Source organism: Pseudomonas sp. SED1 (genome assembly GCF_034044025.1).
Classification (GTDB): domain Bacteria; phylum Pseudomonadota; class Gammaproteobacteria; order Pseudomonadales; family Pseudomonadaceae; genus Aquipseudomonas.
The window spans coordinates 56,105-101,450 of the sequence record NZ_JAXCIS010000068.1 but is presented as its reverse complement, the minus strand read 5'-3'; the positions used below and the strand labels follow the sequence as shown (position 1 = coordinate 101,450).

At 61.4% G+C, this 45,346-nt stretch carries 43 protein-coding genes and 1 pseudogene (1 of these 44 only partly in view); 22 read left to right on the top strand and 22 right to left on the bottom strand.

Features of this window, described 5'->3' with window-relative positions:
• Nucleotides 1-30: 30 nt before the first annotated feature.
• The 3 genes from SNL23_RS10765 to SNL23_RS10755 all read left to right on the top strand — a co-directional run bounded on the left by SNL23_RS10765 (nt 31) and on the right by SNL23_RS10755 (nt 1,613).
• Nucleotides 31-936, top strand: a complete 906-nt coding sequence (locus tag SNL23_RS10765) for an alpha/beta hydrolase (protein ID WP_318302228.1) — start codon at nt 31-33, stop codon at nt 934-936.
• Nucleotides 933-1,259, top strand: coding sequence for a hypothetical protein (locus tag SNL23_RS10760; RefSeq protein WP_318302225.1), 327 nt, complete (start codon nt 933-935; stop codon nt 1,257-1,259). Before SNL23_RS10765 ends, SNL23_RS10760 begins: the two co-directional genes overlap by 4 nt.
• 102 nt (nt 1,260-1,361) lie before the next feature.
• On the top strand, nt 1,362-1,613 hold the full coding sequence (locus SNL23_RS10755) for a hypothetical protein (RefSeq protein ID WP_076017481.1): 252 nt from the start codon (nt 1,362-1,364) through the stop codon (nt 1,611-1,613).
• Between the two features lie 96 nt (nt 1,614-1,709).
• Here the strand turns inward: SNL23_RS10755 and SNL23_RS10750 are convergent, their stop codons facing one another.
• The 3 genes from SNL23_RS10750 to SNL23_RS10740 form a co-directional block, all read right to left on the bottom strand.
• Nucleotides 1,710-2,495, bottom strand: a complete 786-nt coding sequence (locus SNL23_RS10750) for an OmpA family protein (RefSeq protein WP_076017480.1) — start codon at nt 2,493-2,495, stop codon at nt 1,710-1,712.
• Between the two features lie 55 nt (nt 2,496-2,550).
• Entirely contained in the window at nt 2,551-2,964 is a 414-nt protein-coding gene (locus SNL23_RS10745) for a DUF4398 domain-containing protein (RefSeq protein WP_173860415.1), read from the bottom strand.
• Between the two features lie 301 nt (nt 2,965-3,265).
• Nucleotides 3,266-3,610, bottom strand: coding sequence for a pilin assembly protein (locus SNL23_RS10740; protein WP_318302224.1), 345 nt, complete (start codon nt 3,608-3,610; stop codon nt 3,266-3,268).
• 187 nt (nt 3,611-3,797) lie between these two features.
• Between SNL23_RS10740 and ppc the strand changes: the two genes are divergently transcribed.
• The 7 genes from ppc to SNL23_RS10705 all read left to right on the top strand — a co-directional run bounded on the left by ppc (nt 3,798) and on the right by SNL23_RS10705 (nt 11,027).
• Complete coding sequence (gene ppc, locus SNL23_RS10735) at nt 3,798-6,443, top strand: phosphoenolpyruvate carboxylase (protein WP_076017478.1); 2,646 nt, start codon at nt 3,798-3,800, stop codon at nt 6,441-6,443.
• Nucleotides 6,444-6,711: 268 nt separating this feature from the next.
• Nucleotides 6,712-7,359: an adenylate kinase gene (gene adk / locus SNL23_RS10730; protein ID WP_076017477.1), complete on the top strand. Its 648-nt coding sequence runs from the start codon at nt 6,712-6,714 to the stop codon at nt 7,357-7,359.
• An 89-nt stretch (nt 7,360-7,448) separates the two neighbouring features.
• A complete protein-coding gene (tsaB, locus tag SNL23_RS10725; RefSeq protein WP_318302223.1) occupies nt 7,449-8,135 on the top strand; it encodes a tRNA (adenosine(37)-N6)-threonylcarbamoyltransferase complex dimerization subunit type 1 TsaB in 687 nt (228 codons plus the stop codon).
• Nucleotides 8,136-8,295: 160 nt separating this feature from the next.
• Nucleotides 8,296-8,607 (top strand): hypothetical protein, encoded by a 312-nt coding sequence (locus SNL23_RS10720; RefSeq protein WP_167664449.1) that lies wholly within the window; start codon nt 8,296-8,298, stop codon nt 8,605-8,607.
• Nucleotides 8,607-9,467 (top strand): DUF72 domain-containing protein, encoded by an 861-nt coding sequence (locus tag SNL23_RS10715; protein WP_076017474.1) that lies wholly within the window; start codon nt 8,607-8,609, stop codon nt 9,465-9,467. Before SNL23_RS10720 ends, SNL23_RS10715 begins: the two co-directional genes overlap by 1 nt.
• A gap of 27 nt (nt 9,468-9,494) precedes the next feature.
• Entirely contained in the window at nt 9,495-10,322 is an 828-nt protein-coding gene (locus SNL23_RS10710) for an isocitrate lyase/PEP mutase family protein (RefSeq protein WP_076017473.1), read from the top strand.
• 6 nt (nt 10,323-10,328) lie between these two features.
• Nucleotides 10,329-11,027, top strand: a complete 699-nt coding sequence (locus tag SNL23_RS10705; protein WP_318302222.1) for an extensin-like domain-containing protein — start codon at nt 10,329-10,331, stop codon at nt 11,025-11,027.
• Between the two features lie 3 nt (nt 11,028-11,030).
• Here SNL23_RS10705 and SNL23_RS10700 read toward each other — a convergent pair whose 3' ends face one another.
• Entirely contained in the window at nt 11,031-11,651 is a 621-nt protein-coding gene (locus tag SNL23_RS10700) for an energy transducer TonB (RefSeq protein WP_318302221.1), read from the bottom strand.
• Between the two features lie 96 nt (nt 11,652-11,747).
• On the opposite strand from SNL23_RS10700, the gene SNL23_RS10695 reads away from it, so the two are divergent.
• Nucleotides 11,748-12,530 carry a class I SAM-dependent methyltransferase gene (locus SNL23_RS10695; protein WP_167664446.1) on the top strand — a complete coding sequence of 261 codons (783 nt, stop codon included), beginning with the start codon at nt 11,748-11,750 and terminating at the stop codon, nt 12,528-12,530.
• Between the two features lie 51 nt (nt 12,531-12,581).
• Here SNL23_RS10695 and SNL23_RS10690 read toward each other — a convergent pair whose 3' ends face one another.
• Genes SNL23_RS10690 through SNL23_RS10680 form a run of 3 tightly spaced genes read right to left on the bottom strand, consistent with a single transcriptional unit; the run spans nt 12,582 to nt 16,205 of the window.
• Nucleotides 12,582-13,679 (bottom strand): DUF1513 domain-containing protein, encoded by a 1,098-nt coding sequence (locus tag SNL23_RS10690; protein ID WP_318302227.1) that lies wholly within the window; start codon nt 13,677-13,679, stop codon nt 12,582-12,584.
• Between the two features lie 2 nt (nt 13,680-13,681).
• A complete protein-coding gene (locus SNL23_RS10685) occupies nt 13,682-14,746 on the bottom strand; it encodes an imelysin family protein (protein WP_318302220.1) in 1,065 nt (354 codons plus the stop codon).
• Between the two features lie 31 nt (nt 14,747-14,777).
• Nucleotides 14,778-16,205: a di-heme oxidoreductase family protein gene (locus SNL23_RS10680; RefSeq protein WP_318302219.1), complete on the bottom strand. Its 1,428-nt coding sequence runs from the start codon at nt 16,203-16,205 to the stop codon at nt 14,778-14,780.
• A gap of 139 nt (nt 16,206-16,344) precedes the next feature.
• Between SNL23_RS10680 and SNL23_RS10675 the strand changes: the two genes are divergently transcribed.
• Entirely contained in the window at nt 16,345-16,908 is a 564-nt protein-coding gene (locus tag SNL23_RS10675; protein WP_318302218.1) for an NAD(P)H nitroreductase, read from the top strand.
• A gap of 181 nt (nt 16,909-17,089) precedes the next feature.
• On the opposite strand, the gene SNL23_RS31515 is transcribed toward SNL23_RS10675, so the two are convergent.
• From SNL23_RS31515 to gap, 8 genes and pseudogenes are all read right to left on the bottom strand, one after another.
• Nucleotides 17,090-17,845 (bottom strand): methyl-accepting chemotaxis protein, encoded by a 756-nt coding sequence (locus tag SNL23_RS31515; RefSeq protein ID WP_371132077.1) that lies wholly within the window; start codon nt 17,843-17,845, stop codon nt 17,090-17,092.
• A 102-nt stretch (nt 17,846-17,947) separates the two neighbouring features.
• Nucleotides 17,948-19,087: pseudogene (locus SNL23_RS31510) on the bottom strand (PDC sensor domain-containing protein); the annotation flags it as partial.
• Nucleotides 19,088-19,350: 263 nt separating this feature from the next.
• A complete protein-coding gene (locus SNL23_RS10665; RefSeq protein ID WP_318302226.1) occupies nt 19,351-19,752 on the bottom strand; it encodes a YbaN family protein in 402 nt (133 codons plus the stop codon).
• A gap of 185 nt (nt 19,753-19,937) precedes the next feature.
• Complete coding sequence (locus SNL23_RS10660) at nt 19,938-20,546, bottom strand: biliverdin-producing heme oxygenase (protein WP_318302217.1); 609 nt, start codon at nt 20,544-20,546, stop codon at nt 19,938-19,940.
• A 131-nt stretch (nt 20,547-20,677) separates the two neighbouring features.
• On the bottom strand, nt 20,678-23,257 hold the full coding sequence (locus tag SNL23_RS10655) for a TonB-dependent receptor (protein WP_318302216.1): 2,580 nt from the start codon (nt 23,255-23,257) through the stop codon (nt 20,678-20,680).
• Nucleotides 23,258-23,375: 118 nt separating this feature from the next.
• A complete protein-coding gene (locus SNL23_RS10650) occupies nt 23,376-24,344 on the bottom strand; it encodes a FecR family protein (RefSeq protein ID WP_318302215.1) in 969 nt (322 codons plus the stop codon).
• Nucleotides 24,345-24,405: 61 nt separating this feature from the next.
• Nucleotides 24,406-24,924, bottom strand: a complete 519-nt coding sequence (locus tag SNL23_RS10645) for an RNA polymerase sigma factor (protein WP_003214115.1) — start codon at nt 24,922-24,924, stop codon at nt 24,406-24,408.
• A gap of 184 nt (nt 24,925-25,108) precedes the next feature.
• Nucleotides 25,109-26,110, bottom strand: coding sequence for a type I glyceraldehyde-3-phosphate dehydrogenase (gene gap, locus SNL23_RS10640; RefSeq protein WP_003214117.1), 1,002 nt, complete (start codon nt 26,108-26,110; stop codon nt 25,109-25,111).
• A 221-nt stretch (nt 26,111-26,331) separates the two neighbouring features.
• Between gap and edd the strand changes: the two genes are divergently transcribed.
• From edd to SNL23_RS10620, 4 genes are all read left to right on the top strand, one after another.
• Nucleotides 26,332-28,158, top strand: a complete 1,827-nt coding sequence (gene edd, locus SNL23_RS10635; RefSeq protein ID WP_318302214.1) for a phosphogluconate dehydratase — start codon at nt 26,332-26,334, stop codon at nt 28,156-28,158.
• Entirely contained in the window at nt 28,155-29,111 is a 957-nt protein-coding gene (locus SNL23_RS10630) for a glucokinase (protein WP_076017459.1), read from the top strand. Before edd ends, SNL23_RS10630 begins: the two co-directional genes overlap by 4 nt.
• Before the next feature lie 154 nt (nt 29,112-29,265).
• Nucleotides 29,266-29,997: a response regulator gene (locus SNL23_RS10625; RefSeq protein WP_003214124.1), complete on the top strand. Its 732-nt coding sequence runs from the start codon at nt 29,266-29,268 to the stop codon at nt 29,995-29,997.
• A complete protein-coding gene (locus tag SNL23_RS10620) occupies nt 29,987-31,456 on the top strand; it encodes an ATP-binding protein (protein WP_318302213.1) in 1,470 nt (489 codons plus the stop codon). The genes SNL23_RS10625 and SNL23_RS10620 overlap by 11 nt, the downstream gene beginning before the upstream one ends.
• A gap of 152 nt (nt 31,457-31,608) precedes the next feature.
• On the opposite strand, the gene SNL23_RS10615 is transcribed toward SNL23_RS10620, so the two are convergent.
• Nucleotides 31,609-32,538, bottom strand: a complete 930-nt coding sequence (locus SNL23_RS10615) for an AraC family transcriptional regulator (RefSeq protein ID WP_076017457.1) — start codon at nt 32,536-32,538, stop codon at nt 31,609-31,611.
• 326 nt (nt 32,539-32,864) lie between these two features.
• Here SNL23_RS10615 and SNL23_RS10610 point away from each other — a divergent pair, with 326 nt between their 5' ends.
• The gene (locus SNL23_RS10610) at nt 32,865-33,206 is read left to right on the top strand and encodes an antibiotic biosynthesis monooxygenase family protein (RefSeq protein ID WP_003214130.1); all 342 of its coding nucleotides are present in this window, start codon (nt 32,865-32,867) and stop codon (nt 33,204-33,206) included.
• A gap of 43 nt (nt 33,207-33,249) precedes the next feature.
• A complete protein-coding gene (locus SNL23_RS10605; protein WP_318302212.1) occupies nt 33,250-33,498 on the top strand; it encodes a hypothetical protein in 249 nt (82 codons plus the stop codon).
• A gap of 141 nt (nt 33,499-33,639) precedes the next feature.
• On the opposite strand, the gene SNL23_RS10600 is transcribed toward SNL23_RS10605, so the two are convergent.
• The 5 genes from SNL23_RS10600 to SNL23_RS10580 form a co-directional block, all read right to left on the bottom strand.
• Nucleotides 33,640-34,272 (bottom strand): flavin reductase family protein, encoded by a 633-nt coding sequence (locus tag SNL23_RS10600; protein ID WP_318302211.1) that lies wholly within the window; start codon nt 34,270-34,272, stop codon nt 33,640-33,642.
• 123 nt (nt 34,273-34,395) lie between these two features.
• The gene (locus tag SNL23_RS10595; protein ID WP_318302210.1) at nt 34,396-35,715 is read right to left on the bottom strand and encodes an MFS transporter; all 1,320 of its coding nucleotides are present in this window, start codon (nt 35,713-35,715) and stop codon (nt 34,396-34,398) included.
• 207 nt (nt 35,716-35,922) lie between these two features.
• Nucleotides 35,923-37,248, bottom strand: a complete 1,326-nt coding sequence (locus SNL23_RS10590; protein ID WP_167664435.1) for a sigma-54-dependent transcriptional regulator — start codon at nt 37,246-37,248, stop codon at nt 35,923-35,925.
• Entirely contained in the window at nt 37,242-39,008 is a 1,767-nt protein-coding gene (locus tag SNL23_RS10585) for an ATP-binding protein (RefSeq protein ID WP_318302209.1), read from the bottom strand. Before SNL23_RS10585 ends, SNL23_RS10590 begins: the two co-directional genes overlap by 7 nt.
• 201 nt (nt 39,009-39,209) lie before the next feature.
• The gene (locus SNL23_RS10580) at nt 39,210-40,733 is read right to left on the bottom strand and encodes a fumarate hydratase (RefSeq protein WP_167664434.1); all 1,524 of its coding nucleotides are present in this window, start codon (nt 40,731-40,733) and stop codon (nt 39,210-39,212) included.
• Nucleotides 40,734-41,032: 299 nt separating this feature from the next.
• On the opposite strand from SNL23_RS10580, the gene SNL23_RS10575 reads away from it, so the two are divergent.
• Both SNL23_RS10575 and SNL23_RS10570 read left to right on the top strand, forming a co-directional pair.
• On the top strand, nt 41,033-41,965 hold the full coding sequence (locus SNL23_RS10575) for an iron-sulfur-binding ferredoxin reductase (protein ID WP_318302208.1): 933 nt from the start codon (nt 41,033-41,035) through the stop codon (nt 41,963-41,965).
• A 30-nt stretch (nt 41,966-41,995) separates the two neighbouring features.
• The gene (locus tag SNL23_RS10570; protein ID WP_318302207.1) at nt 41,996-42,745 is read left to right on the top strand and encodes an enoyl-CoA hydratase-related protein; all 750 of its coding nucleotides are present in this window, start codon (nt 41,996-41,998) and stop codon (nt 42,743-42,745) included.
• A 196-nt stretch (nt 42,746-42,941) separates the two neighbouring features.
• Here SNL23_RS10570 and pyk read toward each other — a convergent pair whose 3' ends face one another.
• Complete coding sequence (pyk, locus tag SNL23_RS10565) at nt 42,942-44,393, bottom strand: pyruvate kinase (RefSeq protein ID WP_076017448.1); 1,452 nt, start codon at nt 44,391-44,393, stop codon at nt 42,942-42,944.
• A gap of 175 nt (nt 44,394-44,568) precedes the next feature.
• Here pyk and SNL23_RS10560 point away from each other — a divergent pair, with 175 nt between their 5' ends.
• Both SNL23_RS10560 and SNL23_RS10555 read left to right on the top strand, forming a co-directional pair.
• Nucleotides 44,569-44,943, top strand: a complete 375-nt coding sequence (locus SNL23_RS10560) for a tetratricopeptide repeat protein (protein WP_076017447.1) — start codon at nt 44,569-44,571, stop codon at nt 44,941-44,943.
• Between the two features lie 225 nt (nt 44,944-45,168).
• On the top strand, nt 45,169-45,346 hold the 5' end (the start) of the coding sequence (locus SNL23_RS10555; RefSeq protein WP_076017732.1) for a PilZ domain-containing protein. Its footprint extends 182 nt past the window's final position; the window shows 178 of its 360 coding nt (coding positions 1-178); it begins with the start codon at nt 45,169-45,171; its stop codon lies beyond the right edge, outside the window.

Below are 45,346 nucleotides of genomic sequence, written 5' to 3'. Positions count from 1 at the left end.
GGTCACAACCCATTCACGAGGCTTCAACGGATGAGAATCCTCGGCATTCTTTGCCTGCTACTGACCCTGAACGGCTGCAGCTCGCTGCTGTTTTACCCGGAGCGCGGCTTGCCGTTCACCCCGGAAAAGGCCCACCTGCAATACCGTGACGTGACACTGACCACCGCCGATGGCGTCAAGCTGCACGCCTGGTGGCTTCCGGCCAAGGCCGGTGTGCCGCTCAAGGGCACGGTGCTGCACCTTCACGGCAACGGAGGTAACCTCGCCTGGCACCTCGGCGGCAGTTGGTGGCTGCCGGAGCAGGGCTATCAAGTGCTGCTGCTGGACTATCGCGGTTACGGCCTGTCCGAAGGTGAAGCTTCGCTGCCAGCGGTTTACCAGGACATCGACGCCGCCTTCAAGTGGATCGACAACGCCCCCGAAACCCAGGGCCAGCCACTGATCGTGCTTGGCCAAAGCCTGGGCGGTGCGCTGGTGGTGCACTACCTGGCGGAACATCCCGAGCGCCAGCCCCAGCTCAAGGCGCTGGTGCTGGACGGTGTGCCGGCCAGTTATCGTGACGTAGGACAATTCGCCCTCAGCACCTCCTGGCTAACATGGCCATTCCAGGTACCGTTGTCGTGGCTGGTACCGGACGCCGACAGTGCGATCAACGCCATGCCCCGGCTGACCGGTGTGCCGAAGTTGTTGTTCCATAGCCTCGATGATCCGATCGTGCCGCTGTCCAACGGCATCCGCCTGTATCAAGCTGCGCCGCCACCGAGGGTGCTGCAACTGACCCGGGGTGGTCACGTGCAGACCTTTGCCGACAAGACCTGGCAAACCGTGATGCTGCGCTACCTCGACGACCCGCAGCATTTCAACGGGCTGCGCCGCCTGGGGGAAATCCCCAATTACCCGGCGTCCCCGAATTCCAATGCAGAGAACCCGCAATGAGCGAAGAACGCAACATGATCCCCCTGATCCTCACCTGCATTGGCACCATCATCGGCACCGTTGGCTGCCTGTGGTACTACGGCTATTTGCACTTCGCCAAGCCTGAGGATGCATTGCTGCTCAGCGACTTCACCATGCTCAAGACCGTGCCGGGCGAGGACTACAAAATCTCCCTGACCCCGGCCGCCCAGGTAGCGCAGTGTGTCGATGGTGTGTTGGTGCTGTTTGATACCGAACAGAAAGGCCTGACCGGCGTCCTGGTGAACGGCAAGAAACAGGCGGTGCGTTGCATGGGTCAGGAAACGCCGCAATTGGAGCAGTAGGACAGGTCGCTTGAGAAACGCTGGAACTATTCTGGATTGATTACCACAGATTTCGGACTGGTCAGCGTCGCTGATTCGGTTACCTAATCTGGAGTTATCCGTATGCAAGTTAACGATTCATCTTCTGCGCAAAGCTTTGGCAATTTTGGCAGTCAGGGTATTCAAGATGCAGGTTCACCCCAGGCAGGCGCAGACCAAGGCGCCGGTGGCTCGCAAGGGACAGGGGGAGCGGATCTTTTGGAACTGCTCAAGAAATTGCTGATGCAAGCCGAGCAACAAAGCAGCCAAGGCCAAGGTGGTGAAGGTCAAGGCCAGGGCCAGGCTGGCAACGCCGGACAGATTCAATTCGGTTGAGTGTGTATAGGCGGTGAGGATATTGGTCTGATCCGTCTATGCCCATAAGCAAAGAACCCCGCCAATTGGCGGGGTTCTTTATGTTGCATCAGTCGATCAGTTAGCCATCGAAGAACGTGGCTTGACCGGCTGGTTGTCGTTGGAGATGGTCACTTCAACGCGGCGGTTCATGGCACGGCCCGAAACGCTGCCGTTGTCGGCAACCGGGTATTCCTTGCCATAACCCTGGGTCACGATGCGCGAGATATCCACACCCTGGTTAGCCAGTGCGCGCTGCACGGAAGCGGCACGGCGCTCCGACAGGCTCTGGTTGTACGAGTCGGAACCGGTGCTGTCGGTGTAGCCTTCGACAATCACTTTACGGTCCGGGTTATCGCGCAGGAACTGCGCCAGCTTGGTGATGTTCACCAGGCCGCTCGACTTCAGGTCCGACTTGTTGGTGGCGAACAGCACGTCACCAAAAGTCACCAGGGTGCCGCGATCGGTTTGCTTGGCGTTCAAGCTGTCTTGCAGTTGCTTGATCTGCGCGTCACGGGCTTCCAGCAGGGCGCGGGCACGTTCGTCGCCAGCGTTTTTCAGCTTGGCTTCGGACTCACGCAGGACGATGGTGTCCTTGGCCACTTCAACGCGCTGGTTGGTCAGGTAGGCCAGTTGATCGACCTTCTTCTGGTCTTCCTTGTCGCGGTAGGCCTTGTCAGCCTTGTCCAGCCACTCGCTGGCGTCTTTGGTTTCCAGCGCCGCTACTTTGGTGGCTTGCGGGTTGGCTTGCAGGGCCGAGAAGTTGGTGCGAGCGTTTTCCAGGTTCGCGTTCGGCGGGGTAGAGCACGCCGCCAGAGCAACGCTCATTGCCAGCAGGGCAGGGATCATCAATTGTTTACGCATAGTCGTGTCGTCCTTTCAATTCGGTTTCGGGTGCAATGCAATCAGAGGTAGCGGCTTATTGCTGCGGCTTGATAACAGCCGGACGCATGCCTTCCTGACGCAGCTCCTGAACAGCTTTCTGGGAATCCTTCACAGCTTGGTCGGCCTTGGCAGCCTGGGCTTTGCGCTCTGCGACGCGTGCGTCCCACTCGGCTTGTTCGGCCAGGCGACGGGCTTCGTCATAATTCTTGTCGTGCATGGCAATTTCAGCTTGCTTCAGTTTGTCCTGAGCCGACTTCATTTCCACGGCTGCGTACTCGGTACCACCGGCGCTGACGGCGCTGTTCACCGCAGATTGGGTAACAGCGTATTGCTCGGTCGGTGGGTTGCCGGCGCAGCCAGCCAGTACGAAGCTGGTGCCGATTGCCAGCGCGGCCAATTTAAGCCCGCGCAGGTGGTTAAACGAGGTTTTGGCAGTGCTGGTCTTCATCGTCTTCAACTCCATTAGGTAACTCCTGAAAAACATCAAATCCATCTCCGGCTTGCAGTGTCTGCGGGGGCCCGGCGGTAAAGCTCGGGACGCCTATTCAAACGGCTGTTCCAAGTGATGGCTTACTGGCTGTGACCGGAGGCTTTTTTGAATAGTTCAGCGAAGATGGCGATTTGCCTAAAAAAATATCTGACTGAACGGTCAGCGTTTAAAAGTTGGAACTTTTGCAATACGCAGGGGTATTCAGGGCCCGTCGGAGGCCCTGAATACTGGAGGTTTCGGTTTTTTTAGCGGAGGTTGACTAGTGTTTCTGCTTGTCGGACTGAGCCGACAGATCGTGCAGATAGCGCCGTGACAGCGTGAGAAAGCGTGGGGTTGGGCCAACGTCTTCGTACAGCGGATCGCCTTCCTCATCGGTAGCAATCACCTGCTTGCCCTTGATGTAGGGAAAGCTCGCTTCCAGCTCTTCGAGGGCTGCGCCAATCAACTCGCCGAGCAGTTCTTCGGTGTGGCGTTTGGGGTACATCTCGGAGATCGCCGCCAGCCTGGCAGCGGCTTCAACGTCCAGATGGATGGCGTATTCGGTTTTGGTCAGGCGACCCTTGGCGTTTTCTTTCCAATGCTGGGCCAGTTCTCGGATTTTCATGGCAACCTCAATGGAGCCCACGGTACGCGGGCGATGATGAGTGACCAGCCGGCCAGCGCGGATAACGCTGCGGCTTACTGTTGAGACTAGCTGCAACTCACAAGGTTTAAAGTTCCTTGTAAGACTTCGCCGTGGGCGGCACTCTTGAGGATCAAAGCGTCCCGGATTTTCTGCTGGAGATTGGCTGATGAGCGATATCGATGCACGTTTGCGTGAGGATGTTCACCTGCTGGGTGAGCTGTTGGGCAACACGATTCGAGAGCAGTACGGCGATGAATTCCTCGACAAGATCGAGCAGATCCGTAAAGGCGCCAAGGCCGACCGCCGTGGCGCGGCTTCGGAGCAGGCGGCTGGCGAAGAGCTGAGCGCCAGCCTCAACCAACTGAAAGAAGATGAACTGCTGCCGGTGGCGCGGGCCTTCAACCAGTTTCTCAACCTGGCCAACATCGCCGAGCAGTACCAGTTGATCCACCGCCGTGATGAATCAACGCCTGCGCCGTTTGAGTCACGGGTACTGCCGGAACTGCTGGCACGCTTGCAGAGCGAAGGCCACAGCAGTGAATCCCTGGCGCGCCAGTTGGGCCGGCTGGAAATCGAGCTGGTGCTCACCGCTCACCCCACCGAAGTTGCCCGCCGCACCCTGATCCAGAAATACGATGCCATCGCCGCACAATTGGCCCTGCAGGATCACCGCGACCTCACCACCGCCGAGCGCGCGCAGATCCGCAATCGCCTGCAACGCCTGATCGCCGAAGCCTGGCACACCGAAGAAATCCGCCGCACCCGGCCCACGCCTGTAGACGAAGCCAAGTGGGGCTTTGCGGTGATCGAGCATTCGCTGTGGCACGCCATCCCGAATTATTTGCGCAAGGCTGATCATGCCTTGCATGCGGCGACCGGTTTGCGCCTGCCCCTGGAAGCCGCGCCGATTCGCTTCGCTTCCTGGATGGGCGGCGACCGCGACGGCAACCCCAACGTCACCGCGCCGGTCACCCGTGAAGTGTTGCTGCTGGCACGCTGGATGGCGGCTGACCTGTACCTGCGCGATATCGATCACCTGGCCTCCGAGCTGTCGATGCAACAAGCCAGCCCGGCATTGCAGGCCAAGGTCGGCGACAGCGTCGAACCTTATAGGGCGTTGCTTAAGCAACTGCGTGAGCGCCTGCGCGCCACACGCCAATGGGCCCACACCTCGTTGACTACCACCACGCCGGCGCCTGCCGATGTGCTGCAAAACAACCGCGAGCTGCTCGAGCCGCTGGAGCTGTGCTACGAGTCGTTGCATACCTGCGGCATGGGCGTGATTGCCGACGGCCCGCTGCTGGATTGCTTGCGTCGGGCGGTGACGTTTGGCCTGTTCCTGGTGCGCCTCGACGTTCGTCAGGATTCGACCCGCCACTGCGCGGCCATGACTGAAATCACCGATTACCTGGGCCTTGGCCGTTACGAGGATTGGGACGAAGAGGCGCGCATCAGTTTCCTGATGAAGGAACTGGCCAACCGTCGCCCCTTGTTGCCGGGTTACTTCAAACCCTCGGCAGACACTGCCGAAGTGCTGAACACCTGCAAGGAAATCGCCGCCGCACCTGCCGCTTCGCTGGGTTCCTACGTCATTTCCATGGCCGGCGCCGCGTCGGATGTGCTGGCTGTGCAACTGCTGCTCAAAGAGTCCGGCGTACAACGACCGATGCGGGTGGTGCCGTTGTTCGAGACCCTGGCTGACCTGGACAACGCAGGCCCGGTGATCGAGAAACTGCTGCTGTTGCCGGGCTATCGCGCCCGTCTGCAGGGCCCGCAGGAAGTGATGATCGGCTATTCGGATTCGGCCAAGGATGCGGGCACTACCGCCGCCGCCTGGGCGCAATACCGGGCCCAGGAACAGTTGGTGGAAATCTGCCGCGAACAACAAGTCGAACTGCTGCTGTTCCACGGTCGCGGCGGCACCGTAGGCCGCGGCGGCGGCCCGGCGCACGCGGCGATTCTGTCGCAGCCACCGGGTTCGGTCGCGGGGCGTTTCCGCACCACCGAACAAGGCGAGATGATCCGCTTCAAGTTCGGCCTGCCGGACATCGCCGAGCAAAACCTCAACCTGTACCTGGCGGCAGTGCTGGAGGCGACGTTGTTGCCACCGCCACCACCGGAGCCGGCCTGGCGCCACTTGATGGACGAATTGGCCGCCGACGGTGTCAGCGCTTACCGCGCCGTGGTGCGGGAAAATCCGCAATTTGTCGAGTATTTCCGCCAGTCCACGCCGGAGCAGGAGTTGGGCCGCTTGCCTTTGGGCAGTCGCCCGGCCAAGCGTCGAGCCGGCGGTATTGAAAGCCTGCGGGCAATCCCGTGGATTTTCGGCTGGACCCAAACCCGCCTGATGCTGCCGGCCTGGCTCGGTTGGGAAGCGGCCTTGAGCAAGGCCCTTGAGCGCGGCGAAGGTGAGTTGCTGGGGCAGATGCGCGAGCAGTGGCCGTTCTTCCGCACCCGCATCGATATGCTGGAAATGGTGCTGGCCAAGGCCGACGCCGACATCGCCCGCCTGTATGACGAGCGTCTGGTACAGCCTGATCTGCTGCCATTGGGTGCGCACTTACGCGACCTATTGTCGCAGGCGTGCAGTGTAGTGCTTGGCCTGACTGGCCAGTCTCAGCTGCTGGCCCATAGCCCCGATACCCTGGAGTTCATCCGGCTGCGCAACACCTACCTCGACCCGTTGCACCTGTTGCAGGCCGAGTTACTGGCCCGATCGCGGCAACAGGAGGCGGCGCAGGACAGCCCTCTGGAACAGGCGCTGCTGGTGTCTGTGGCCGGTATTGCCGCCGGATTGCGCAACACCGGCTGACATTTATGGCGTGTTCTCAATAGCTTGCAGATACATCGCGCCGGTCGCCGTCAAAATGTCGACCGGCGTTTTGCTGTCCGGGTTGTACCTGCCGATAAAGCCAGCGCGGCGCGGGTTTCTCCTACTTTCGGCGGCTTGTGTGGTTTGGGCCTGCTGTGTATCTTGATCAGCCTTTGGCCGTTTGTGCGGCCTGGACCCAAAATTTCCGAGATTGGCCCCATGCGGCGAATCCGAGCGTCATCTTTATAAAAAATTGAGGAGCACATCGATGCGCGTCATTCTGCTGGGAGCTCCCGGGGCCGGTAAAGGTACTCAGGCAAAGTTCATCACTGAAAAATTCGGCATTCCACAAATTTCCACCGGCGACATGCTGCGCGCAGCCGTCAAGGCTGGCACCGAGCTGGGCCTGATCGCCAAGAGCGTGATGGACAGCGGCGGCCTGGTCTCCGATGACTTGATCATCAACCTGGTCAAGGAACGCATCAGCCAGGACGACTGCAAGAACGGTTTCCTGTTCGACGGTTTCCCGCGCACCATTCCCCAGGCTGAAGCCCTGGTGAAGGCCGGCGTCGAGCTGGACAACGTGGTGGAAATCGCCGTTGAAGACGAAGAGATCGTGCAGCGTATTGCCGGTCGTCGTGTTCACGAAGCCTCGGGCCGCGTTTACCACATCGTCTACAACCCGCCGAAAGTGGCTGGCAAGGATGATGTCACCGGCGACGACCTGGTGCAGCGTAAAGACGATACTGAAGAAACCGTGCGCCATCGTCTGTCGGTCTATCATTCCCAGACCAAGCCGCTGGTGGACTTCTACCAGAAACTTTCGGCCGCCCAGGGCAAGCCGAAGTACAGCCACATCGAAGGTGTGGGTTCGGTTGAAGCCATCACTGGCAAAGTACTGCAAGCGCTGAGCTGATCGTTCATCCGCTTGATTGACAACGGCCCGCTTGCGGGCCGTTGTTGTTTATACTGACGCACTTTTTTTCAACGTGGATGCATACACCGATGAGCACCTTGCTGGCCCTGGACACCGCGACTGAAGCTTGCTCCGTTGCCCTGCTGCATGATGGCAAGGTCACGAGCCACTACGAGGTGATCCCGCGCCTGCACGCGCAGAAGCTGTTGCCGATGATCAAGCAACTGTTGCTGGACGCGGGCACCACCTTATCGGCGGTGGACGCCATCGCGTTCGGCCGTGGCCCGGGTGCGTTTACCGGTGTGCGCATCGCTATTGGCGTGGTCCAGGGATTGGCATTTGCTCTCGAGCGTCCGGTGTTGCCGGTGTCCAACCTGGCGGTGCTGGCGCAGCGGGCGTTTCGCGAACACGGCGCCAGCCAGGTTGCGGCGGCCATTGATGCGCGCATGGACGAAGTGTATTGGGGTTGCTACCGCGAAACCGCTGGCGAGATGCGCCTGGTGGGTGCTGAAGCCGTGTTGCCGCCTGAAACGGCGGCCTTGCCGGCTGATGCCAGCGGCGACTGGTTCGGTGCCGGCACCGGCTGGGGCTACGGCGAGCGCATTGGCGTGACGCTTGCGGGCCAGGATGCCGCAATGTTGCCCCATGCCGAAGACCTGCTGGCCTTGGCACGCTTTGCCTGGGAGCGGGGCGAGGCAATTGCGGCCGACCAGGCAGCGCCTGTGTACCTGCGGGATAAAGTGGCGCAAACCAAGGCTGAACGCGGAATTATTTGACGTCAAAAAGGCGGGCAATTTCAGGCAAAAATCGCCAATCGTCAGAATTTGCCCGCGCTTTTAAACCTTTTACCAATTATGTGTTCTAGTTATCACCAGAGCATTTGCGCGCCATGGAAAGCGCCACTAAAATGCCATCACCGATACCGAGTTCGCATGTATGCGCATAGACGGCTTTTCATCACAGTCCTACCCCCTCAAGCGTAAGCCTCGCAAGGCGAACGTGACGGTAGACGACTCCGTCGAAGACTCGCCCGACTTTGTTGAAATCCAGTCTGACTCAACTGCTGTTTCTGCTCGTTCCCATGGCTCCAACGGCGAACGCATCAGCGGCGTACCCGCCCGCCAGCAAGACATGGTCTTCCCGCGCTCCATGAGCAAAAACGTCGCCAATGCCCTGGCCAGCTACCTGACCACCGCCGGCTTTGTCGAATGGGATATGGAAGTGCTGGGCCTCGATATCCACATCTGATGCTGTTGCCTTACTACCTCGGTTGTCCGTCCTGGAGTGAAAACGCCTGGCGCGAATACCTGTATCCCGCCGACGCCCGTTCCAGCGATTACCTCGCCCTGTATTCCCACGTCTTCAACGCTGTTGAGGGCAACACCACGTTCTATGCCCGCCCCTCCGTCGCTACCGTGCAGCGCTGGGCTGAAATCATGCCCGAACATTTTCGCTTCACCGCCAAGTTTCCGGGTGATATCAGCCACAGTGGCAACCTGATTGAGCAGTTGCCTGCGGCGGAAAGTTTTCTTGGGTTGATGAGCCCGTTGGGCGAGCGCATTTCGCCATTGTGGCTGCAACTGCCGGCCAGTTTTACCCCGCAGCGCCTGGGTGAGTTAGCCGGGTTTATCGATGGGTTGGAGCGACCGTTGGCGGTGGAAGTGCGTCACTCGGAGTTCTTTGCCAAGGGCGACGCCGAGCGCAGTCTCAACCGCTTGCTGCGCGACCGGGGTGTCGAGCGCATCTGCCTGGACCCGCGTGCGTTGTTCAGTTGCACGTCCACCTCGGCAGCCGTGCTGCACGCCCAATCGAAAAAGCCCAAGGTGCCACCTCGCCCGGCGGCGCTGACGCAGTTTCCGCAAGTGCGCTTTATTGGCCATCCGGAGCTGGAAGCCAATGACCCGTTCCTGGTGCCCTGGGTTGAAAAGGTCGCCGGCTGGATCGAAGAGGGTCGCACGCCCTATGTCTTTCTCCACACCTCTGACAATCGCCTGGCCGCCCAACTGGCCCTGCGCTTTCATGAAAAGCTGATGGTGCGTTTGCCCGGCTTGCCGGCCTTGCCGCAGATTCATCGAGAACCCGAAGCGGAGCAACTGGGGTTACTCTAAGGCTCCTTTTCCCGACAGGAGTCAGTCATGGATGCCCAAACCCTCCGCGCCGAAACCTTCAAGGCCCTGCATGAGCGTGACCGTGCCTTCGTGATGCCCAATCCGTGGGATGCCGGTTCCGCAAAAATGCTCGCCAGCCTGGGTTTCGAAGCCCTGGCCACCACCAGCGCCGGCTTCGCCTTCAGCCTCGGCCGCCCGGATGCCGAAGGTGCGTTGTCCCTGGAAGACACCTTGGGCAATGCCGGGGCGATCGTCCAGGCCACCTCGCTGCCCGTTGCCGCCGACCTGGAAAACGGCTTCAGCGACACGCCCCAAGGTTGCGCCGAGACCATCCTGCGCGCCGCAGCTACCGGCATTGTCGGTGGCTCCATCGAAGACGCCACCGGGATTGCCGTCGACCCGATCTATCCTTTTGATTTGTCCGTCGAACGTGTCGAAGCGGCGGTCGCTGCCGCCCGCAGCCTGCCGTTCCCCTTCACGCTGACCGCCCGTGCAGAAAACCTCCTGCATGGCCGGCTGGATTTGCCCGACACCATCCGCCGCCTCCAGGCCTACGCCGAAGCCGGTGCCGACGTGCTGTATGCACCGGCCCTGCGCAGTGCCGAGGAAGTGTTGGCCGTGGTGAAGGCGGTCGCGCCAAAGCCCGTGAATATCTTGATGTCAGGCGCCCTGAAACTCAGCGTGGCGCAGTTGAGCGAGCTGGGCGTCAAGCGCATCAGCGTGGGTTCGGCCATGGCCCTGGCGGCTTATGGAGAGTTCTTCAGGGCGGCCCGGGAGGTTCATGAACTGGGCACGTTTACCTTTACCGAACGCTCGATGCCGTTCAGCCAGGCCAATCAACTGTTCAAGGGTTGAGGGAGCGTGCGCTTCTTCAAAGTGCTGGGTGTGTTGCTCGTGTTGGCGGGCGGTCTGCTGGTCGGCGTGTGGCGGGGCTGGGTGCCGCTGCCCGATGACTGGAACCCGTGGGCACCGTTGGACGTGCGCGCAAGCCCGAACCTGTTGACCCGATTCAAGCTTGGGCGTTTGCAGGATGACCCTGCGCTGTGTGACCAGGTGCTGAAAACCTCCGGGCTGCGGGTCACCCATCAGGCAGACAGCCCTGCCGATGCCGCCTGCCCGCTGCGCAATACCTTGCGCGTCCAGGGGGCGGAGGTCGGTCTGAGCAGCAGCTTTCTCGCCAGTTGCCCGCTGGCCGTGGCGTTCGCCCTGTTCGAGCGCCACAGCTTGCAACCGGCGGCGGAGGCGGTGTTTGGCCAGGCGGTGACACGGGTCGATCACCTCGGCAGCTTTGCCTGTCGCAATATCTACAACCGGGCCGATGGGCGCCTCAGCCAGCACGCGTCGGCGAATGCTTTGGATATCGCCGGCTTTCGCCTGGCGGACGGGCGCACCATCAATGTGCTCAAGGATTGGCCGGGCGGCGGCGAGGGCGCGAGGTTTCTGCGGCAAGTGCGCGATGGCGCCTGCAAGGATTTCAACGTGGTGTTGAGCCCGGATTACAACGCCGCCCACCGAAACCACTTTCATCTCGACATGGGGCGTTGGTGGGTGTGTCGCTGAGAATCAGGCCGCGAGGCGCAGGTTGTGGATAATCAGTGGGCGAGCCCAGCGGCTGTCGAAGTCCAGGGCTTTTTGTTGCTCAACCAGCTCTTCTGTCGGGAATGGCGGCGGTGGCGGTGGCAGCAGGTCCAGTTCGAATTCGGCAATCGGCAAATGCAGTGGGCGTGGCTGAGGCGCCGGGCCAGGCAGGGGCAGCGGGTGGCCGGCGGTCAGGACGATAGGGCGCACCCAACCGCTTTCGAAGTTCTGCTGTTTTTGCTGGGCGACCACTTCTTCCGCTGGGTACGGTGGCGGGGACGGTGGCAGCAATTCCAGTTCGAATTCGGCGATGGGCAGGAACAGCGGCTCGGGCGGGGCGATCTCGGTCTCTTTCACGTCACACGCGCGTTGGGTGACGATCTGCGACAGCAGGTCACTGCCTTCGCTCGGTTCAACCGACGGATCTACCGGCGTTGCCACGGACTTGGCGAGCGCGCCCGGCGTGTCGCCGAGCTGTTCGGCCAACGCCTGGGCGAAGAAGTCCTGCCACACATGACTGACCCCGGCCAGCGCTTGGGTATTGCGCAGGCCGAAGTGGTTGTGGGTCGGCAGTACACCGGTAAATAGCGAAGGAATGTCTGACATTTCTCTCGATCGTCGCTCAGCTCTGGCAAAATGCCTGATCCTTTTTTTTATCGGCCGCTTTTCGCCGATCCTTAATATTTTTGAGCGTAGTCACCGATGAGCGAACAACCAGCGGCCAGCCGCATTCGGGTCGAGGCCTTGGCCGAAGGTTTTCAGGCCCGTGCCCAGCAGTGGGCCGAGCAGCTTGGGTTGCCTTTGCAGCTGGATGAGGCGGACTTTGCCTTGCAGGTGAGCGAGCAGGGCCTGCAGTTGCAACAACTGGGGCCTGATGCGCCTGGGCCGGTGCGGGTGGATTTTGTGGAAGGTGGTGCGGCGCACCGGCGTTTGTACGGTGGTGGCAGCGGGCAGATGATTGCCAAGGCGGTGGGCGTGGCGCAGGGTGTGCGGCCGCGGGTGCTGGACGCTACGGCGGGGTTGGGCAAGGATGCTTTCGTACTGGCTAGCCTGGGGTGCGAGATGAGCCTGATCGAGCGGCAGCCGTTGATTGGGGCGTTGCTGGAGGATGGTCTGGCGCGCGGGGCTGAGGATTTTGAGGTGGCGCCGATTGTGGCGCGCATGAGGTTGCTCAAGGGCAATTCGATTGAGGTGATGCGCAGTTGGGAGGGGGAGCCGCCTCAGGTGATTTACCTGGATCCGATGTTTCCTCATCGGGAGAAGACCGCGCTGGTGAAGAAGGAGATGCGGTTGTTTCGGCCCTTGGTGGGGGATGATCCGGACGCGCCGGCGTTGCTCGCTGCTGCGTTGGCCTTGGCCAGCCATCGGGTGGTGGTTAAGCGGCCGCGTAAGGCGCCGTGTATTGATGGTCCGAAGCCGAGTCATGCGTTGGATGGGAAGTCCAGCCGGTATGACATTTATCCGAAGAAGGCGCTGAAGTCCTGAGGCGGGTATGGGTGTGTATATCCGTTACCTGGATAACGGATATGCCCCCGATCAAACCAGATGCAGATGGTTATCCCAAAGCCCCGCCGGCAACTCCAGCGGTTTAGCCACCAACGGCACCTGCCGACAATCATAAAACCGGCAACGCCCCTGCCCGGAAGTCACTACAAACCCGTCAGCCACCGCACCCACCCCGGCACAATCCGGCAACGGCCCGTCCAGCAGCAACTGCGCGCTGTCCATGTTCCAGATAAAGAACCGATTGCCCCGAGGCGCCGTCAGCGCCACCAGCCGCAACTCACTGTGCACCGCAACGCTGGCCGTGTAATGCCCCATGGCCTGCAACTGCTCATCCGCCACCGGAAACGCCACAAACGGCTGCCCCGGACGCTTGATCGCCAGCAACTCCGACCGCTCATGAGACGCCCCCATGAACTGCTGCCCCGCGAGGATCGTACCGTCGCTGGCAATCCCCATATGCCGCACACTGTTCATCTGCTGGCTCAGGGTTTCCTTGCTCAACAGCGTACCGTCGCGTTGCATCAGGACCAGGCTCGGCTCCATGGCATTCAGGTTCATCTCCACCCGGCTCTCCGCCTCGGTACGAATCCCGCCGTTAGCCACCACCAGCGTCTCACCGTCAGGCATCCACGACACCTGATGCGGCCCGATCCCATGGGTAGAAATCTCCCCGGTGTGCACCAACCGCTCACCCTCGAACCGATACACCCCAAGCAAGCCACGGCCCGGATCGGACGTGTCGTTTTCCGTGGCATACAACCACTCGCCATCCTTGTGCACCACCGCATGTCCATAAAAGTGGCGATTGGCGTTGGACGTAATGGTCTGCAGCAGCGCCCCGTCACGCAAGTCGATCAGATAGCTCTCGGTGCCCGGCCGGCGGGCGACAAACAGCGCAATCGGCAGCGTCGGGTGGTTGATGATGTCGTGGCAGCGCTGGCCAACCTGGGTCGCAAACACTTGCTTGCCGTCCAGGTGGAAGCCGACGGCGTAGTGCTTGCCATCACTGTCATCGCGCGCCGAGAGCAGCAGCGGGCTTTTGCCCTTCTGCTTGAACAGCGTCCAGCCACCCAGGGTAATTGCGCTGAGCAGCACGCTGCCGAGGGCCAAAGCCTGTCGCCTGAGCATCATCAGTCACCGTCGTTGGCGTTAAAGCCCAGTTGGATACCCAGCGCCTTGGCCAGTTCGCCTTCGTGCAGGCGGTGGACCACGTTGAGGCTGTCGTAGATGTCGTTGAGTTGCTGGCGCCCGGCATCGTCGCCCAGCAGTTCGTTCAGCGAGCGCTGGTTGCTGGCGAACAGTTTCAGGGACGCGGCATACGCGGCGTCAATCTTGTCAGCCAACGGCTTTTGATCGGCAGGCAACAGGCCGCGCAGGCCTTTGTTGTCGACGCCGACCCATACGGTCTGGGCGGCAGCCAGGCTGGCCTCCAGGCTTTGCAGGGACGACTGGCTGCGCCACGCATCTGCCTGGAACGGCTGCGGGATGCCCTTGGTCTGGCGGCCCATCGGGGTGCCGAGTTTTTTCTTCAGGGTGTCCAGCGCGGTGACTTGTACCCGCAGCAGATCAGCGATGGCTTCGTGGGAATCGGCGTAGCGCTGGTTAGGAAAGTTGGTCATCTGCGCCAGCATGCCGTCGGTGCTGTTCCAGCTCGACAGGATTTCTTCGGCGAGCAGTTTCTGGCGTTCGCCGATGGCTACCAGCAACGGGCAGTAGCGGGCTTTTTGCGTCTCGTCCGCCAAGTCGGTCTTGGCGTCGTAGAGGATGTATTCGTAGGCCGACAGGCCCTGCACCACAACGCTGGATTTGGCCAGTGCGGCGGCATCGATCTGCGGCTGGGCAGTCACCAGTTGCTCGACCTGACGGCCCACCAGGTTTTTCTTGTCCGGCCAGAACTGCACCTGCCACGAGCGGTTGCCCTCGGCCAGCGGGCCGATCAGCAGCGGTTGCAGCTCGGCCCAGGCTTTTTGTGCGTGCAGGAAGTCAGCACGGGCGGTCTCCAGGCTTTCCTTGCCCTGGCAGTAGGCCAGGGCACTGACGGCCAGTTGGCGGTCGGCTTCAACCCAGCGGCTGTAGGTCGGCAGGATCACTTGCTTGGCGATGGCTGCCGAGGTCACCGCTTGCGGATCCTGCGGCGAGCATGCACCGAGGGCGAGGGCGGCCAGGCTGGTGAACAACAACTTGGGACGGAACATGTCGAGCTCCCTTCTGTAATTAGGACAAAGCTTATAAAGAATTCAGGAATGCCAGCAACGCTGCGCGCTGTTCGGCATTAAAAGACAGCACATGCTGCTGCGCCGCCTGGGCTTCACCGCCGTGCCACAGCACGGCCTCCATCAGGTTGCGGGCGCGGCCGTCATGCAAAAACTGGGTGTGGCCACTGACGGCTTGCGTCAGGCCAATGCCCCACAACGGCGGGGTGCGCCAGTCGCGGCCACTGGCCTTGAATTCGGTACGGTTGTCGGCCAGGCCGTCGCCCATGTCGTGCAGCAGCAAGTCGCTGTAGGGGCGAATCACCTGGTTGGCCAATTCAGGTTCGGCAGCCGTTGGCGCCGTGGTGAATTGCGGGGTGTGACAGCCCTGGCAGCCAGCCTGGTAGAACAGGTTTTTCCCGGCCAGCACCTGCGGCGCGTTGACGTCGCGTCGGGCGGGGACGGCCAGGTTGCGGGTGTAGAACAGCACCAGGCGCAGGATGTTGTCGCTGACCTCAGGCTCGCCGTCCGGCCCATTGCCGTTGGGCGCCTGTTTGCAGGCGACTTGTGCATCGGTGCAGTCATCGAACGGTCTCAGGGACGTGGTGAGGCCCATATCACCAGAGAACGCGTGAACATTTTGTTGATTGAGGTTCGGTTGCCCGGCTTTCCAGCCAAATCGACCGAGCACGGTCTTGTGTTGCGCGTCGTCCCAGACCCAATTCGCGCGTCCGACAATGGCTTCCTTGTCGGCGGTTTTCGGGTCGGTGTTACGCAGGATGTCGGCGTCGGGGATGGCTTCCAGCAGCCCCAGGCCGATCATCGGCGGTGCGACCCGGGCCGAGAAGCGCGTGTCGGGGTGCATTGGGCCGTAGCCCAGCTGGGTGATTTGCAGCGCCGGCTTGCGCAACTCGACGACGGTACCGTCCTTGAAGCTGACGTTGACCGGTGTGTAGTCGACCCGCACCTTGCCTTCCGGGGCGACGCCGGGCACGGCCATGTCCTGCAATTGCCCGCCGTAGACCGGCTCGGGGACGACACCCAGTTGCTCGATGACCTTCGCATAGGGCGGCGCATCGGGGATCGACAGGCGCACCAGCATCGACACCGCGTTGGCTGCATCGGGCAGCGGCGGATGACCACGGCCATCCTTGATATGGCAGTTCTGGCAGGCGTTGGTGTTGAACAGCGGCCCCAGCCCATCGCGGGCAGTGGTGGTCGACGGGGCAATCACCCAGGGGCTGCGGAAGAAACTGTTGCCCACGCTGAAGTCCAGGCGCCGGGTCGGGGACAGGTTGGCCGAGGGCAGCGAGAAGGCGTTCTGGTCGGTTTTTCTCACCGTTGTCGCGCCACCCGCGCGCGCTTCGCCCGGCTCCGCTTTGGTGAATCGCGGGGCGTCATCGCAGGCACTCAGGCTCAAGGCCATCAACAGTGCAGACAGGCGAAGGGGCGAACGAGACATCAGGTTTCCTGAACGGAGGCTGAAAACAAGGCCGCAAAGTCTAACAGGGCAGGGCGGATTGAATAAGAGCAATTATCGTTTGGTGATATCCGATTCATTCCCGCTAGAATGACCGCACATTTTTCTCTGGAGGTGGCCAATGCAGGCTCTCGACGCTTTGCTCAACCGTGTTTCCGTGCCGCGACTGCTGGACCCGGCACCGACCCAGGAGCAGCGCGACCTGCTGTTCGCCGCCGCCATGCGCGCCCCCGACCACGGCCAGCTGCGGCCATGGCGCTTCCTGACAGTGGAAGGTGCGGCACGTGAGCGCATGGGCACGCTGCTGGCCGAAGCCGCTCGCCTGCAAGACGCCGACGCGCCTCAGGCCGCGATCGACAAGGCGCAGAACGGTCCGCTGCGTGCGCCGTTGGTGGTGGTAGTGATTGCCCGCCTGCAAGAACATTTCAAAGTGCCAAAATCCGAGCAACGGCTGGCGGCGGCCTGTGCGGCCCACGGGATTCTGCTGGCGGCGTATGCCCAGGGCATTGGCGCGGTGTGGCGCACCGGTGAGTTGTCGTACTCGGCACACGTTGCCAAGGGTCTGGGGTTGACCGGGGATGAGGAAGTGATTGGCTTCCTCTACCTGGGCACGCCACAAAACCCGCCGCGTACCGCGCCGAAAGAAGACCCGGCGCCGTTTGTGGCGGCCTGGACGGGTCAGTAAGGCACCGCAACTCTAATGTGGACGGGCTTGTGTGGGAGCGGGCTTGCTGTGGTGAGCGGGCTTGCCCCGCGTTGGGCTGCGAAGCAGCCCCATCAATCTGTGGTGAACCCGACGGGGGACAAGCCCCCTCACCACAGCAAGCCCGCTCCCACATTTAGACCTCACTGGTTTCAAGCTCGGGTCAAACCCGAAACTGATCCATCAGCTTCATCTGCTGGCTGGCCAACGCATTGAGTTGGCTGCTGATGGCTGCCGACTCGGTGGCCTGGCCGGTCAGGGTTTCGGTCACCGTGCGGATCGCCGAGACGTTGCGGTTGACCTCTTCGGCCACCGCACTCTGCTGCTCGGCAGCGCTGGCGATTTGCAGGTTCATGTCGCTGATCACCGTCACCGCGTCGCTGATCTTGCCCAGGGCCTGCACCGCCTGATGAATCTGCCCGGCATTGTTCTGCGCCTGGCTCTGGCTCGAATGCATGGTCGCCACCACCCCACGGGTGCCGGTCTGGATGCGTTCGATCACCAGGCGAATCTCCTCCACCGAATCCTGGGTACGCTTGGCCAGATTGCGCACCTCGTCGGCCACCACCGCAAAACCTCGCCCGCTTTCCCCGGCCCGTGCTGCTTCAATCGCAGCGTTCAGGGCCAGCAGGTTGGTCTGTTCGGCGATGCTGCGGATCACTTCCAGTACCGAACCGATCTGTTCGCTGTTCACCGCCAGGGCTTCGACTTCGGTCACGGCCTTGCTGACTTCTTCGGCCAGGGTGGTGATGTCGCGCGTGCTGCGCTCAATGATCTGCATGCCTTCACGGGCTGACTGGTCGGCACCGCGGGCAGCGCTGGCGGCGTTGGAGGCGCTGTTGGCCACGTCGTGGGCGGTGGCGCTCATTTCATTCGAGGCCGTGGCCACCTGGTCGATCTCACGGAACTGCACCTGCATGCCTTCACTGGTCTGGCGCGCGATTGCCGAAGACTGGTCGGCGGTGCCACGGGCTTCGGTGATGCTTTGCTTGATCTGCGCGATGGTCGGCTGCAGCTTGTCGAGGAAGCGGTTGAACCAGTTCACCAGTTCCCCCAGTTCATCCTTTTTAGCGTAGGCCAGGCGTTGGGTGAGGTCACCGTCGCCGCTGGCGATTTCCTTGAGCATGGCGGCCACGCTGTTGATCGGCCGGGTCACGCCGGTGGCCGTCAGCCAGATCAGCAACAAGCCCAGCAGGCCGGCGGCTGCGCCCACCAGCAGCGCCTTGACGGTGCCACTGGCCTGGGCCTTGTCGAGCACGGCCTGGAGTTTCAATGAGTCTGCCAGAAGCACTTGTTTAGGCAGCTTGATCACCACCCCCCAGGATTTGGCGTCGGCAATCGGCTTCACCGGGTACACGGCGCGGATGGTGCCATCTTCCTCGCGGATCTTGCGGGTATCGCTGGCCAACAGTTGCACGATCTCTTTGCCTTCGGCGCCGAGGGTGTCCACCAGGTTTTTGCCGACCTTGGCCGGCTCGCCGCTGTAACCGGCAATCAGGCCGTTACCGGACAGTATTTCGAGAATCCCTGCACCATTGAACAGCTCTTTTTGTGCCGCATCGGTGGCCGCTTGAAGGGCGTTGAGGGCGAGGTCGATCCCCACTACGCCGATCACCTTGCCGTCGACCAGCAGGGGTAGGGAAATGGTGGTCATCAACACCGGTTTGCCGGCCACGGTGTCTTCATACGGGTCCAGCAGGCAGGTGTTTTTGGTGTCCCGCGGGCAGGTGTACCAGATGTTGTAAGGCGTACCGCTGAGGTTGAGGGTGGTCTTGGTCAGGTCGTCCTCGACCATCACCGTGTTCAGGCCTTCACCGCCGGCGCGGCTCCAGTAGCTGGAAAAACGGCCTTTTTCGTTGGACACACGGGCGGCGTCGTTGACGAATTCGCTGTCCTTGCCGTCGAGGGCGTTGGGCTCGAACGACAGCCAGATACCGAGCACCTTGCTGTTGCGGTCGAAGGCGGTTTTCAGGCTGTGGTTGAGCTCTTCACGCAACGCTGCGGCGTCCAGCGAGCGCTTGCCGGCCAGGGTGCGCAGGTCCTTGATCTGGTCGGCGAGGGCCGTGACCACCAACAGGCTTTCACCGAAGGTTTTTTGCAGTTGCGAGGCTTGTTCGGCAGCCTTGGCCTGCAGCAGGTTCTGCACGCTGTCGGTGAGCATTCGCGAGCTTGAATTGCTGATCAGTTCGTCGTTCTGATTGGTCTGGTACAGGTTCATGCTGACCACCAACGCGATCACCCCCAGCAGGCAGAGCCCGGACAGCAGCACGATTTTCAAACGTATGGAGAGGGTGTCGAACATAGTTTTACCCGCGAATGGACTTATTAGTATGCAAGCTCAGGCGAGTCCATTCGGCGCTATGCCCGGAACATCGGCTTGAGCCGGCAGTTCATGAGCGTAAGCCGATGAGCGGTAGGCGGGGGTCAGGCAGGGTGCGGGAGGCGTTCCGGCCGAGACCAGATCCACAGGTTGCCCATGCTCATTCCGGCGATGGCCAGGTAGATCGGCCAGCCATGGTCGAGCATCACCAACATCAAGCCGGCGCACAGCAACATGCTCACGGTAGCGCTGACTTTGGCCCGGCGGGCGATGATCTTGCCGTTGCGCCAATTAACCAGGATCGGCCCGAACAGGCGGTGGTTTTCCAACCAGGCGCTTAGTCGCGGGGAGCTTTTGGTGGCGGCCCAGGCGGCCAGCAGGATGAATTCGGTGGTGGGCAAGCCCGGTACCACAATCGCAATCAAACCGATGCCCAGGCTGACGTAGGCCAGCAGGCCGAACAGGACACGGGCGATTTTGGATGAGGATTGGGTTTTGCCGGTCATGGGTGCGGTTTGCATGGATGGATTTACGAAGGATTCAAATTGAAACCGGGTCAAAATGTGGGAGCGGCGGTGCGACGATTCGACTTGCTCGCGAATGCGGTGTGTCAGTCAATACATGTACCGACTGATCCACCGCATTCGCGAGCAAGCCCGCTCCCACATTTGATTGCATTCCAATCAGGGAATCAGGCCAGTTCAGGGGCGCTAGCGTACGCCTGTTCCAGCAACACGGTGAAGCGCACGAACGCATCAACCGCGCCTTTCTCCACTTCGGCTTCTTCTTCAGCGGTGAATTCCAGTGCGTCGAGGGTGCGGGTGAAGCGTTTCCAGCCTTCAGCGCGACCACCTGCCGGCTCGCCCAGGTGACGGGCACCGAAGGTTTCGCTCAGGCCCAGGCCCACGGCGCGCTTGATCAGGAACGCGGCGCCCAGCTTGGAGCCTTCGGACACGAACAGCCAGCCCAGGGCTTCGGCCTTGCTCGGGTTTTTCACCGCGCCGGCGACCGGTGCCGGTACTTCGGTGTCCAGGTCGCCCAGGTCCAGCTTGGCCGCTTCGGCACGGCAGCGTTCGGCCAGGTCGGGGACGATCTTGATCAGCTCCGCATCGTTGTACAGCGCCACCAGCTCCGACTGGAACAGGTACTGCGCGACCACGAAGCGGGCGAAGTTGGCCTGGGTTTCAAACGGTGCATGGGCCTTTACCAGCGCGTCGAGCTTGGTGTGCGGTTCGTTGGTGATCTGGTTCAGGCGTTGAGAGCGCAGGCTTGGGCGTTCAGCAGTAGGAGAAGCGGTCATGAAGATGTCCTTGAGAAGAGGATGCGTCTGGTTGCCAGGCTGTTATGAACTAGACGAACCAGAAGACGCGTCACAGTAAAAAATCCTCACCCCGCGGAAGAAGAAATTCCGGCGGGGCGAGGCTCCATTGATCAGATGTCCCAGATCAGGTTGATCGCAAAGTTGCGGCCCGGTTGGGTCAGGCGGTCCAGGTTGGCCGGGCCGGTCACACCGGCTTCGCCGACGCTGTCGTAGCTGCGAACGTCGTCCCAGTCCCAGTATTTCTTGTCGGTCAGGTTGTACAGGCCACCGTTGATGGTCACGTCGTTGGTGACCTTGTAGAAGCCGGTCAGGTCCACGATGCCGAAGCCCGGGGTCTTGAACGGGCCGTTGGCGCTGTTGCCGTCGGGGGCGAAGAAGGTGGTGCTGTCGACGCGATTCTGTTTCTTGACCAGGGTCCAGCTGACCAGGGCACCGTAGTTCTGCTGGTCGTAACCCAGGCCAAATACGCCCTTGAGCGGGTTGACGCTGTTCAGCGGTTCGCCGTTGTCGTCGTTGCGTCCGTAGGTGTAGGCAATCGAGCCTTTGGTGTACAGGCCCTGCGGCGCGCCAAACGCATCGAGGTTCAAGCGGCCCTTGGCTTCCACGCCCTTGATGGTGGCGTGCTTGATGTTGTTGGCTTCGAACTGCTGGACCGTGCCACCGGCGACCGAGGCATCTTCGTTGATGAAATCACGGTACTTGTTGTAGTACACCGCCACGTCAAACGAGCCCGAGTCGAAGTTGCCGCGAATTCCGGTTTCGACACCCCGGCTGCTTTCCGGCTTGAGGTCCGGGTTGGGTTCGACGGTGTAGCCCTGTTGCAGGTTTTCAAAGCGGCCATACAAAGCCTTGGCCGACGGCGTGCGATAGCCTTCGGCGTATTGGCCGAACCAGGTGTATTGCTCGGTCAGCGCGTAAGTCACGCCGAATTTTGGCGTTACACGGTGCCAGTTCTTTTCCGAATTGCTGTGGTCGTAGATGCGTGTCGGGTCAACGGTGTTGAGGAATTCCTGAGTCAGCTTGGGTTTGAGCTGGATGTAGTCGTAACGCACGCTGGGCAGGAAGGTCCACTTGTCCCAGGCAATCTGGTCCTGGGCAAACAGCGCGTAGGAGTTGATGGCCGGATCCGGGAAGTCGCTGGCCTTTTTCACGCTGTCGGCAGCCGACGGGCTCGGTGCGCCGATGGCCGTACAACCGCTGCCGACAGCCAGGCAGGTCGCGGAGCCTTCACGGGAACCCGTGACTTTCTGCTGTTTGAGGGTGGTGCCGTAGGTCACTACGTGGTCGGTTTCGCCGATGCTGAAAGCCTTGTCCAGCTGCGCGTCGAATACCCACTGTTTCTCTTCGTACAGGGTGTCACGGGTGCGCAACACCTTGCGCGATGGCTGGTAGATCTCTGCGGTGGTCTGGTCGGTCTTGGCGATCTGGTAGTTGAGGCTGGTCTTGATGTGATCGGCAATCGGCGAGTCGAGGGCGAACGTGTTTTCTATGCCGAAACGCTCGCGGGTGATGGTGTCGTTGCCCGTACGGCCGCGGTAGAAGTTAAAGCCCTGGCCACCGACGAACGGGCCACCCACCGCATTTTTCAGGTTGGTGTCGCGATCATCCTTGAACTTCTCGTAGGTCAGGCCCAGGCGATTCTCTTCACCATAATTCCAGCCGAGCTTGGCCAGGATGTTAGTGGTGCGTGCATCCTCCGGGTTGGCGCCGGTGCGGGCCAGGCCAGTGGCGTTATTGCCATCGTAGGACTCCATTTCGTGGCCGTTGCGCTGGCTCAGGTGCAGCAAGCCGTCGAAGTCCTGTACGCGACCGGCGACGGTGCCGGAGGTCAGCCAGCTTTCGTCGGCGGAGCTGTAGCCGGTCTTCAGGCGCGCGCCGAAGTCCTGGCCGGGCTTGATGATGTCGTCGGGGTCGAGGGTGAAATAGCTCACGGCGCCGCCGATGGCGCTGCTGCCGTACAACGCCGAGGCCGGGCCGCGCAGGATTTCCACGCGCTTGACGATTTCCGGGTCGACGTAGTTGCGGCGAGTCTTGGCGTAGGGGCCGTTGAAGAAGTTGTCGGGGACTTCGACGCCGTCCACCTGGGTCAGGATGCGGTCGCCATCGATGCCACGAATGTTGTAGCCGGCGTTCCCGGAGCGGGTACCGGCACCACCTACCGACACACCTGGCTCATAACGCACCAGTTCGCGGATGGTGTTGACGTTCTGGCGGTCCAGTTCTTCGCGGTCATGCACGGTCACGGTGCTGGGCACGCTGTCCACGGCCTGTTCCTGGCGGGTGGCGCTGATGGTCATTTGTTGCAGGGTGATAGCGCTGCCAGCGGCGCGTTTTTCCAGCACGATGTTGTTGTTACTCAGTTTGCGATAGCCGAGGTTGGTCCCCACCAACAGCCGGTCCAAGGCTTTATCTGCTGGCAACGCGCCGCGCACGCCAGGGGACGACACACCCTGGCCCAGCTCGGCGGGCAGGCCGACTTGCCAGCCGGTCACCGCGGTGAAGGCGTTCAGCGCCGAGACCAGGGATTGTTGCTCGATGCTGAAGCTGTAATTGCCCTGGCTGCGGGTGGCAGGCTCGGCAGCGGTGGCGGCGACGACGGGCGCCCCGGCCAACAGGATGGCAGCCGTCAGCAGGGACAAGCCGTGACGGCGAACGGGCGAAGAGGGCCGGCGGTTGAAACGAGAGGACATCGAGAGCGCTCCGGAAGGTACGAATCTTATAGTTGCGACACTGAATCAAATAGGAATCAGTTGCATTGGCTATAACGAGACGAACCGCCGATGGCTATCGAGTAAAAATAATTCTCATTTAGTTCAGGATCACCAGCGCCGGGTATTCCGAGAGTTTGGCTGAAGTGATGTGCGCCAGTGAGCGCACGACGTCGAGAGGCTGGTCGAGACGGTAATTGCCGGTGACCGCCACGCTGGCGAGCTTGTCGTTGTTGTTGACGATCCAGCCCGGGTAGTAGCGCCGCAATTCGGCCAGCACTTCGCTCATCGGGCAGTTTTCGAAGATCAACCGACCGTCGACCCAGGCCAGGTCCTTGGTGGTGTCCAGCTTGGCGGGTTGGCTGAAGCCCTTGGGCCCGATGCGGATACTTTCACCGGCGCTCAGGCGTACCCGGGCATCGTCAAAGGTGTTGCTCAGGTCGACGTCGCCGCGCTGTACCTGAACCTGGGCTTCACCGTTCAAGTAGCGCACCGCGAAAGACGTATCGCGCACACTGGCGCGCACCGGGCCGGCGTCGATCTCCAGCGGCAGGCCACGGCTGGGCAGTACTTCGAAAAACGCCTCGCCCTGGTACAGGCGGGCGATGCGATGGTGATCCTTGATGCTGCTGGAGAAGGCGGAATTGGTGTTAAGCAGTACTTTCGAGCCATCGTCCAATTGCAGGCGCTGGCGTTCGCCCACCACGGTCAGGTGGTCGGCCTGCAGGCGCATCGGCAGGTTGCTGAAGCTGAACAGGCCCAGCAGCAACACGGCGGCGGTGGCCAGGGGTTTCCAGTGAGGTTTGATACGGCGCCAGGCGCTGGGTTTGCGTGGCGCATTCAGGGCGACGGCAGCGCTGTGCACCGGCGCGCCGGCCCAGGCGGCCTGGGCCTTGATGAAGGATTCGGCGTTTAAAGGGTCGCGGGCGAGCCAGGCTTCAAACGCGTCTTGCTGCCCGGGTTCCGGGCACTGCAAGGCGATCAGCCAGTCGAGGGCTTGGTCCATAGCCGTGTCTTGCAACACCTCATGAGCCAGCTCATGGGGGTGCAGTTTATTCGGATCCGTCACGGTGTTCCTCGGGTCTTCGCCACGTTTTAATCAATAGTCCTACAGACTGTTCCGACAAAGCTTAAGGGCGATCCAGTCTTTCGGCCACACCTATGCAGATGGCCATGATCAATTTCAGTTCCTTTTGCACGGTGCTCAGGGACACGTCGAGTTTGTCGGCGATCTCTTGATAGCTGCAACCGTGCAGGCGGCTGAGGATAAAGATCTGCTGCTGGCGGGCGCTCAACTGGCCGAGGCTGACACTCAGGTGCTCGAGCAATTGCTCGGCCTGTGTCGCGTCTTCGGGCGTGCTGACGGGGGAGGCGACGCTTTGCAGGACGTCCAGTGGGACATCTTCCTGCAGGGTGCGCGCCTGAATCCTGCGGGCGCGCAGGTGATCCAGCGCCAGGTTGCGCGCCGTCTGGTAGACAAAGGGTTCGAGGTGATCGATCGGCCGTTCGCTCAAGGCCCGGGTAACGCGCAGGTAGGTTTCCTGCAGCAGGTCCTCGGCGGTGCTGTGGTTATTCACCATCCGCTGCAAGGTGCGCAGCAGAATCACCCGCTGGGTGAGGAAGACTTGATTGAAGCGAGATTGGCTCACAGTGATACCAGACCGGTTTGCAGCAAATGATAATGCTTATCATCAACGCAAATGGCAAGTGGCACTTGGCAATACTGTAGGAGCGAGCTTGCTCGCGAAGGGCGTCAACGATAGCGCTGGCGTCCTGAATAAACGCGGTGTCTTTGCGTTTTTCGCGAGCAAGCTCGCTCCTACAGGCCGAGCATTACTCGGCGTTGCACAGCGCCAGGCAGTTATCCAGCATGCGGTTCGAGAAACCCCACTCGTTGTCATACCAGGCCAGCACTTTCAGCAGTTTGCCGCTGACCTTGGTGTGATTGGCGTCGAAAATCGACGACAGCGGGTTATGGTTGAAGTCACTGGAAACCAGCGGCAGGGTGTTGTAGCCGAGGATTTTCGAGTGCTGGCTGGCTTCTTTAAGCAGTGCGTTGACCTGCTCGGCGCTGGCTTCTTTTTTCAGCTGCACGGTGAGGTCTACCAGCGACACGTTGATCACCGGTACACGCACGGCCATGCCGGTCAGCTTGCCTGCCAGTTCCGGCAGCACCAGGCCCACGGCCTCGGCGGCGCCGGTCTTGCTCGGGATCATGTTCTGGGTGGCCGAACGCGCGCGGTACGGGTCGGTGTGGTAGACGTCGGTCAGGTTCTGGTCGTTGGTGTAGGCGTGGATGGTGGTCATCAAACCGCTTTCGATGCCCAGCTCGCGGTGCAGCACCTGGGCCACCGGTGCCAGGCAGTTAGTGGTGCAGGAAGCGTTGGAGATGATCTGGTGGGATTGACGCAAAATGTCATGGTTCACGCCATACACCACGGTGGCATCGGCGCCCTTGGCCGGGGCCGAGATGATTACCTTGCGCGCGCCGGCGGTAATATGGGCGGCAGCCTTGTCACGGTCGGTGAACAGGCCGGTGCATTCGAACACCACGTCCACCTTGTGGGCAGCCCACGGCAGGTCGGCCGGGTTGCGAATGGCACTCACGGCAATCCGGTCACCATTGACGGTCAGGCTTTCCTGATCGTGGGCGACCTCTGCATCGAAAGTACCGTGTACGGTGTCGTATTTAAGCAGGTGGGCATTGATCGAGCTGTCGCCGAGATCGTTGATGGCGACGATCTGCAAATCCTGGCGGTAGCCTTGGGTATAAAGTGCGCGCAGGACATTTCGGCCAATACGGCCAAAACCATTGATAGCGATACGTAGAGTCATTGGAAGGTGCCTGTCGTCGATTTGTTGTAAGAATTACAAGATTATTCGCATAAAAATAGAAAACAAGCCTTTTTAGTGGCAATATTTTGTTCAATCTACAACGAGTGACCTGAATCAACTGGTCCGATTGGTCGAGCAACACCCTGCCAACCTCTTCGCGGCGGGCGTTTGACCAGCATAGACACTCAGGTCGCCACATCCGTTAGCCTGGAGTTCTATACATGCATCCCCGCGTACTTGAGGTCACCGAACGGCTTATCGCCCGCAGCCGTGCAACCCGTGAGGCATACCTTGCGCTCATTCGCGGCGCTGCCAGCGACGGCCCGATGCGCGGCAAGCTGCAATGCGCCAACTTTGCCCATGGCGTGGCCGGGTGCGGCACCGAAGACAAAAACAGCCTGCGCATGATGAACGCCGCTAATGTGGCAATTGTTTCGTCATATAACGACATGCTTTCGGCCCACCAGCCGTACGAACATTTCCCCGAGCAAATCAAAACAGCCCTGCGTGAAGTCGGCTCCGTGGGCCAGTTCGCCGGCGGCACTCCCGCCATGTGCGACGGCGTGACCCAGGGCGAGCCGGGCATGGAGCTCAGCCTGCTGAGCCGCGAAGTGATCGCGATGTCCACGGCGGTAGCGCTGTCCCACAACATGTTTGACGCCGCGCTGATGCTCGGCATCTGCGACAAGATCGTCCCTGGCCTGATGATGGGCGCCCTGCGCTATGGCCACCTGCCGATGATCTTCGTGCCGGGCGGGCCGATGCCGTCGGGTATCTCCAACAAACAGAAAGCCGACGTGCGCCAGCGCTATGCCGAAGGCAAGGCCACCCGCGAAGAGCTGCTGGAATCGGAGATGAAGTCCTACCACAGCCCGGGCACCTGCACCTTTTACGGCACCGCCAACACCAACCAGTTGCTGATGGAAGTGATGGGCCTGCACCTGCCGGGCGCCTCGTTCGTCAACCCGTACACGCCGCTGCGTGACGCCCTGACCCGCGAAGCCGCGCATCAGGTCACGCGCCTGACCAAGGCCAACGGTAACTTCACGCCGATCGGCGAGATCGTCGACGAGAAATCCATCGTCAACTCCATCGTCGCCCTCAACGCCACCGGCGGTTCCACCAACCACACCCTACACATGCCGGCCATTGCCATGTCGGCCGGTATCATCCTCACCTGGCAGGACATGGCTGACCTCTCCGAAGTCGTGCCGACCCTGTCCCACGTCTATCCAAACGGCAAGGCCGACATCAACCACTTCCAGGCGGCGGGCGGTATGTCGTTCCTGATCCGCGAACTGCTGGAAGCCGGCTTGCTCCACAACGATGTCAATACGGTGGCCGGTCATGGCCTGAGCCGCTACACCCAGGAACCGTTCCTGGTGGACGGCGAACTGGTGTGGCGCGAAGGACCGATCGAAAGCCTCGACGAAACCATCCTGCGCCCTGTGGCCCGTGCGTTTTCCCTGGAAGGCGGCTTGCGCGTAATGGAAGGCAACCTCGGTCGTGGGGTGATGAAAGTCTCCGCCGTGGCCCTTGAGCATCAAATCGTCGAAGCCCCGGCCGTGGTGTTCCAGGACCAACAAGACCTGGCCGATGCCTTCAAGGCTGGCCAGCTGGAAAAAGACTTCGTCGCGGTAATGCGCTTCCAGGGCCCGCGCTCCAACGGCATGCCGGAATTGCACAAGATGACGCCGTTCCTCGGCGTACTGCAGGACCGTGGTTTCAAGGTGGCGTTGGTAACAGACGGGCGCATGTCCGGCGCGTCGGGTAAGATTCCCGCCGCGATTCATGTCAACCCCGAAGCCCAGAGCGGCGGGCCACTGGCACGTGTGCGCGATGGCGATATTATTCGCGTGGATGGCGTCAAAGGCACCTTGGAGCTTAAGGTGGACGCCGAAGAATTTGCAGCGCGCGTGCCTGCCACGGGCCTTCTGGGCAATAACGTGGGGGCCGGTCGCGAGCTGTTTGCGTTTATGCGTTTGGCCGCAAGCTCCGCAGAGCAGGGCGCCAGCGCCTTTACCTCTGCCCTGGAGACACTTAAGTGAAGCTTGCGCTGGTCGGTGATATTGGGGGTACCAACGCCCGTTTTGCATTGTGGCGTGATCAGGAACTGCATTCGATCCGCGTCCACGCGACGGCGGATCATGCCAGCCCCGAAGAGGCGATTCAGGTCTATCTGAAGGAAGAAGGCCTGGCCGTCGGCTCGATCGGTGCGGTGTGCCTGTCGGTCGCCGGGCCGGTGAGCGGAGATGAATTTAAATTCACCAACAATCACTGGCGCCTGAGCAAGGCTGCGTTCTGCAAGACCTTGCAGGTGGACGAACTGCTGCTGGTGAATGATTTCTCGGCCATGGCCCTGGGCATGACCCGCCTGAAACCGGACGAATTCCGTGTGGTGTGCGAAGGCGCGCCGGAACCGTTGCGGCCTGCGGTGGTGATTGGCCCGGGCACCGGCCTGGGTGTCGGTACTTTGCTCGACCTCGGCCATGGCCGTTGGGCCGCATTGCCGGGGGAGGGCGGCCATGTCGACCTGCCGGTGAGCAGCCCGCGGGAAGCCCAGCTGTGGCAGCACATCCACAACGAGATCGGCCATGTCAGCGCTGAAACCGCCTTGAGCGGTGGCGGCCTGCCGAGGTTGTACCGGGCGATCTGCGCGGTGGACGGCCATGAAGCCGTGCTGGAAACCCCCGAGGCCATCACTGCCGCTGGCCTAGCTGGCGACCCGATTGCTTTGGAAGTGCTGGACCAGTTCAGTATCTGGCTGGGTCGCGTCGCCGGTAACAACGTGCTGACCACCGGCGGCCGTGGAGGGGTTTATATCGTTGGCGGCGTGATCCCGCGCTTTGCCGATTTCTTTATCAAGAGTGGTTTTGCCAAGAGTTTTTGCGACAAAGGCTGCATGAGCGACTACTTCAAAGGCATTCCGGTGTGGCTGGTGACGGCACCGTATTCAGGGTTGACAGGTGCTGGTGTGGCGCTTGAGCAGGCATTTGCGTAGGCAGTGATGGCCTCTTCGCGAGCAAGCCCGCTCCCACATCAATCCCATTCCAACTGGATGAATGAGGTCGAATGTGGGAGCGGGCTTGCTCGCGAAGGCGGCCTCAAGGGCAACAAATGACTTAAGCTTGGCCATAACAACAAGGAGGGGCCCCGTGAGCGTAATCAGTAAATCCATTCTCCTGGTCGACGACGACCAGGAAATCCGCGAGTTGCTGCAAACCTACCTCAGCCGCGCCGGTTTCCAGGTGCGTGGCGTGCCGGATGGCGCGGGGTTCCGCCAGGCGATGAACGAAGCGCCGTGCGACCTGGTGATCCTTGATGTGATGCTGCCGGACGAAGATGGCTTCAGCCTCTGCCGCTGGATCCGCCAGCACCCGCGCCAGGCGCAGGTGCCGATCATCATGCTCACCGCCAGTTCCGACGAAGCCGACCGCGTGATCGGCCTGGAATTGGGCGCCGACGATTACATCGGCAAGCCCTTCAGTCCCCGCGAGTTGCAGGCGCGAATCAAGGCGCTGTTGCGGCGTTGCCAGTTTGGCCAGGAGCGCAGCGGCGGCGAGGTGCTGGTGTTTGGCGAGTGGCGCCTGGACATGGTCAGCCACCGGCTGTTCCACGTTGACGGTGAGGAAGTGATTCTCTCCGGCGCCGACTTCGCCCTGCTGAAGCTGTTCCTCGATCATCCCCAGCAAATCCTCGACCGCGACACCATTGGCAACGCCACCCGTGGCCGCGACCTGATGCCCCTCGACCGGATTGTCGACATGGCCGTCAGCCGCTTGCGCCAACGCCTGCGCGATACCGAAAAACCACCCCGGCTGATCCGCACCGTACGCGGCAGTGGCTATCAATTGGCAGCCAGCGTGGTTGCCGGCAATGCCCACTGAACGCCTGCGTGAACTACGCCGGCGAATCCCGGTACCGCGTTCGCTGCTGGGGCGGATGTTACTGCTGACCCTGTTGGCGGTGCTGTTTGCCCAGGCATTATCCAGCGTGATCTGGGTGTCGCAACTGCGCGCTACCCAGCTCGAAGGCCTGGTGACCGCTGCCCGCAGCCTGGCGCATTCGATGACCGCCAGCGTCAGTTATTTCCGTTCCTTGCCGGTGGCCTTTCGGCCCCTGGTGCTCGACCAATTGCGCAGCATGGGCGGCACGCGGTTTGTGGTGACCCTCAACGACAAGCCGCTGGACATGGCCGTGTTGCCGCAAACCCCACGTAAGCAAGCGGTACTCGGTGCCGTCGAAGAAGTATTGCGCCAGACCCTGGGCAGCGACGTGCATGTGTCGGTGGAATTCGTCAGTGCCGAAGACCTTCGTATCTTCAACGCCGGTTTGAAACTCGATGAACTGCCGCGCTCCTGGGCGCATTACGCGTTGACACTGGAACCGGTGAATCCGCCGGTGTTGGTGACCCAGATCCAATTGGCCCAGGGCGAATGGCTGTACATCGCCTCCTTGCTGCCCGAACCCTACACCAGCCTCGAAGAGCAAGGCCTGCCGTACCAGCAGGTGTGGTTTATCGTGCTCACCAGCGGCTTCCTGCTGCTGTTCATCGGCCTGTTGGTGCACTGGCAAAGCCGTCCGCTCAAGCGCCTGGCAAGGGCGGCGCGGGACATGTCCCTGGGCGCCGACGTGGAGCCAGTGGCCGAAGGCGGCGGCAGCGAAGTGGTGGAAGTGGGCCGCGCGTTTAATGCGATGCGCGAACGCATCAGCCGTTACCTGACCGAACGCAGCCAACTGTTCAGCGCAATTTCCCACGACTTGCGCACACCTATCACACGCCTGCGGTTGCGGGTGGAATTGCTGGAAGACGAAAACCTGCAAGTCAAATTCGGCCGCGACCTGGATGAACTGGAATTGCTGGTCAAAGGCGCGCTGCAGTGTGTGAAAGACACCGACATCCACGAAAACATCGAACCGGTGGACCTCAACCACGTACTCGACTGCCTGGTGGAACCGTACCTGGCACCCAACGGCAATGGCCGCGTGACCCAAACTGGCCGGGCACTCACGACTTACCCGGGCAAGCCGCTGGCGCTCAAGCGCTGCATCGGCAACCTGATCGACAACGCGTTGAAGTACGGGCAGAACGCCCATTTGCATATTGAAGACGATGGCGCGGAGTTCATCCTCCACGTCGACGACGAAGGCCCAGGCGTGCCGGAGCAGCGCCTGGAACAGGTCTTCGAGCCGCACTTCCGCCTGGCCGGGCAGCAACAGGGTTACGGCCTGGGCCTGGGCATCGCCCGCAACATTGCCCACAGCCATGGCGGTGAAGTGAGTTTGCAGAATTTGCGCGAGGGCGGTTTGCGGGTGACCTTGCAGCTGCCTCGCGGCCTGGATTGAACGCCACCCATACCGCAGCTGATTGAGTACTTGTGGTGAGGGAGCTTGCTCCCGTTGGACTGCGCAGCAGTCCCATCTTTTGGGGCCGCTTCGCGCCCCAACGGGAGCAAGCTCCCTCGCCACATTAGTAGTATCCGGCGTTATAACTGCGGTTAGACGCTCTGGCGCAACCGGGCCAGATCCCGCAATGGCGGCGCACCAAACAGCCGGCTGTATTCGCGGCTGAACTGCGAGGCGCTCTCATAGCCCACCCGATAACCCGCCGCCGAGGCTTCCAGGCCCTCGGCGATCATCAACCGTCGGGCTTCCTGCAAGCGCAACTGCTTCTGATACTGCAACGGGCTCATGGCGGTCATCGCCTTGAAGCGGTGGTGCAAGGTCGAAACGCTGAGGTTTACTTCCTTGGCCAGGTCATCAATACGCAGGGGCTGTTCGTAGTTGCCGTTCAACCAAGTGATCGCCTGGCTCACCCGATGGCTCTGACTGTTGGCGACGGCAATTTCATACAGCCGATATCCCTGTGGGCCACGCAACAAACGGTAGAGGATTTCGCGATTGATCAACGGCGCCAGCATCGCGATGTCTTTCGGCGTGTCCAGCAATCGGGTCAGGCGCAGCACGGCGTCGAGTAGCTGGTTGTCCAGGCGGTCGACATACATCCCTCGGGAGGTCGGGCGCGGGGGCACGCCCATCGGCCCGGCTTCGGCAATCAGTGCGGTGATGTGTGCCGGATCGATATTCACTCGAATCGACAGGTTGGGGTCTTCCGGCGTGGCATCAAGGATGCGCCCGGCCACCGGCATCGCTACCGAAAACACCAGGTAATTGAGCGGGTCGTAGGCGAAGACTTCATCCGCCAGGCGCACTTCCTTGCTGCCCTGGGCCAGGATGCACAGCGCGGGTTCCACCAGCACAGGCGTGAATTCCCGTGGGGTGTTATGGCGGTTGAGGTACAGCGACGTGATCGCCGTGCCGTAGGAACCGTCCTCCCAAGTGTGCCGACGTACGATGCCGGCGAGTTCTGCGCGCTGCTTTTCCATGTCGGCGTCGAGGGGCGTGGAGCGAAGATCGGGCGACGGCATGGGGCATCCTCTGGTGTTTTGACGATGGGCACAGCTTAAAGGCGGCTTTGCAAAAAGCGGTACTTCGATTCTGCACAATCCTTGCCTGATCCTGCGATAAATCGTGAATCAGGCAAGCGGGGGGCTGTCATCCTCCTGAAATACAGCAGTCATGCCGGGAATAAAACCCGCAGGCCGATTGCTATATCCATGCTTCTCGCAGGATTGTGCAATAAGCTGGCAGGAATCGACTAACCGCATCCACACCCACGCCCGTATCTTTGATCCTGTGGCAACACGCCCTCACAGTGCTTGCCGAGCATCACTTCTCAACGGGAGAGTCGAACATGTCCACCCCCATTCCCGCGAGCCATATGGCCTTTATCCGTGCCCGTACCGGGTACAGCACCGAACTGGGTGCACGCTTGAGCAGTTTGATCGAACCGGGCCGCCAGGCTCAGGGTTGCCTGCAATTCTCGTTGCAGCACTCCCTGGCCGACCCGGATGTGTGGTTGGTGTCGGGTTTCTGGAGCAGCGAGCAGGCGATGAGTGCCTACTTCAGCTCGCCGGCGCTGATGGTCTTCACCGAGTTGTTGAATGACATGGTGGTTCGCAGCATGGACTTCCAGACCTTCACCGACGCCTCGGCGGCCAACGCCTATGGCGAGTACCTGCAACTGGCGGGTTAGTGCTTTAGAATGGCCGCCTTTCCCATTGGCCAGGACCTGCAACATGGCACGTAAAGAGTTTGCCCACCACGAAGCCGTTTCCGCCTTGGTGCGTGAAGATGAGGGTGGCTACAGCGCCGCCATCGCCGTCAAGGCACTGGATGGCATGGGTGCACCGCGCTTTCACAAGATCCTCGATGGACAGAAATTCAAGACCGCTGATGACGCTGATGATGCCGCAGCTCTGCAACTGGAGCGCTTGCTCAATGTAGATGAAGACGGTCAGCTCTCTTGGGCAACTTCCGCCAACTAAAAACACCGCTGATCCAAATGTGGGAGCGGGCTTGCGTGGGAGCGGGCTTGCTCGCGAATGCGGTGGATCAGTTGGCATATGCATTGACTGACACGCCCCCTTCGCGAGCAAGCCCGCTCCCACATTTTTATCGCATTCCAATCAGCGTTGCGCGGCGCCTGGGCGGTACATTTTGAACAGCGCTTCCGGCCCCAACTGAAAATAATCCGCCGGGCCGCCTCCACGCAGGATCGGCTCGGCGGCAGCCGTGTCGTACACCCCGTCTTTCAACAGCCACTTGGCAATATGCACCGCGACCACTTCGCCAAGTACCAGCCAGCTTGGCACCAGTTCCTGGTCGGCGCGCTGCAGCTGAATGATCTGCGTCACCTTGCACTCGAACGACACCGGGCTCTCACCGACGCGAGGCACGGCGATCACCTTTGAAGCCACCGGCGTCAGGCCGGACAATTCAAACTCGTTGACCTCGGGCGAGACCGGCGCGCAACTCTGGTTCATCTGCTCGGCCAGCGGGCGGGTGGCCAGGTTCCACACGAATTCGCCAGTCTGTTCGATGTTGTTCAGGCTGTCTTTGCGCCCGACGCTGGAGAATCCAATGATCGGCGGAATGTAGTTGAAGGCGTTGAAGAAACTGTAGGGCGCCAGGTTCAGGCGGCCCTCGCGGTCCTGGGACGAAATCCAGCCAATCGGGCGCGGGCCGACGATCGCATTGAACGGGTCATGGGGCAGGCCGTGGCCGTTGGCGGGTTGGTAGAAATGGATATCGTCGGACATGGCCGGGGTTCCTGCTGGTGGTTCGGGGAAGGGCATCATAGTGCACTCAGCTGGAGTGTTCGCCAATGAAAAAGGGGCTGTGTCATACACTGACACAGCCCCCTTTTTATCTTGGCCGAACCCTTAGTCCGTGGTAATCCGCGAATGCTTGCGGGTGTCCTTCATGGTCACGTACACCACCAGCGACACCGCAATACAGGCCGTCACGTACCAGTAGTAACCGGTTTCCATGCCGATGCTCTTGAACCACAGCGCGATGTATTCGGCGGTACCACCGAAGATCGACACGGTCAGTGCATACGGCAAGCCAACGCCCAGGGCGCGGATTTCAGTCGGGAACAGTTCGGCCTTCACCACCGCGTTGATCGAGGTGTAGCCGCTGACGATGATCAGCGCCGCCATGATCAGGAAGAACGCGCCCCACCAGCTTTGGATGGTGTGCAGGGTAGTGAGGATCGGCACGGTGAACAGCGTGCCGAGGATGCCGAAGGCGATCAGGATCGGCCGGCGGCCGACCTTGTCCGACAGACCGCCCACGATAGGTTGCAGGCACATGAACAGGAACAGCGTGGCCGCCGAAATGGTGGTGGAGTCGGAGATGCTCATGCCGACGGTGTTCACCAGGTATTTCTGCATGTAGGTGGTGTAGGTGTAGAACGCCAGGGTGCCGCCCATGGTCAGGCCGACCACGGTCATCAGTTCCTTGGGGTGACGCATCAAGGTGCGCATCGCGCTTTCCTTGGCTTTTTCTTTCTTGGTGAACGACTCGGTTTCTTCCATGCCACGACGCAGGTACAGCGCCACTACCGCACACAGCGCGCCGATGGCGAACGGGATACGCCATCCCCAGTCGTACAACTGCTCGGTAGTCAGGGTCTGTTGCAGCACGATCAGCACGCCGAGGGCGATGAGCTGGCCGGAGATCAGGGTCACGTACTGGAAGCTGGAGTAGAAGCCCCGACGTTCCTTGGTCGCCATCTCGCTGAGGTAAGTGGCGGAAGTACCGTATTCACCCCCGACCGACAGTCCCTGCAGCAAACGGGCAAAGACCAGCAGGATCGGCGCACCGATACCAATGGCTTCATAACCCGGGCTCAGGGCAATCAGCAACGAGCCGAAGCACATCAGGTACACCGAGGCCATCAAGGCCTTTTTACGCCCGACTTTGTCGGCGTACAGGCCCATCAGCCAGCCACCGATCGGACGCATCAGGAAACCCACGGCGAAGATCGCGGCGGTGTTCAAGAGTTGGGCGGTGGTGTCGCCTTTCGGGAAAAAGGCCTTGGCGAAGTACAGCGAGAATGCAGCGTAGACGTACCAGTCGTACCACTCGACCATGTTGCCGACCGATCCGCTGAAGATCGACTTGATGCGGCTGGAAGTGGTGCGAGCTTTTGCCGGCGCAGCCGCCGACCCCAGAGGCAGGGAGTTGGAGTTATCCATTTAAGGATCCTTCATCTAATTGTTTTTGTGGAGCGCGCCCAAGCGCAGCCTGGTTGGGCTATAGCAGGAGCTGTGCCAATCAGATGAAGGCCCGGTCTAGAAGGGTTGCAGGATTTTTTTGAGCGGAAAGTTGCTGATGATTGAAGGGTGATGAGCGGAAATCCGCCGACGAAGATCGCAACCACGCTCTGCGTGGGAACGATCGGGTTAGAGGAACGTGTCCCGCGCCAAGCCATGGCGCTGCATTTTTTCATTGAAGGTGCGCCGGGGCAGCTGCAGCTCGGCCAGCACCGCCTTGATATCGCCCTTGTGCCGGGTCAACGCGGCTTTCAGGCAATGGGCTTCAAATGCTTCCTGCTGCGCCGCCAATGATTGCCCGGCTTCGATGCCTTCCGGCTCCGGTTCACCCAGCCCCAGCACCTGGCGTTCAGCGACGTTGGCCAGCTCTCGTACGTTGCCCGGCCAGTCATGGCTGAGCAGGCGGCCCAGCGCCGGCCCGCTCAATGGAGTGAAGCTGCGGCCCAGGCGTTCGGCAGCGCTTTGCGCGAAGTGTTCGAACAGCAGCGGAATGTCTTCCCGGCGTTCCCGCAGCGGTGGCAGGCGCAGTTGCGCGACGGTCAGGCGGTAGGCCAAATCCTCACGAAAACGCCCGGCGCGGGCTTCGTCCAGCAGGTCCGGCTTGGTGGCGGCGATGATCCGCAAGTCCACCTTGATGCTTTGATTGGAACCGAGCCGTTCCAGTTTCTGCTCCTGCAACACCCGCAGCAATTTCACCTGCTGGGCCAGGGGCATGCTTTCAATCTCATCGAGAAACAGCGTGCCACCGTCGGCATACTCCAGCTTGCCGATGCGCTTGCCTTGGGCACCGGTAAACGCGCCACTTTCATGGCCGAACAACTCGGCTTCAAACAGCTGCTCGGGAATCGCCGCGCAGTTCAGCGCCACAAATGGTTTCTTCGCCCGGGGGCCGAAATCATGCAGGCAACGGGCGACCAGTTCCTTGCCGCTGCCGGTTTCGCCGCGAATCAACACATTGACCGGCAAGCCCGCCAGGTCCAGCACTTGCCGGCGCAGGTTCTGCAAACCTCGCGACACCCCCAGCAGGCTCGATTCCAGCTGGGCCCGGTGATCGGCCTGTTGATGCAAGCGGCGGTTTTCCAAGACCAGCCCGCGCTTGTCCAGCGCCCGGCGCAGGCTGCTGAGCAGGGCTTCGGGGCTGAAGGGTTTTTCGAGGAAGTCGTAGGCGCCGTCGCGCATGGCTTCGACGGCCATCGGCACATCGCCGTGGCCGGTGAGCAGAATCACCGGCAGGTCGGCGTCGCGCCGCTGCACTTCGGCCAGCAACTCCAGGCCGCTGAGGCCGGGCATGCGCACGTCGCTCAGGATCACCCCGGGAAAGTCCCTGGGCAATTGCGCCAGGCATTCCTCGGCGCGGCTGAACAACTGCACGTCAAAGCCCGACAGGCTCAGCCATTGCTCGACGGCCGTGCGAATGCTGGCTTCGTCATCGACCACAATCACCGCGTTCAACATAGGTCAGGTGTCTCCAGGGCGATGGGCAAGGTCAGGGTAAAGATCGCCCCGTCACCGTGATTACCGGCGTTCAGGCGGCCGCCGAGTTCGTGGACGATAGCGTACGACACTGCGAGCCCCAAACCGAGCCCGTCGCCCACCGGCTTGGTGGTGAAGAACGGGTCGAACACGCTGTTGAGATTTTCTTCGGCAATCCCGCCACCGCTGTCGCTGACGGTCAGGCACCACAGCTGTTGATCGGCGTGCAGGCGGATTTCGAGGCGTTTGCGGGTTTTGTCGGCCATGGCGTCGAGGGCGTTGCGCAGCAGGTTGATCAGCACCTGTTCCAGGCGGATCGCGTCGCCACGTACCCAGGCCGGGCGGGTCAAATCGAGGACGGTACCGATGGCTTCGTCACGCAGGCGCGCGTCGAGCAAATGCAGGGACTGGTCCACCACCGTGGCCAGGTCGAGGCGTTCGCGCAGGCCGCTGGGGCTCTTGCGGGCGAAGGTCTTGAGGTGGCCGGTGAGCGCGGCCATGCGCGTGAGCATATCGTCCAGAGGCGTCAGGGCCTGGTAGGCGTCATCCACCCGGCCGTGATCCAGCAGCAGCCGCAGGGTCGCCAGCTGCATGCGCTGGGCGGTCAGTGGCTGGTTGATTTCGTGGGCCAGGGCCGCTGACATTTGCCCCAGCGCCGCCAGCTTGGCGGACTGCACCAAACCATCCTGGGCGGTGCGCAGGGCAAGTGTGCGTTCTTCCACCAACCGTTCGAGTTCTTCGCGGCTGCGCTGGCGCAGGCGGGCCAGGCGCCAGCGTTGGGTCAGGAACAGCACCAGGAACACCAGCGCCAGCCACGAACCGGCGGCGGCGAGGCCGGCGTTGCGTTGGTCTTCAAAGGCAACCTGTGGTTTGCGCAACAGGTGCAAGGTCCAGCCTTCGGCCTTCAGTGGCAGGGATTCCCAGATGTAGTTGGCCTTGCCGTCGGGGCCGTCGACGCGCATCAGGTGGCTGTTTTCGTCAAAGCGCTGCAGGGCTTCGGCGTCCAGCGGCAGCAGTTGTTTCTTGTCGTATTGGCGGGTGGCCTTGAGTTCGGCGTGGTCGCTGTCCGACAACGGGCGCAGTGCGCGGTAGCGCCAGCCCGGTTGATTGGCGATAAACACAATGCCCCGGGCATCGCTGACCAGCAGCAGGTCGTTGCCCTGAGCCCACTCGCGTTCCAGTTCCGGGAACTCCAGCTTGACCACCATGGCACCGAGGAACTGTTCGTTTTCGCCAACCACCGCATTGGAGAGGAAATACCCCGGAATCCCGGTAGTCACCCCCACCGCATAAAAACGTCCGGTGCCTTGGCTCAGGGTTTGGCTGAAGTAGGGGCGAAACGCGTAGTTATGCCCCACATAACTGCTGGGCAAGTTCCAGTTGCTGGCGGCCACGGCCAGGCCGTTGCGGTCCATCAGTTCCAGTGTGGAAGACTGGGCGGCGCCGTTGATGCGCTCCAGTTTGCGGTTGAGCAAATCCTGGGTGGCAGTGTCCAGCGGGCCCTTCAAGGCGCTGATCATTTCCGAGTCCAGGGCCAGTACGGCGGGCAGGGCGCGGTAGCGTTCGATCAGGGTGTGCAGGGAGTTGGCGTACAGCGCGAGTTGCTGATTGGCACGGGCAGCGTCATCCACCAGGGCCAGGCGTTCGGCGTGGCGGGTGGCCAGTGCGGCAGCCAGCATCGCGCCGGCGATGATCAGCAGGGAGTAGAAGGTCAAACGCAACGGGCGGGGAATCGCGATCATACGAAGATGAACAGTGCAATGAGGGGCGAGCACCATAGCACGCAGCGCATGGCTTGTTGCGAGGGGAGGGCTTGTCCTGTGGCGAGGGGGCTTGTCCCCCGTTGGAGTGCGCAGCGCTCCCGCTTTTTTCGGGGCCGCTGCGCAGCCCAACGGGGGACAAGCCCCCTCGCCACAAGGTCATTTATCCCGCAGGGGAAATGCTTACTGCACTTCTACCGCCAGGCTTTCACTGATCCTTTTCTGCCAGATGGCAGGACCGGTGATGTGTACCGACTCGCCCTTGCTGTCCACTGCAACGGTGACCGGCATGTCTTTCACGTCGAACTCGTAGATCGCTTCCATGCCCAGTTCGGCGAACGCCACGACGCGGGATTTCTTGATGGCCTGCGCCACCAGGTAAGCCGCGCCACCCACTGCCATCAGGTAAACCGCTTTGTGGTCCTTGATCGCTTCGATAGCGGTCGGGCCGCGCTCGGATTTGCCGATCATGCCCAACAGGCCGGTTTGCTCGAGGATCTGGCGGGTGAACTTGTCCATCCGCGTGGCGGTGGTCGGACCGGCAGGCCCAACGACTTCTTCGCGCACCGGATCAACCGGGCCGACGTAGTAGATAAAGCGACCCTTGAGGTCCACCGGCAGGGTTTCGCCCTTGTTCAGCATCTCGACCATGCGCTTGTGCGCCGCGTCGCGACCGGTGAGCATCTTGCCGTTGAGCAGTACGGTTTCGCCCGGCTTCCAGCTCTGCACGTCTTCCGGGGTCAGGGTGTCGAGGTTGACGCGACGGGCCGACGGGCCGGCTTCCCAGACGATTTCCGGGTAGGCGTCCAACGGTGGCGCTTCCAGCGACGCAGGGCCCGAACCGTCGAGCACGAAGTGCGCATGACGGGTGGCGGCGCAGTTGGGGATCATGCACACCGGCAGCGAGGCCGCGTGGGTCGGGTAGTCCATGATTTTCACGTCGAGCACGGTGGTCAGGCCACCCAGGCCCTGGGCGCCGATGCCCAGTTGGTTGACCTTCTCGAACAGCTCCAGGCGCATCTCTTCGATACGGTTGGACGGGCCGCGCTTCTTCAGCTCGTGGATGTCGATGGATTCCATCAACACTTCCTTGGCCATCACCGCGGCTTTCTCGGCGGTGCCGCCGATGCCGATGCCGAGCATGCCCGGTGGGCACCAGCCGGCGCCCATGGTCGGAACGGTCTTCAGTACCCAGTCGACGATCGAGTCGGACGGGTTGAGCATGGCCATTTTCGACTTGTTCTCGGAACCACCGCCCTTGGCGGCCACGTCCACTTCCACGGTGTTACCCGGGACGATGGAGTAGTGGATCACCGCAGGGGTGTTGTCCTTGGTGTTTTTACGCGCACCGGCCGGGTCGGCGAGGATCGAAGCCCGCAGGACGTTTTCCGGCAGGTTGTAGGCCTGGCGCACGCCTTGGTTGATCATGTCGTCCAGGCTCATGGTGGCGCCATCCCAGCGCACGTCCATGCCTACACGTACGAATACGGTGACGATGCCGGTGTCCTGGCAGATCGGGCGGTGGCCGGTGGCACACATGCGCGAGTTGATCAGGATCTGTGCCATGGAGTCACGGGCCGCTGGCGATTCTTCGCGCAGGTAGGCTTCGTGCATCGCCTGGATGAAGTCAACGGGATGGTAATAGGAAATGAATTGCAGGGCGTCGGCAACGCTCTGAATCAGGTCGTCTTGCTTGATCACGGTCATGAGTCGCGCTCCTCTATAAGGGAACATTCAATAAAGGTGTCTTCAGTAGGGTGAGTCGGTCGGCTGAAGGCACCTTTCCAAGGCACGCCGTATGGTGCTGGCGCGACGCTAAAAAGGCGCGGCAGTATAACCCGCCACGGTGGCTGATACACCCGACTATGGTCATGAGTGCCAGGCCCTATTCACTGTAGGAGCGAGCTTGCTCGCGAAAAACGTGAATCTGATGGGTTTCGCCAGCCTCCCCGCGTTATCGTTAGCGACCTTCGCGAGCAAGCTCGCTCCTACAGTTGAAGAGTTTTATGCCTGAACTTCACGTCGGCGAACGCCACTGGTCGGTAGCCGCCGGCAGCAACTTGCTGGATGCCCTGAACCAGGCGGGTGTGGCTGTGCCTTACAGCTGCCGCGCCGGCAGTTGCCATGCCTGCCTGGTGCGTTGCCAGGGTGACCTTCTGGACAATCAACCAGAAGCCCTGAGCCCGGCGCAACGCCAGGACGGCTGGCGCCTGGCCTGTCAGTGCCAGGTCGCGGGTGATTTGCAGGTCGAGGCGTTTGACCCGCTGCGTGACGGGCTGCCCGCGACGGTGCTGAGCGTCGATTGGATGAGCCCGACGGTGCTACGCCTGCGGCTGCAACCCGAGCGCGGCTTGCGCTACCGGGCGGGGCAGCATTTGGTGCTGTGGGCGGGCAGCATTGCGCGGCCTTACTCTCTGGCCAGCCTGCCCCAGGAAGATCCGTTTCTCGAGTTTCACATCGATTGCCGCCTGCCCGGCGAGTTCAGCGACGCCGCCCGCCAGTTCAGGGCCGGTGACAGCCTGCGCCTGGGCGAACTGCGGGGCGGGGCGTTGCAGTACGACCCCGACTGGCAGTCCCGGCCGCTCTGGCTGCTGGCCTCGGGTACCGGACTTGGCCCCTTGTGGGGCGTGCTACGTGAGGCCTTGCGCCAGGATCACCAAGGCGTCATCCGGGTCATTCACCTGGCCCATGACGCTGGCGGTCATTATCTGGCCGAGCCGTTGGCGCAGCTGGCTGCAGCGCATCCGAACGTGACGGTCGAGCTATGGACGGCGGCCGGGTCGACTGACGCTTTGGCGCAACTGCGGCTTGTTTCCCGGCAAACTCTGGCCTTACTCTGCGGGCACCCTGCCAGCGTCGAGGCCTTTTCCAAGCGCCTGTTCCTGGCCGGACTGCCGCGCAATCAACTGTTGGCCGATGTGTTCCTGCCCCGTGGTTGAGCGCTGAATTTTCCAGCCGCGAGATTTGCCATGACCGATGCCATCCTGCAGCAACGCGAACGCGGGTTGCTGATCCTGCAGCTCAACCGCCCGGACAAGAAAAACGCCCTGACCCGCGCCATGTACAGCCAACTGGCCGAGGCACTGGAGCAGGCGGATGCCGATACCAGCGTCAACGCGGTGTTGATCCAGGGCAGCAGCGAGTGTTTCACCGCCGGTAACGATATTGGCGACTTCCTTGAACAACCGCCGGCTGATCTCGACAGCCCGGTGTTTCACTTCATGCGCAGTTTGCTCAATTGCCGCAAGCCGGTGATTGCGGCGGTGGCAGGCGTGGCGGTGGGGATTGGTACGACGCTGCTGCTGCATTGTGACCTGGTGTATATCAGCCGGGACGCGCGGTTGCGCATGCCGTTCGTCAACCTGGGGCTGTGCCCGGAGTTTGGTTCCAGCTTGATCCTGCCGCGCTTGCTGGGGCATGCCAAGGCGGCGGAGTTGTTGCTATTGGGTGAAGGCTTTACCGGTGAGCAGGCTGCCGCTTGGGGCATTGCCACTGAGGCATTGGGCAGCGGCGAATCGGCGTTGGCCAAGGCGCGGGAAGTCGCCGCACGGTTTGAAACCCTGGCGCCGGGTGCGGTGCAGGTCAGCAAGCATCTGATGAAAAGCGTCGATCGCGAACAGTTGCGCAAGGTGATCGAGGAGGAGGGCGCGTTGTTTACCCAGCGGTTGAAGTCGCCGGAAGCGATTGCGGCGTTGTCGGCTTTTATCACTCGGCGATGAATGTGTGTTGACTGGTCGGACGTCTTCGCGAGCAAGCCCGCTCCCACATTTAACCGAGTACATCCTGAAGAAATACGGTCGAAAGTGGGAGCGGGCTTGCTCGCGAAGAGGCCAGTGAAGCCAATACAAAAGCCAACCTGGAATGCAAAAAGCCCCGCCATTCACATGGCGGGGCTTTTGTTTTTCAGCGTGTCACTCAGACCATTGGGTCGCCAACGTGCAGGATCTTCATGCCGTTGGTGCCGCCGATGGTGTGGTAGCTGTCGCCCTTGGTCAGGATGACCCAGTCGCCTTTCTCCACAACACCGCGCTTGAGCAACTCGTCGATCGCGGCCTGGCTGACTTGCTCAGGCGGCAGCGATGCCGGGTCGAACGGTACGGTGTAGACACCACGGAACATGGCCGCGCGGGCCTGGGTTTCGCGGTGCGGGGAGAACGCGTAGATCGGGATCGAGGAGCGGATGCGCGACATGATCAACGGCGTGTAGCCACTTTCGGTCAAGGCGATGATCGCTTTCACGCCCGGGAAGTGGTTGGCGGTGTACATGGCGGCGAGCGCGATGCTCTGGTCGCAGCTTTCGAAGACCTTGCCGATACGGTGGCTGGAGGTCTTGCTGGTCGGGTGCTTTTCAGCGCCGACGCAGATGCGCGCCATGGCCTGCACGGCTTCCAGCGGGTACGGGCCCGCCGCACTTTCAGCCGAGAGCATCACGGCGTCGGTGTAGTCGAGCACGGCGTTGGCCACGTCGGACACTTCGGCACGGGTCGGCATCGGGTTCTGGATCATCGACTCCATCATCTGGGTCGCAACGATCACCGCTTTATTGTGGCGACGTGCGTGCAGGATGATTTTCTTCTGGATACCGATCAGCTCGGCGTCACCGATTTCCACGCCGAGGTCGCCACGGGCAACCATCACTGCGTCGGAAGCCTTGATCAGGCCGTCGAGGGTTTCGTCATCGGCCACGGCTTCGGCGCGTTCGATCTTCGCCACCAGCCAGGCAGTACCGCCGGCTTCGTCGCGCAGTTTACGGGCGTATTCCATGTCGGCGGCGTCGCGCGGGAAGGAGACCGCGAGGTAGTCCACTTCCATTTCGGCGGCGAGCTTGATGTCGGCCTTGTCTTTTTCAGTCAGGGCTGGAGCGGTGAGGCCACCGCCGCGACGGTTGATGCCTTTGTGATCCGACAGCGGGCCGCCGATGATCACGGTGCAGTTCAGTTCGGTCGGGGTTGCGGTGTCGACGCGCATCACCACGCGACCGTCGTCCAGCAGCAGCTCGTCGCCGACGCCGCAGTCTTTCACCAGGTCCGGGTAGTCGATACCCACGACTTGCTGGTTGCCCTCGGTCAGCGGATGGCTGGTGGAGAAAGTGAACTGGTCACCGATCTTCAGCTCGATTCGCTTGTTGGTGAATTTGGCGATACGGATTTTCGGGCCTTGCAGGTCACCCAACAGTGCAACGAAGCGGCCATGTTTGGCGGCCAGTTCACGCACCAGCTTGGCGCGAGCCTTGTGCTCGTCCGGGGTGCCGTGGGAGAAGTTCAGACGGGCAACGTCCAGGCCAGCCAGAATCAGCTGTTCGAGGACTTCCGGCGAGTTACTGGCCGGGCCAAGGGTGGCGACGATTTTGGTACGACGGACGGACATGCACGGACTCCTGAGTTCAAGCGCTGAGGAAGGCTACTATGCTCTTTAGTTGTAGTCATTGTTCGTTTGCACTACTTATCGATGATTCGCTTGTTTTCACTCTGCATGAACAGATGAACAACCTTGAAGATTTTCGATGAAGGGTCGATACACTGCACAAGACAGGAGAACCCCCATGCGAATCGTGATCATTGCTGCCCTGGCCGTCAGTGTTGTCGGCTGCACCCGTTGGTCGATGGACCATCATTTGAACAATGCGTACCGCGCCTACGGTGTGGGCGATTGCCAGCGGGTCACCCTTGAGTTGTCCCAGGTCGACCGTGAAAGTCGTTCCCGGCGCTACGTGCAACCGGAAGTCTCGATGTTGCGCGGGCAGTGCCTGGAGCGCGAGAAATTGTTTGTCGATGCGGCGCAGACTTATCAGTTCATCATCAGCCAGTACCCGGCGAGCGAATATGCTTTCCGGGCACGCGCGCGGCTGGATACCCTGCAACAACTGGGGCATTACCCCGGCGCGAGTGCCGCCCGGCCGCGTCCGGCGTCGTTGTAATGATATTTGTCATGCAATAGCTGGCTCCTTGCCAGTCTTGGGCTAATCTTTGAATGTCAGTTTGTATAGGTTTCTATTCGAACGGATGGAATACCCGGATTTGGCAGCCGTAAAGTGGCAACGCTTTTGCCGTTGTCGCACCGATATCCGGGGAGAGCGGGCCTTTGGGCTCGTTTCGAATCACTGGAGCGGCCACAATCATGGCCATTGGATGGCGACCTCATCATGTTTACTCCCCGACGGATCAAGCGGCATCAGTTACCTTGCTTCCTTCAAGTGTTCAATCGCCTCACAGACAAACCTATTGGCTATTTGGGCAATCTCTCCGAGCAGGGCCTGATGTTGATCAGCCAATTACCCATGATGGTCGACGTGGAGTTCGAGCTGCGCTTGAAGATCCCGG

Coding starts and splice junctions, on each gene's coding strand:
- SNL23_RS10570 (WP_318302207.1), top strand. CDS start 41,996: ATGACCGATGCCATCCTGCAGCAACGCGAACGCGGGTTGCTGATCCTG.
- SNL23_RS10605 (WP_318302212.1), top strand. CDS start 33,250: ATGGCACGTAAAGAGTTTGCCCACCACGAAGCCGTTTCCGCCTTGGTG.
- SNL23_RS10560 (WP_076017447.1), top strand. CDS start 44,569: ATGCGAATCGTGATCATTGCTGCCCTGGCCGTCAGTGTTGTCGGCTGC.
- SNL23_RS10595 (WP_318302210.1), bottom strand. CDS start 35,715: ATGGATAACTCCAACTCCCTGCCTCTGGGGTCGGCGGCTGCGCCGGCA.
- SNL23_RS31515 (WP_371132077.1), bottom strand. CDS start 17,845: ATGCAGGTGCAGTTCCGTGAGATCGACCAGGTGGCCACGGCCTCGAAT.
- SNL23_RS10710 (WP_076017473.1), top strand. CDS start 9,495: ATGGATGCCCAAACCCTCCGCGCCGAAACCTTCAAGGCCCTGCATGAG.
- SNL23_RS10745 (WP_173860415.1), bottom strand. CDS start 2,964: ATGAAGACCAGCACTGCCAAAACCTCGTTTAACCACCTGCGCGGGCTT.
- tsaB (WP_318302223.1), top strand. CDS start 7,449: ATGAGCACCTTGCTGGCCCTGGACACCGCGACTGAAGCTTGCTCCGTT.
- SNL23_RS10575 (WP_318302208.1), top strand. CDS start 41,033: ATGCCTGAACTTCACGTCGGCGAACGCCACTGGTCGGTAGCCGCCGGC.
- edd (WP_318302214.1), top strand. CDS start 26,332: ATGCATCCCCGCGTACTTGAGGTCACCGAACGGCTTATCGCCCGCAGC.
- adk (WP_076017477.1), top strand. CDS start 6,712: ATGCGCGTCATTCTGCTGGGAGCTCCCGGGGCCGGTAAAGGTACTCAG.
- SNL23_RS10585 (WP_318302209.1), bottom strand. CDS start 39,008: ATGATCGCGATTCCCCGCCCGTTGCGTTTGACCTTCTACTCCCTGCTG.
- SNL23_RS10700 (WP_318302221.1), bottom strand. CDS start 11,651: ATGTCAGACATTCCTTCGCTATTTACCGGTGTACTGCCGACCCACAAC.
- SNL23_RS10655 (WP_318302216.1), bottom strand. CDS start 23,257: ATGTCCTCTCGTTTCAACCGCCGGCCCTCTTCGCCCGTTCGCCGTCAC.
- SNL23_RS10660 (WP_318302217.1), bottom strand. CDS start 20,546: ATGACCGCTTCTCCTACTGCTGAACGCCCAAGCCTGCGCTCTCAACGC.
- SNL23_RS10665 (WP_318302226.1), bottom strand. CDS start 19,752: ATGACCGGCAAAACCCAATCCTCATCCAAAATCGCCCGTGTCCTGTTC.
- SNL23_RS10680 (WP_318302219.1), bottom strand. CDS start 16,205: ATGTCTCGTTCGCCCCTTCGCCTGTCTGCACTGTTGATGGCCTTGAGC.
- SNL23_RS10610 (WP_003214130.1), top strand. CDS start 32,865: ATGTCCACCCCCATTCCCGCGAGCCATATGGCCTTTATCCGTGCCCGT.
- SNL23_RS10755 (WP_076017481.1), top strand. CDS start 1,362: ATGCAAGTTAACGATTCATCTTCTGCGCAAAGCTTTGGCAATTTTGGC.
- SNL23_RS10760 (WP_318302225.1), top strand. CDS start 933: ATGAGCGAAGAACGCAACATGATCCCCCTGATCCTCACCTGCATTGGC.
- gap (WP_003214117.1), bottom strand. CDS start 26,110: ATGACTCTACGTATCGCTATCAATGGTTTTGGCCGTATTGGCCGAAAT.
- ppc (WP_076017478.1), top strand. CDS start 3,798: ATGAGCGATATCGATGCACGTTTGCGTGAGGATGTTCACCTGCTGGGT.
- SNL23_RS10615 (WP_076017457.1), bottom strand. CDS start 32,538: ATGCCGTCGCCCGATCTTCGCTCCACGCCCCTCGACGCCGACATGGAA.
- SNL23_RS10600 (WP_318302211.1), bottom strand. CDS start 34,272: ATGTCCGACGATATCCATTTCTACCAACCCGCCAACGGCCACGGCCTG.
- SNL23_RS10590 (WP_167664435.1), bottom strand. CDS start 37,248: ATGTTGAACGCGGTGATTGTGGTCGATGACGAAGCCAGCATTCGCACG.
- SNL23_RS10685 (WP_318302220.1), bottom strand. CDS start 14,746: ATGTTCCGTCCCAAGTTGTTGTTCACCAGCCTGGCCGCCCTCGCCCTC.
- SNL23_RS10675 (WP_318302218.1), top strand. CDS start 16,345: ATGCAGGCTCTCGACGCTTTGCTCAACCGTGTTTCCGTGCCGCGACTG.
- SNL23_RS10715 (WP_076017474.1), top strand. CDS start 8,607: ATGCTGTTGCCTTACTACCTCGGTTGTCCGTCCTGGAGTGAAAACGCC.
- SNL23_RS10720 (WP_167664449.1), top strand. CDS start 8,296: ATGCGCATAGACGGCTTTTCATCACAGTCCTACCCCCTCAAGCGTAAG.
- SNL23_RS10690 (WP_318302227.1), bottom strand. CDS start 13,679: ATGCTCAGGCGACAGGCTTTGGCCCTCGGCAGCGTGCTGCTCAGCGCA.
- SNL23_RS10695 (WP_167664446.1), top strand. CDS start 11,748: ATGAGCGAACAACCAGCGGCCAGCCGCATTCGGGTCGAGGCCTTGGCC.
- SNL23_RS10620 (WP_318302213.1), top strand. CDS start 29,987: ATGCCCACTGAACGCCTGCGTGAACTACGCCGGCGAATCCCGGTACCG.
- SNL23_RS10580 (WP_167664434.1), bottom strand. CDS start 40,733: ATGACCGTGATCAAGCAAGACGACCTGATTCAGAGCGTTGCCGACGCC.
- SNL23_RS10765 (WP_318302228.1), top strand. CDS start 31: ATGAGAATCCTCGGCATTCTTTGCCTGCTACTGACCCTGAACGGCTGC.
- SNL23_RS10740 (WP_318302224.1), bottom strand. CDS start 3,610: ATGAAAATCCGAGAACTGGCCCAGCATTGGAAAGAAAACGCCAAGGGT.
- SNL23_RS10750 (WP_076017480.1), bottom strand. CDS start 2,495: ATGCGTAAACAATTGATGATCCCTGCCCTGCTGGCAATGAGCGTTGCT.
- pyk (WP_076017448.1), bottom strand. CDS start 44,393: ATGTCCGTCCGTCGTACCAAAATCGTCGCCACCCTTGGCCCGGCCAGT.